55 protein-coding genes, 2 tRNA genes and 1 pseudogene (2 of these 58 only partly in view) are annotated in these 56,330 nt (G+C 66.4%); 32 read left to right on the top strand and 26 right to left on the bottom strand.

The window, feature by feature from the left end; genetic code table 11:
* The 3 genes in view from HPY32_RS18530 to HPY32_RS18520 are tightly spaced (at most 41 nt apart) and all read right to left on the bottom strand, a layout consistent with a single transcriptional unit that may run on beyond the window.
* Window positions 1–12 carry the start of a hypothetical protein gene (locus HPY32_RS18530; protein ID WP_067579525.1) on the bottom strand. The gene continues 528 nt to the left of window position 1, outside the view, so only the first 12 of its 540 coding nucleotides appear in the window; it begins with the start codon at window positions 10–12; its stop codon lies off the left edge, out of view.
* A 41-nt stretch (window positions 13–53) separates the two neighbouring features.
* The gene (locus HPY32_RS18525) at window positions 54–284 is read right to left on the bottom strand and encodes a hypothetical protein (RefSeq protein WP_067579527.1); all 231 of its coding nucleotides are present in this window, start codon (window positions 282–284) and stop codon (window positions 54–56) included.
* Window positions 285–291: 7 nt separating this feature from the next.
* Window positions 292–1,005, bottom strand: coding sequence for a hypothetical protein (locus HPY32_RS18520; RefSeq protein WP_156673979.1), 714 nt, complete (start codon window positions 1,003–1,005; stop codon window positions 292–294).
* A 238-nt stretch (window positions 1,006–1,243) separates the two neighbouring features.
* On the opposite strand from HPY32_RS18520, the gene HPY32_RS18515 reads away from it, so the two are divergent.
* Window positions 1,244–2,437: a helix-turn-helix domain-containing protein gene (locus HPY32_RS18515; RefSeq protein ID WP_067579531.1), complete on the top strand. Its 1,194-nt coding sequence runs from the start codon at window positions 1,244–1,246 to the stop codon at window positions 2,435–2,437.
* Between the two features lie 125 nt (window positions 2,438–2,562).
* The gene (locus HPY32_RS18510) at window positions 2,563–3,210 is read left to right on the top strand and encodes an NUDIX domain-containing protein (RefSeq protein WP_231951362.1); all 648 of its coding nucleotides are present in this window, start codon (window positions 2,563–2,565) and stop codon (window positions 3,208–3,210) included.
* 25 nt (window positions 3,211–3,235) lie between these two features.
* On the opposite strand, the gene HPY32_RS18505 is transcribed toward HPY32_RS18510, so the two are convergent.
* Window positions 3,236–4,450: an acyl-CoA dehydrogenase family protein gene (locus tag HPY32_RS18505; protein ID WP_082870694.1), complete on the bottom strand. Its 1,215-nt coding sequence runs from the start codon at window positions 4,448–4,450 to the stop codon at window positions 3,236–3,238.
* Window positions 4,447–5,247 carry an LbetaH domain-containing protein gene (locus tag HPY32_RS18500; protein WP_197696349.1) on the bottom strand — a complete coding sequence of 267 codons (801 nt, stop codon included), beginning with the start codon at window positions 5,245–5,247 and terminating at the stop codon, window positions 4,447–4,449. Before HPY32_RS18500 ends, HPY32_RS18505 begins: the two co-directional genes overlap by 4 nt.
* Before the next feature lie 188 nt (window positions 5,248–5,435).
* Between HPY32_RS18500 and HPY32_RS18495 the strand changes: the two genes are divergently transcribed.
* Both HPY32_RS18495 and HPY32_RS18490 read left to right on the top strand, forming a co-directional pair.
* Window positions 5,436–6,806: a helix-turn-helix domain-containing protein gene (locus tag HPY32_RS18495; protein WP_067579536.1), complete on the top strand. Its 1,371-nt coding sequence runs from the start codon at window positions 5,436–5,438 to the stop codon at window positions 6,804–6,806.
* Between the two features lie 576 nt (window positions 6,807–7,382).
* A tRNA-Ala gene (locus HPY32_RS18490) sits at window positions 7,383–7,458 on the top strand.
* 23 nt (window positions 7,459–7,481) lie between these two features.
* Here HPY32_RS18490 and HPY32_RS18485 read toward each other — a convergent pair.
* Complete coding sequence (locus HPY32_RS18485) at window positions 7,482–8,003, bottom strand: MarR family winged helix-turn-helix transcriptional regulator (RefSeq protein WP_067579538.1); 522 nt, start codon at window positions 8,001–8,003, stop codon at window positions 7,482–7,484.
* Between the two features lie 334 nt (window positions 8,004–8,337).
* Here HPY32_RS18485 and HPY32_RS18480 point away from each other — a divergent pair, with 334 nt between their 5' ends.
* On the top strand, window positions 8,338–9,330 hold the full coding sequence (locus HPY32_RS18480; protein WP_067584773.1) for an alpha/beta hydrolase: 993 nt from the start codon (window positions 8,338–8,340) through the stop codon (window positions 9,328–9,330).
* Window positions 9,331–10,201: 871 nt separating this feature from the next.
* Here the strand turns inward: HPY32_RS18480 and HPY32_RS18475 are convergent.
* From HPY32_RS18475 to HPY32_RS18465, 3 genes are all read right to left on the bottom strand, one after another.
* On the bottom strand, window positions 10,202–10,594 hold the full coding sequence (locus HPY32_RS18475; RefSeq protein WP_067579540.1) for a hemophore-related protein: 393 nt from the start codon (window positions 10,592–10,594) through the stop codon (window positions 10,202–10,204).
* A gap of 356 nt (window positions 10,595–10,950) precedes the next feature.
* Window positions 10,951–11,238, bottom strand: a complete 288-nt coding sequence (gene dmpI, locus HPY32_RS46920; protein ID WP_507236496.1) for a 4-oxalocrotonate tautomerase DmpI — start codon at window positions 11,236–11,238, stop codon at window positions 10,951–10,953.
* A 45-nt stretch (window positions 11,239–11,283) separates the two neighbouring features.
* On the bottom strand, window positions 11,284–12,192 hold the full coding sequence (locus tag HPY32_RS18465; RefSeq protein WP_067579541.1) for a LysR family transcriptional regulator: 909 nt from the start codon (window positions 12,190–12,192) through the stop codon (window positions 11,284–11,286).
* 89 nt (window positions 12,193–12,281) lie between these two features.
* Here HPY32_RS18465 and HPY32_RS18460 point away from each other — a divergent pair, with 89 nt between their 5' ends.
* The 6 genes from HPY32_RS18460 (at window position 12,282) to HPY32_RS18435 (ending at window position 17,485) form a co-directional block, all read left to right on the top strand.
* Window positions 12,282–13,289: an adenylate/guanylate cyclase domain-containing protein gene (locus HPY32_RS18460; RefSeq protein WP_067579543.1), complete on the top strand. Its 1,008-nt coding sequence runs from the start codon at window positions 12,282–12,284 to the stop codon at window positions 13,287–13,289.
* Between the two features lie 662 nt (window positions 13,290–13,951).
* Complete coding sequence (locus HPY32_RS18455) at window positions 13,952–14,926, top strand: ATP-binding cassette domain-containing protein (protein ID WP_067579544.1); 975 nt, start codon at window positions 13,952–13,954, stop codon at window positions 14,924–14,926.
* Window positions 14,923–15,765 carry an ABC transporter permease gene (locus HPY32_RS18450; RefSeq protein WP_082870696.1) on the top strand — a complete coding sequence of 281 codons (843 nt, stop codon included), beginning with the start codon at window positions 14,923–14,925 and terminating at the stop codon, window positions 15,763–15,765. The genes HPY32_RS18455 and HPY32_RS18450 overlap by 4 nt, the downstream gene beginning before the upstream one ends.
* Window positions 15,766–15,820: 55 nt before the next feature.
* A complete protein-coding gene (locus HPY32_RS18445; protein ID WP_171982922.1) occupies window positions 15,821–15,991 on the top strand; it encodes a hypothetical protein in 171 nt (56 codons plus the stop codon).
* A gap of 80 nt (window positions 15,992–16,071) precedes the next feature.
* Entirely contained in the window at window positions 16,072–16,599 is a 528-nt protein-coding gene (locus tag HPY32_RS18440) for a peptidylprolyl isomerase (RefSeq protein WP_067584781.1), read from the top strand.
* 19 nt (window positions 16,600–16,618) lie between these two features.
* Window positions 16,619–17,485, top strand: a complete 867-nt coding sequence (locus tag HPY32_RS18435; protein WP_082871092.1) for a rhomboid family intramembrane serine protease — start codon at window positions 16,619–16,621, stop codon at window positions 17,483–17,485.
* On the opposite strand, the gene HPY32_RS18430 is transcribed toward HPY32_RS18435, so the two are convergent.
* Window positions 17,486–17,950, bottom strand: coding sequence for a PH domain-containing protein (locus tag HPY32_RS18430; RefSeq protein WP_067579548.1), 465 nt, complete (start codon window positions 17,948–17,950; stop codon window positions 17,486–17,488). It lies immediately after the preceding gene.
* Between the two features lie 85 nt (window positions 17,951–18,035).
* Window positions 18,036–18,299 carry a cell division protein CrgA gene (gene crgA, locus HPY32_RS18425; protein ID WP_067579549.1) on the bottom strand — a complete coding sequence of 88 codons (264 nt, stop codon included), beginning with the start codon at window positions 18,297–18,299 and terminating at the stop codon, window positions 18,036–18,038.
* A gap of 138 nt (window positions 18,300–18,437) precedes the next feature.
* Here crgA and HPY32_RS18420 point away from each other — a divergent pair, with 138 nt between their 5' ends.
* The 3 genes from HPY32_RS18420 to HPY32_RS18410 are packed head-to-tail and all read left to right on the top strand — an operon-like array spanning window position 18,438 to window position 20,241.
* Window positions 18,438–19,076, top strand: a complete 639-nt coding sequence (locus tag HPY32_RS18420) for an aminodeoxychorismate/anthranilate synthase component II (protein WP_067579551.1) — start codon at window positions 18,438–18,440, stop codon at window positions 19,074–19,076.
* Between the two features lie 12 nt (window positions 19,077–19,088).
* Complete coding sequence (locus HPY32_RS18415) at window positions 19,089–19,754, top strand: RibD family protein (protein ID WP_067579553.1); 666 nt, start codon at window positions 19,089–19,091, stop codon at window positions 19,752–19,754.
* Window positions 19,755–19,782: 28 nt separating this feature from the next.
* On the top strand, window positions 19,783–20,241 hold the full coding sequence (locus tag HPY32_RS18410; RefSeq protein WP_067579554.1) for a dCMP deaminase: 459 nt from the start codon (window positions 19,783–19,785) through the stop codon (window positions 20,239–20,241).
* Window positions 20,242–20,468: 227 nt separating this feature from the next.
* On the opposite strand, the gene pknB is transcribed toward HPY32_RS18410, so the two are convergent.
* The 7 genes from pknB to HPY32_RS18375 form a co-directional block, all read right to left on the bottom strand.
* Window positions 20,469–22,370, bottom strand: a complete 1,902-nt coding sequence (pknB, locus tag HPY32_RS18405) for a Stk1 family PASTA domain-containing Ser/Thr kinase (protein WP_171982920.1) — start codon at window positions 22,368–22,370, stop codon at window positions 20,469–20,471.
* Window positions 22,367–23,857 (bottom strand): protein kinase domain-containing protein, encoded by a 1,491-nt coding sequence (locus HPY32_RS18400; protein WP_067579556.1) that lies wholly within the window; start codon window positions 23,855–23,857, stop codon window positions 22,367–22,369. The genes pknB and HPY32_RS18400 overlap by 4 nt, the downstream gene beginning before the upstream one ends.
* Before the next feature lie 34 nt (window positions 23,858–23,891).
* A complete protein-coding gene (locus HPY32_RS18395; RefSeq protein ID WP_067579560.1) occupies window positions 23,892–25,358 on the bottom strand; it encodes a peptidoglycan D,D-transpeptidase FtsI family protein in 1,467 nt (488 codons plus the stop codon).
* Complete coding sequence (locus tag HPY32_RS18390) at window positions 25,355–26,848, bottom strand: FtsW/RodA/SpoVE family cell cycle protein (protein ID WP_067579561.1); 1,494 nt, start codon at window positions 26,846–26,848, stop codon at window positions 25,355–25,357. Before HPY32_RS18390 ends, HPY32_RS18395 begins: the two co-directional genes overlap by 4 nt.
* Window positions 26,848–28,305 (bottom strand): PP2C family protein-serine/threonine phosphatase, encoded by a 1,458-nt coding sequence (locus HPY32_RS18385; protein WP_067579563.1) that lies wholly within the window; start codon window positions 28,303–28,305, stop codon window positions 26,848–26,850. Before HPY32_RS18385 ends, HPY32_RS18390 begins: the two co-directional genes overlap by 1 nt.
* Window positions 28,302–28,769: an FHA domain-containing protein FhaB/FipA gene (locus HPY32_RS18380; protein WP_067579565.1), complete on the bottom strand. Its 468-nt coding sequence runs from the start codon at window positions 28,767–28,769 to the stop codon at window positions 28,302–28,304. The genes HPY32_RS18385 and HPY32_RS18380 overlap by 4 nt, the downstream gene beginning before the upstream one ends.
* Window positions 28,770–28,954: 185 nt before the next feature.
* Window positions 28,955–30,325, bottom strand: coding sequence for an FHA domain-containing protein (locus HPY32_RS18375; RefSeq protein WP_067584784.1), 1,371 nt, complete (start codon window positions 30,323–30,325; stop codon window positions 28,955–28,957).
* 239 nt (window positions 30,326–30,564) lie between these two features.
* Between HPY32_RS18375 and HPY32_RS18370 the strand changes: the two genes are divergently transcribed.
* Window positions 30,565–30,650, top strand: a tRNA-Leu gene (locus tag HPY32_RS18370).
* Window positions 30,651–30,813: 163 nt separating this feature from the next.
* Window positions 30,814–31,242, top strand: coding sequence for an AbrB/MazE/SpoVT family DNA-binding domain-containing protein (locus HPY32_RS18365; protein ID WP_156673981.1), 429 nt, complete (start codon window positions 30,814–30,816; stop codon window positions 31,240–31,242).
* A 358-nt stretch (window positions 31,243–31,600) separates the two neighbouring features.
* Here HPY32_RS18365 and HPY32_RS18360 read toward each other — a convergent pair whose 3' ends face one another.
* Genes HPY32_RS18360 through HPY32_RS18350 form a run of 3 tightly spaced genes read right to left on the bottom strand, consistent with a single transcriptional unit; the run spans window position 31,601 to window position 32,777 of the window.
* A complete protein-coding gene (locus HPY32_RS18360; RefSeq protein ID WP_156673982.1) occupies window positions 31,601–31,765 on the bottom strand; it encodes a hypothetical protein in 165 nt (54 codons plus the stop codon).
* Entirely contained in the window at window positions 31,765–32,076 is a 312-nt protein-coding gene (locus tag HPY32_RS18355) for a hypothetical protein (RefSeq protein WP_067579566.1), read from the bottom strand. Before HPY32_RS18355 ends, HPY32_RS18360 begins: the two co-directional genes overlap by 1 nt.
* Window positions 32,077–32,129: 53 nt before the next feature.
* Entirely contained in the window at window positions 32,130–32,777 is a 648-nt protein-coding gene (locus tag HPY32_RS18350; protein ID WP_231951363.1) for an MspA family porin, read from the bottom strand.
* An 891-nt stretch (window positions 32,778–33,668) separates the two neighbouring features.
* Here HPY32_RS18350 and HPY32_RS18345 point away from each other — a divergent pair.
* The 7 genes and pseudogenes from HPY32_RS18345 (at window position 33,669) to HPY32_RS43895 (ending at window position 41,395) form a co-directional block, all read left to right on the top strand.
* Window positions 33,669–35,075, top strand: a pseudogene (locus tag HPY32_RS18345) (family 2B encapsulin nanocompartment shell protein).
* Between the two features lie 168 nt (window positions 35,076–35,243).
* Complete coding sequence (locus HPY32_RS18340; RefSeq protein WP_231951364.1) at window positions 35,244–36,644, top strand: family 2 encapsulin nanocompartment cargo protein terpene cyclase; 1,401 nt, start codon at window positions 35,244–35,246, stop codon at window positions 36,642–36,644.
* 108 nt (window positions 36,645–36,752) lie between these two features.
* Window positions 36,753–37,625, top strand: a complete 873-nt coding sequence (locus tag HPY32_RS18335; protein WP_067579568.1) for a geranyl diphosphate 2-C-methyltransferase — start codon at window positions 36,753–36,755, stop codon at window positions 37,623–37,625.
* Window positions 37,626–37,757: 132 nt separating this feature from the next.
* Entirely contained in the window at window positions 37,758–38,555 is a 798-nt protein-coding gene (locus HPY32_RS18330; protein WP_067584796.1) for a bestrophin-like domain, read from the top strand.
* A gap of 54 nt (window positions 38,556–38,609) precedes the next feature.
* The gene (locus HPY32_RS18325; RefSeq protein ID WP_067579570.1) at window positions 38,610–39,593 is read left to right on the top strand and encodes a delta-60 repeat domain-containing protein; all 984 of its coding nucleotides are present in this window, start codon (window positions 38,610–38,612) and stop codon (window positions 39,591–39,593) included.
* Between the two features lie 479 nt (window positions 39,594–40,072).
* Window positions 40,073–40,660, top strand: a complete 588-nt coding sequence (locus HPY32_RS18320) for a hypothetical protein (protein ID WP_067579572.1) — start codon at window positions 40,073–40,075, stop codon at window positions 40,658–40,660.
* Window positions 40,661–41,251: 591 nt separating this feature from the next.
* Entirely contained in the window at window positions 41,252–41,395 is a 144-nt protein-coding gene (locus HPY32_RS43895; protein ID WP_156673983.1) for an NHL repeat-containing protein, read from the top strand.
* 233 nt (window positions 41,396–41,628) lie between these two features.
* On the opposite strand, the gene HPY32_RS18315 is transcribed toward HPY32_RS43895, so the two are convergent.
* Complete coding sequence (locus HPY32_RS18315; RefSeq protein ID WP_156673984.1) at window positions 41,629–41,799, bottom strand: hypothetical protein; 171 nt, start codon at window positions 41,797–41,799, stop codon at window positions 41,629–41,631.
* A 340-nt stretch (window positions 41,800–42,139) separates the two neighbouring features.
* Here HPY32_RS18315 and HPY32_RS18310 point away from each other — a divergent pair, with 340 nt between their 5' ends.
* Complete coding sequence (locus HPY32_RS18310; protein ID WP_156673985.1) at window positions 42,140–42,658, top strand: hypothetical protein; 519 nt, start codon at window positions 42,140–42,142, stop codon at window positions 42,656–42,658.
* Between the two features lie 1,254 nt (window positions 42,659–43,912).
* Here the strand turns inward: HPY32_RS18310 and HPY32_RS18305 are convergent.
* Together HPY32_RS18305 and HPY32_RS18300 are read right to left on the bottom strand one after the other, a co-directional pair.
* Window positions 43,913–44,548 (bottom strand): TetR/AcrR family transcriptional regulator, encoded by a 636-nt coding sequence (locus HPY32_RS18305; protein ID WP_067579576.1) that lies wholly within the window; start codon window positions 44,546–44,548, stop codon window positions 43,913–43,915.
* A gap of 722 nt (window positions 44,549–45,270) precedes the next feature.
* The gene (locus HPY32_RS18300; RefSeq protein WP_067579578.1) at window positions 45,271–45,459 is read right to left on the bottom strand and encodes a hypothetical protein; all 189 of its coding nucleotides are present in this window, start codon (window positions 45,457–45,459) and stop codon (window positions 45,271–45,273) included.
* Window positions 45,460–46,178: 719 nt separating this feature from the next.
* Here HPY32_RS18300 and HPY32_RS18295 point away from each other — a divergent pair.
* The 3 genes from HPY32_RS18295 (at window position 46,179) to HPY32_RS18285 (ending at window position 49,702) form a co-directional block, all read left to right on the top strand.
* Entirely contained in the window at window positions 46,179–46,346 is a 168-nt protein-coding gene (locus tag HPY32_RS18295; protein ID WP_156673986.1) for a hypothetical protein, read from the top strand.
* Window positions 46,347–46,539: 193 nt separating this feature from the next.
* Window positions 46,540–48,456: a cutinase family protein gene (locus HPY32_RS18290; protein WP_171982918.1), complete on the top strand. Its 1,917-nt coding sequence runs from the start codon at window positions 46,540–46,542 to the stop codon at window positions 48,454–48,456.
* A gap of 1,009 nt (window positions 48,457–49,465) precedes the next feature.
* Window positions 49,466–49,702, top strand: a complete 237-nt coding sequence (locus HPY32_RS18285; protein ID WP_156673988.1) for a hypothetical protein — start codon at window positions 49,466–49,468, stop codon at window positions 49,700–49,702.
* A 445-nt stretch (window positions 49,703–50,147) separates the two neighbouring features.
* On the opposite strand, the gene HPY32_RS18280 is transcribed toward HPY32_RS18285, so the two are convergent.
* Window positions 50,148–50,579 carry a nitroreductase family deazaflavin-dependent oxidoreductase gene (locus HPY32_RS18280; RefSeq protein ID WP_067579582.1) on the bottom strand — a complete coding sequence of 144 codons (432 nt, stop codon included), beginning with the start codon at window positions 50,577–50,579 and terminating at the stop codon, window positions 50,148–50,150.
* On the bottom strand, window positions 50,579–51,184 hold the full coding sequence (locus HPY32_RS18275; protein ID WP_067579584.1) for a TetR/AcrR family transcriptional regulator: 606 nt from the start codon (window positions 51,182–51,184) through the stop codon (window positions 50,579–50,581). The genes HPY32_RS18280 and HPY32_RS18275 overlap by 1 nt, the downstream gene beginning before the upstream one ends.
* A 144-nt stretch (window positions 51,185–51,328) precedes the next feature.
* Here HPY32_RS18275 and HPY32_RS18270 point away from each other — a divergent pair, with 144 nt between their 5' ends.
* The 5 genes in view from HPY32_RS18270 to HPY32_RS18250 are tightly spaced (at most 35 nt apart) and all read left to right on the top strand, a layout consistent with a single transcriptional unit that may run on beyond the window.
* Window positions 51,329–52,714 (top strand): flavin-containing monooxygenase, encoded by a 1,386-nt coding sequence (locus tag HPY32_RS18270; RefSeq protein WP_067579586.1) that lies wholly within the window; start codon window positions 51,329–51,331, stop codon window positions 52,712–52,714.
* Window positions 52,715–52,749: 35 nt separating this feature from the next.
* Window positions 52,750–53,994 carry an NADH:flavin oxidoreductase/NADH oxidase family protein gene (locus HPY32_RS18265; protein WP_067579588.1) on the top strand — a complete coding sequence of 415 codons (1,245 nt, stop codon included), beginning with the start codon at window positions 52,750–52,752 and terminating at the stop codon, window positions 53,992–53,994.
* Window positions 53,995–54,005: 11 nt separating this feature from the next.
* Window positions 54,006–54,806: an SDR family NAD(P)-dependent oxidoreductase gene (locus HPY32_RS18260; protein ID WP_067579590.1), complete on the top strand. Its 801-nt coding sequence runs from the start codon at window positions 54,006–54,008 to the stop codon at window positions 54,804–54,806.
* A 1-nt stretch (window position 54,807) separates the two neighbouring features.
* Complete coding sequence (locus HPY32_RS18255; RefSeq protein ID WP_067579592.1) at window positions 54,808–55,584, top strand: acetoacetate decarboxylase family protein; 777 nt, start codon at window positions 54,808–54,810, stop codon at window positions 55,582–55,584.
* 23 nt (window positions 55,585–55,607) lie between these two features.
* Window positions 55,608–56,330 carry the 5' portion of an MBL fold metallo-hydrolase gene (locus HPY32_RS18250; RefSeq protein ID WP_197696351.1) on the top strand. It continues 402 nt past the right edge of the window, so 723 of the gene's 1,125 nt are visible here — the first part of the coding sequence; the start codon lies at window positions 55,608–55,610; its stop codon lies beyond the right edge, outside the window.

Below are 56,330 nucleotides of genomic sequence, written 5' to 3'. Positions count from 1 at the left end.
TTGCTCGCTCACATGATCCTCTTGAGTTGAGAAGTGTTGAGGGCCAGTCGATGTCAGGCTTGTAGCGCGTGGGTCCAATAGTCGTGGCGCACGGCGTTCCACAGCGTTTCCCACTCCGGACACAGCTCCCGTGCCAGGGCGAGATCCGGATAGCTGGGGAACCGCACGACCAGGCCACCGTCGAACGTGTTCCGGACGGCCACGATCCCGATCCGGCGGCGCGCGAGGATCTTCCACTCCGCGCACAGTCCGTCGGCCTCGGTCCGATGGCTGGTATCGCACATGCCCGGTTCACCTCCTGGGGCGCGGGCTGCTCACTTGCGTTGTGCTGAGGCGGCTCGCGAGGCTCCAGGGGTCGGCGTCCGGATCGGCAAGCGCGTCCAGGACCTTCAACAATTGGCCGATGCTCACGTCGACCGATAGCGGGAGCTCGCCCGCACGAGCCGGGAACCGCAGATCGCGAGCGGCTGCACGCTCGCGCGGGCTCACCGCCGGGGGAACGAGTTTCCCCGCGCGGACCAGGCAACTCAGTGCCGCCGCTTTCCGCGGGCATTCGACGGCTCGGCACGAGAGGTGTTGCTGCATGATCCGCTGCGCCCCAGCGATAGTCAGGGGGATTTCGGGAAACCAGTGAGCGGGATTGATCACCGCCGAGTCTGCGGCGGCCCACGTCTCGGCCGGTTCCACTGTTTCCAGGTCACACACCACGGTCACCCGTCCGGGCGCGTAATCGACGGTAGCCAGGTCGTAGGCGATCACCGCGTCCGCGTGGACGCCACGTGCGATGGCGAGCGCGAACCCGACCGGGTCGTCTCTATCCTGTGGCGGGCGCACGGTGTACAGGTAGCGGTAGCCCAAAGCCTCTGCGTGACGGCGCATCTCGGACACCCGCCGAGGCGAGTCAAGTCCGGAGATATCGGGCCGATCCACACCGATCGCTTTGGGCCGACCGCCCCGGTCGGTCGTGGAGATCTCCTGTTCGCGAGATCCGAATTCCTCAGTCACCCCGTCTGTCCTCCCTGCTCATCGAACTTGTGGGCACCCACCGCCGAGGACGCTTCGCCGATGCCGAGCTGTCAGACCGGGTCGGCCAACGTGCCGGGGAGGGGCGTGGTATCAACCCGGCGGCGGGGCTGGTCAGAACGTAGGCCCGAACCTGTAAGAACTAGTAGGACGCTCTGTCCTACTTTGTGACGCAAATCTCGGTACGCTCGAAGAGGTTGGGGAACAGCGAAGGGCCACCATGAACCAGGAAACGATTGGCGATCGCATCAAGCGATTCCGCGGCAGCGCCTTCACTCAGAAGGAGCTGGCCGAGGCTGCCGAACTCTCGGTCGATCTCGTCCGCAAGCTCGAGCAAAACCAGAAATTGAGCTGTTCGATCAAGACGCTTCACAAGCTCGCGCGGGCGCTGGACATCGACGTTGCCGAGCTTGTAGGTAAGCGCTCAGGTATCCCGTCCGGTGATCTCGACGCCGGTGTGGTCGCCATCCGTCAGGCGCTTTCACCTGTTGATGACCTGGTCGGGGACATCGACGAAGCGGAGCCTCTCAGCTTGGAAGAGGCCCAGAAAGACGTTACCTACGCATGGGGTTCGTACTGGAGTGGACGCTACGAGAAGCTTTCGGCGATTCTGCCGCCGGGAATCACCCGGCTTCGCGCAACGGCCCGCCACGTGAGCATCGACCAGGTACCGAAGGCGAATGAGCTGTACGCCTGGATGTTGTGGGTATCAGCGTGCACCCTGGTTCATCTCGGCCAGACCGACCCCGCATGGATCGCGATCCGCCAAGCACACGAGGCAGCCCAGAAGGGCAACGACCCGTTCCTTGAGGCGACCCTACGCGGCAGCGTCGGGTGGCAGCTACTGGTCCAAGGCCGCTACGAGGAGTCACGTCGCGTCGTGCTGAAAGCCGCCAGTGACCTCGCGCCGCAAGGCGATGTGCCACAGCAGCATCTCGCCGTTCACGGCAGTCTGATCTTGCAGGGCGCCACGGCGGCCGGACGTGATCAGCGGGTGTCGGAGGCGCTGGATCTGGCGCAGGAAGCCAGCGAGATCGCTTCGCGCCTGGGCATCGACACGAACTGGTACGAGTGCAATTTCGGGCCGTCCCAGGTGGTTATGCAGACAACCGACATCAACGTGTCGACCGAGCGGTACCCCGAAGCCCTCGAGGTGGCAAAGACGATGCCGAATCGTGGGGCTGGCTTGACCCAGGTATCGAGGGCACGGCATTTACTCGACCAAGCGGCGGCAGCTGCGCGATCGGAGCAGTATCAGCGTGCGCTCGATCTGCTGCTCACTGCCGAACAAGTGGGCGGTAAAGACTGGGTTCGCTACCAGACACTACTGAAGTCGGTGGTCAGCGAGTTGCTGGCACACGATCGCCAGAACCCGTTGCGGGACTTCGCTCATCGCGTCGGAGTCTCCGCCTAGCAGAACGGCCCAACAGCGCCGGAGCCGTCCCGGGAAGCTGGGGCGGCTATCGCTGTTCCAGAGTATTGACTCGTTGCTCCTCGGCCTTGGCCAGTTGCAGCATGTAGGCCCGCAGGACGCGATGTATGGATGTGCTCGTGGTGCTCGATTTCGGCTGCGGCACGCTGTACAGCCTTACTACCAGAAGCTTTGCTGCCGAGGGAGGTCAGCGAAAGTGTTCCGGTGTTCAGTGCGCTGTTGGTAGGTTCGCGGGTATGTCGCTGGTAGGTGCGTCGAGTTCGCCCGAATCCGGTGTCCTGCCTGTGGAGCAGTACGTGGCGCGGCTGGACAAGAAGCGGATGGCTGCGGGAATGCTGATCCGCGATGATCGGCGCCGGGTTCTTTTGGTCGAGCCGTCCTACAAACCGAACTGGGAGATTCCGGGCGGTGCGGTCGAGAAGGACGAATCACCCTGGGCAACGGTGAAACGCGAAGTGGCCGAAGAACTCGGGCTGGACCTGCCGGTGGGGCGGCTGTTGGTGGTCGACTACGTCCGTCCCCAGGATTCGCGTCCCGAAGGGGTCATCTTCGTTTTCGACGGTGGCGTCCTGACGGAGACGGATGTGGCCAAGATGGTGCTCGCCGAGGGCGAGATCGAATCGGCTGGCTTCTACAGCCTCGACCAGGCCGAGACCAGGGTGAAGCCGCTGCTCGCCGACCGTCTCACCACCGCGTTGCTCGCAGTCGAACATGGTGGCCCGGTCCTGTGTGAACAGGGGCGGCCCGTCGGATGATGACGGGCCGCCCCTAGGCGCTGCCTTATGCCGTTGCAGGCAACTGGTGGAGGCTGTCGTGCGCGAGTGTGGCGGGGGTGGAGCGGGTTGTGTGCTGGCGTCCGGCCGCGCGGTAGAGGCTGTCGTGTATGCCGTCGGCGTACTGCAGTCCGGTGAGGTCTCGTCGGATCTTCGCTACTTGACCGTCCGCCCGGAATCCCGAGGCACCGAGCAACAGAACCAGTTCAGCGACTATCCGGTCAGCGGCGTCGATGCCATGAGCCTTCATCTCCGCTGACCATCGCTCGGTGTGGGAGTCGCCGAGCTCGGCAAGCCGCGCCGACAGCGTCGCGCCCAGCAGCGCGGTCGTGAGACAGGCGTGGGCTTTGCCGACCGAGATCAATGCTGAATCCCGCAACCTCGATATCTCGCCCCTGGCTTGTCGGACCCCGAGAGCTTCGACCACCGTGTCGAACACGGCCGCGGCGGCCCCCAAGGCTGTGGCCAGCACCAGCGGCCGATACTCAGCGAAATGCTCACGCAGCAGGACCATCCCGTCACCGGTCAGAACATCGTCCGGAAGGACCGGTACCCGATGGAAATCCAGGACGCCCCAACTCCATCCGGCCAGCCCGGATGGCGCGACGACCTCCCTATGCATGCCTGGCTGGGTCGCATCGATCGCGGCGGCAGCGAGGCTGCCGTCCGGGGTACGAAAGAACACCACGAACACCGCGGCCTCAGTCAATCGGCTGATCCAGATCTTGCGACCACTGATCAACCATGCCCCATCGCACCGAGCCGCCACCGCCGTCCGCGTTGCAGCGGGGCACGAGCCGCCATGTGGTTCGGTAACAGCGATCCCGCACAGTTCGCCCGCCAACAATCTCGGGAGCCAACGCTGCCGCAGAACCGAGCCGCCGTGACGTGCAATGAGCGCGCCGTGCCCAAGTCCGGTAGCGTCGCGTAGGTCGATGTCGCGGTACCCGCACATCCATTGCGCCACAACCGAAAAGACCGCAGGCTGACCAGTGGTATCGAGCAGCCCTCGCTGTGCGAGCTTGAGCCGGATTGCGAGTAGTCGACGGCTGCGCTGTGGCCCGGCAGGCACATCCGCGTCGATACGATGAACGGCTAACAGCCGGTCCAGCTCGGTCGAGAGCGCCTGTAAGCGTCCCCAGTCGAGCCGGTTGTCCGGGTCGAGCAGGGGGCGAAGGGGTGTCGTCCATGTGCCGACTGCCTCCCACAGTGGCGTGGTCATCGCGGCCCCCCGTGGATGCGGGCGGGGTGACCGTAAGCCAGCGCGCCGGGTGGGATGTCGTGAGTAACCAGCGCGCCAGCCCCGACCAGAGCGTGCGCGCCGATTGTGACACCGGCCGCGATCACCGAGCCGCTACCGACCTTGGCGCCGGTCTCGAAGCGCGGCGGGATCAGCGTCGGCGCACGGTCGGGGTCGCGCCAGGTGAGCGTCTTGTCGTTGATGGTGCGAACTCCGGCACCGAGGAAAACCCCGTCGGCAACTACGGTCGAACTGGTGATGTGTGAGCCTGGCGAGCAGCGCACCCCTCGGCCGATGTGGGTGGCGCGTTCGATGCTCAGGTGATGTCCCAGTTGGGTGTTCGCGCCGACGTGCACCGCGCTGCGTAGCAGCGTCTGGTGCCCGACCACGGTCTCTGCTCCGATGCGGACCCCGGCGTACACGATCGCTCCGGCACGCAGAACCGCGCCAGCGCCGATCACGGTTTCGCCCCCGATCCCCGAATAGGTGCCTCCGACTGCGTATCCGAGTTCGGGTTGGCCGACCACCACGCGGTCCTCGACCCGCGCATGCTCCAGAAGCGTTGTGCCACCGTGTACGACAGCGAACGGACCGATCATCGCGCCGTGGCCGACGATGACCGGACGGACCTCGCCGGTTTCATCGATCGCCACGAAGATCGCGAATCTGCTGATACGCGCTCCCTCCTCGGCGTACAGGAGACCGGCACGGTCGAGTTCGGCGACGGTCATCTCCCGCTCGCCGGTCACGGTCGGTGGTGAAAAGATAGAGAGTGTCATCGTGTGCCTCCCACCGCGGCAGGGACGGAAAACTGCCACGGCACCCCATCAGGACACGGGATCACCAGCCCGAAGACCAGCGGCTTTGCGTCGGTCGATAGTTCGCTTGCGACGTGTGCAAATCCGCTGGCGCGGTGCGCGTTCGGGTCGATATGCTCGAAGTCCCGGCCTGAGCAAGGAGCACAGGCATGGACCCGCCCCGAGCGATCCTCGATATCGCCGAGGTGCGCGCTGCGCTCCGATCCGGCGATCCCGGCGCGATCGTCCGTGCGGTCCGCCTCGCCAACCGGCTCACCCTGGCCGACCTCGCTGAACGCACCAGTTACTCCATCTCCACGCTGTCACGGCTCGAGCGCGGCAAGCAGCAGCTCAGCGATATCCGAGTCCTGCACAGCCTGGCCGACGCCCTCGAGATCCCCGCCGAATTACTCGGAGTGACCGACACCCCGTCACAGCCCCTGCGCCGACAGCCAACTCTCGATAGGGTCGGCATCATCCCGGCGTCGGACGAGGAGACCGATCCCATGCGTCGTCGCACCTTGTTGACCGGGTTGGCGAGCCTGGCAGGCACCGCCACCCTCGGAGCGTCCGCGTCCGCGTTGGCCCCGGTCGACTCACTCACGCAGTTGGAACACGCATTACTGACCCCACTCACCCGCGCCGACCCTCGCCCCCTGCCACGCCTGGCACACGATCTGGGGAAAGCCCGCTCGGCGTTCCACCACGGGCGCTACACCGACCTCGCCGGTCGGCTACCGGCGCTGATCGCCGCAGCGACGGCCGCCCGCGACACCAGCCACACCGCCGACGAAGCGCACGCGGCGAGCGCTCTCCTCGCGCAGGTGTACACCCTGGCATCGAAGCTGACCGTCAGGCTCGGACGCGATCGGCTCGCCTGGACCACCGCCGACCGCGCCATGCAGACAGCACACACCAGCGACGACATCCTCACCCAAGCCGCCGCCCACCGGGCATGGGCCATCGCGCTCCGTCGCACCGGCCACACCGCTATCAGCCAACGCTTGGTCATCGACACCGCCGCCGGACTACAGCCTGACCTCCGCCGCGGGCCTGAATACCTCGCGATGTACGGATCACTACTGGCCACCGCTGGCTACACCGCCGCTGTCGACGGCCACCGCGACACCGCCTACGCCCTGATCGACGAAGCCGTCGACGCCGCGCACAGACTCGACAGCACCGACACAGTCACCGGGTTCGGATCAGCAGCGATCGCCGTGTACCGGATCAGTGTGGCCCGAGTCCTCGGCGATTCCGGCACCGCAATCGCAGCAGCACGCCTCATCCACCCCTCCACCATCCCCTCCACCGAAAACCGAGCACGCTACTGGACCGACATCGCCCGCGCCTTCCACCAATGGAACAAACCCGAACAGTGCTACCGGGCACTCCTCGCCGCCGAACACGCCACACCCGAGGAAGTCCGCTACCGCAAACCCATCCTCCAAATCACCGCCGACCTCCTCCGAAACCCAGTAGCCAGAACACTGCCCGGCCTCCAAGCCTTCGCTAAACGAAACGGAACGCAACTCCACTGACGCGCTGTAGACCGTCGGGGTTGCCTTCGTACTCGTCACGGGGTCAGCTGCCCTGGCACGACTGCTCAATGAATTCGGAACGGGCCCGCCTGTCGTTCGCCACCGTTGTTGTTGGCAACCGACACGCCAACCAGATGGTGCGACTCGGGTCTTCTACGGATCTCGCCGCACCATCGGCCTGTTCGCTACTCGTCGTTGCACTTGTCGTTACGGTCAGCGGCCCCCTCGACACGATCGGCGAATCCACTCGTTGCGGTCGCCGAGTCAGGGTCTCCATTGGCGCGGTTGACGAACTGCAGGTCAACCCGAGCCAGGCCACGACTGATCGCTCGAGAACCGACAGACCGAACTGTGAAGCCCCAATGCTGGATGGTGGCCCTTGAAGGGGTGAGGCAGCGCTGCGGGGTGTTCTATACCGTGACGAAAATGATTCAGTCCGAGCTGCTGTATGCCGGGAATGCCCGTATGTGGGGGTGTGGACGCCGTCCACATTCCTGGGGTAGCCTCATCCCGTCCGAGGCGCTGTGATGCTCTCCGAAGCGTTGTGAGGCTGCCTCGACCTGCGGATATGCTGTTGGAACCATAGCTCAATTGGCAGAGCACTGCCTTTGCAAGGCAGGGGTTAGGGGTTCGATTCCCCTTGGCTCCACCAGGCGATTCGTCGGCGGCACCCGATTACGGCAGTGAGTGGTTCGGTGTGTCCGGTTCCACTTCCGCGGGGCTCGATTTCTCCAGGCGGAGTAGGAGATTCAGCAGTTCGTCGCCGGGGTGGCCGTCGTCGTCGCCGAAGAGGCGGCGTTGGACGTCGATGACCAGGGGGAGGGCGCGGCGCAGGGCCGCCACTCCGGCTTCCGTTGTTTCTATGTGTTTGGTGCGGACGTCGGTGGCGCTGCGGGGGCGGGTGATCATGCCCTTGGATTCGAGGGTCTTCAGCATGTAGGAGACCTGCATGGGGTGGATGTCGCCGGAGCGGGACAGTTCGGCCTGGGTTACCGGTTCCCCCGTGCGGCCCAGCCACGCCGCCATGGCGAGCGTCGTGAACTGAAGGTGGGTCAGGTCCTGGGGCGCCAGCGCGCGGTCCACCTCGCGGACGTAGCGGTGCAGGACACGCCAGATGACGAAGCCGACCGACCGCTCCGGCGCGCCGAGCGAGACGGTGTCGAACAACTCCGTGAGGGCGCGGGAATCGGCACTCATACGATCGAGTCTAGGGGGGTGATCCGCGGGCACGATGGCCGGGCGATCCATGGGCGGCGACGGCCGATATTTCGTGGCAACTTCCGTCGGGTGTGGGCGGGAGAATTTCGCGAGTTTTCCTGAGCTTCGTCCGGAGCGTTTCGCCGAGGGTTATGCCGCAATTGGGCGTATTCCGGTCTGCGGGTGGAATATTGATCGTGTCGTTCCCCGAACGTTTCTAATCGCGGTGATAGAAGCTTGAGGCATGAACTGGAGTGTAAACACAGAAAGACTTGATCTCCGCCGCTCGCGTTCCGTGGCGAACGCCGCGGTATCCGGGGTGCTCGTCTGTGTTCTGACAGCACTCGGTGCCGGGGCCGCGGGCGCCGAGCCCGCCGATTCACATCGGACGATACCGACCGCGGCCGCGGCACCCGATGGTTCGAGAATAACCGACGTCCAGTACACCGATGACCGGAATATCCGACTGCAGGTTTATTCGGCCGCGATGGACAAAACATTTCCCGTCGATGTCGAACGCGCGGCCGACACCTCGCGGCCGCGGCCGAGTTTGTATCTGCTGGCCGGTGCCGACGGTGCCGAGGGAATCGCCTCCTGGCAGGCGCAAACCGACGCCCGGCAGTTCATGGCCGACAAGAACGTGAATCTGATCATGCCCATCGGCGGCCGGTTCAGTTACTACACGGACTGGATCAAGGATGATCCGGTGCTCGGCCGCAACAAATGGAAGACCTACTTCACCGACGAACTGCCGCCGCTGATCGATGCGGCGCTCGATACGAACGGGACCAACGCGATCGCGGGAATCTCCACCTCGGGTACCACGGTGCTGGCGTTGCCGATCGCCAAGCCCGGACTGTTCAAAGCCGCCGCCGCCTACAGCGGCTGCGCGCAGACCAGTGATCCGCTGGGGATGCGATTCGTGCGGACCACCGTGATGGCGTTCGGCGGGGGCAATACCAACAATATGTGGGGTCCGATCGGTTCCGAGGGCTGGTCGGACAACGATCCCTATATCCACGCCGACAAGTTGCGCGGTGTCGACCTGTACTTCTCGTCGGGCAACGGAATCCCCGGGCGGTACGACGTGCTCGACGGTAAATTCACGCTGCCGGGTCCGAGCGGCCTGGCCAGCCAGCTCGTCATGGGCGGCCTGATCGAGGCCGCCACCAACTTCTGCACGCACAATATGCAGGACAAACTGGCGGCACTGAACATTCCGGCGACCTTCCACTACGCGGAGGGCACCCATTCGTGGGGTTATTGGCAGGACGAGTTCAAGCGGTCGTGGCCGACGCTCGCGCACGGTCTCGGTGTGGCCGAATAACCGCTCCGGTACCGACACGGAAGAAGGGCCGGGTGTGGCGTTGGGGCACCCACCTCGGCCCTTCTTCGTGTCTCGATAGTCGTGTCTGCGTGGTCACGCGTGTGTGATCGTGTCTGCGGAGACGTCAGCGGGCCGGGCGTCGCACTGCAGACGACGTCCGGCCCGCTACCAGTTCCAGTGGGTTAGAGCACTGCTACCAGGGCGCCGAGCAGCAGCCCGGCGAAAGCGCAGGTAGCAGCGGTCGCTACACCCAACATACTGCCGACTACGGGCAGAAGCATGGTTTCTCCTGATGGTTCGATTCGGTGTGGGAATTTCGAGCTGCCGATCCGGGTATTCACCCGGACTGTCCTGTCCGTCGACTGCGCAGATCCGAAGGACAGAAACCGGAATCGATGCGAGATCGCGATGTTCGTTCATCGGGCCGACCGATGGCATTCCGCGCGGATATCTGCCGCTCGAGTCGGCCTGCCGACCGCAGCGCTATTCCAGTGCGTCCAGGTCGAATACCTCGATATGAAGCACGAGCCGGGCCACCCTCCTGCGGAAGCCCGGCCCGCACATCAACTACGGATCGTTAGACGATTGCGACGACGGCACCCAGAAGGATACCGACGAAAGCAACTGTCGCGGCGGTCGCGACACCCAACATACTGCCGACAACGGGCAGAAGCATTTTTCCTCCTGTGAGTTGGTGAGTTCACCGGTCGGAGCCATCATCCGCCAACCGGCAGCAGCGATCATGCCAACTGGTGCGTTCGTCGGTCGCGAACCGACGCGGCGTGTCGGAAAAGTTGGTGGGCAAGTTTTTCGGCGAATTCCCACCAAGCGCCCGATCGGCGCGCCGGAGCACCGCAGTGTTCGCGATTGCTCAGTACTTGTGGCAGACGGCCGTAACCTTGCTCAGCGCCGGGCCCATCTCGGATTTGAATCCGCCGAGCTCGGGTGCCAGGCCGGTCATGCTTTTCATCCGCATCCGCCCGTTGATGATCTGCTCCCCCGCGGTTTGCCGGATCTGGGCGGGCTCGTTGATCATGAATTGCAGCAAGGCCTTATTTGCCGGGTTCTGCTCCAGTCGTTGCGCCACGGCCGGATCGACCACGTGCAGCGCCTTATCGATCTGCTCGAAGGTGCAGGTGGTGGTCATCAGCGGGACCATATCGTCGATCGCATCCGCCGCGGCGATTCCCGATCCGAGCAGCGTACTTCCCGCGGCGAACCCGCCGAGCGCCAGAGCGGCGAGGGCGTGGCGGCCGTTGATCATCCTCATGAATTCACCCTTCGTATAGTTCGGTGGAATGCCGGATTCCGGACTTCGCGGTGATGGTAGCCGAAGAAGTCGCGGCGGCAATGTAAGGGTGAATTGGAGCGTCGGGTGTCGGAACACCGCGCATCAACGACCGAAACAGGCGCGGTTCGGATTTTCGATCCGGACAATTCTCATCGCTTGCCGACGTGTCGAACGCGGACAATCCGCGCATATCTCATGAATGCCGCTGCGGTGTCCGATCGGAAGACGGTGGTGTGCCCGGCGAGGAATTCCGCGACCGTCGCGCGAAATTCCGGCTATTCGGCGCGTCGCGGACGGGGTCCGGCCGCGGCGCACCGAACGGCGCCGGACTACTTGCCGTCCGCGGTCAGGCGACCGGCCGCGCCCCAGCTGTCCGGGGTGAACTCCTGAATCCAGACCTGCACCGTCTCGGCGGGAATCTGGTAGGCGTCGACGAACGCGTCGGTGATGCGGCGCACCAGCTCGCGCTTGAGCTCTACGGTGCGCGGACCCTGCTGCACGGTGACGATGGGCATGGCTGTCTCCTCGGTGAAATGCGGTGTTTGTCGGGCCAGCTCGAGCCTTCCGGGCTCGTTTCCGGTGTTCCGGCGGCCTGAGAACAGTTCACCGCAGCGCAACCCCGCGACCAAGGGCCAGTCCGTTCGCGCAGCGATAACGAACGCTTATCGCGGCTGGTAACCGGGCGATTCGGCGGTGTCGAGGAGGGCGCGGAGCAGGGCCGGGCCGGGTGAATTCGCTCCCGGGCGCACGGCCAGGGCGATCGGCAGCGACAGCCCGTCGCCGGTGAACGGCCGGAACGCCACCCGCGGGTTGTGCACCAGCCGGGCATTGGAGGCGTAGACCACCGTCCACATCGGCGCACCGCTGCCGATGGCGGCCAGATTGTCCTGCAGGGTGGTCGAGGTAGGGGCGGGCACCGGCTCGAAACCCGCACGCTGGCAGGCGGTCAGCACCAGGTCCACCAGCGCCGGATGATTGCGGCGCTCGGTCATCCGCAGCGGCACCCCGGCCAGATCGGCCAGCGCCACCGTCTCGCGCGCGGCCAGCGGATGGCGCGCGGGCAGCACGACCATCAGCGGATCGTCCCATGCCGGAAGGAATTCCAGCTCCGGGCTGTCGGCGGGGGAGGGGGAGCGCACGAAGGCGGCGTCCAGGCGGCCGTCGGCGACGTGTTCCAGGCGCTCGCGCACCGGGAGCGAGACCAGTTCGACCTGAAGCTGCGGCAGGCGTTCGGCGAACACGTCGAGCACGGTGTCGAGCCGCTCGCCGAGTCCGGTGATCGTGCCCAGGCGGAACACCTCCGCGCGCTGCCCGGCCAGCCCGGCCACCGTCGCGCGGGCCCGGTCCGCGGCGGCCAGCACGTCGCGGGCGGCGGGCAGGAAACGCAGCCCGGCCTCGGTGAGCCGCACCCGGCGCGGGGAACGGTCCAGCAGCTGCACCCGCAGCTCGCGTTCCAGCCGCCGGACCTGCTGGCTGACCGCGGGCTGGGCGATGTGCAGCCGCTCGGCCGCCCGGCCGAAGTGCAATTCCTCGGCCACGGTGACGAAATAGCGCAGCTGACGCAGCTCCACGGCGTGGACTCCTCACTCCCGATCCATCGGTCATGTAATCACCGCGGCGTGGGCCGTGGCCGGGCGGGGCGCGACGTAAGGTCGTGGGCATGGCCTCCCCGGAGTTGTCGAAACTGGTGCAGGCGGTGGTGGAGCCGTATCTGCTGGACGGGCCGCGCCGCTACAGCCGCGAGCAGGTGGCGAAGCTGTCCGGGGTGCGGTCGGAACTGTCTCGGCGCCTGTGGATTTCGCTCGGCTTCGCGGCCGATCCGGACGACACCGCGATCGAGTACACCGATGCCGACGTGACGGCCGTCCGCAATTTCAAGGGTCTCGACGTGCTGGCGTCCGCGGATCCGGCCCGGCAGTCGGCCGCGGCCCGCACGCTCGGCCAGTCGATGGCGCGGCTGGCGGAGTGGCAGGTGGATCTGGTGGCGGAGGAGATCGCCGACCGGATTCGGTCGATCACCGCCGCCGACCCGAGCGCCGACGAGGCCGAGGTGGCGCGGGTCGCGACCGAGGAGGTGGTGTCGTCGCTGCAGGCGTTGCAGACCTACGCGTGGCGGCGGCATCTGGCTGCGGCACTGGCTCGTTCGCTGGATGGCGGCGCGGTGGCGGGGGACGCGACCCGGGAGCTCGCCGTGGGTTTCGCCGATATGGTCGGCTACACCCGCCTGACCCGGCACCTGGATCCGGAGGAGCTGTCGGAGCTGCTGGAGTCCTTCGAGACCGTCACTACCGACGCGATCACCGCGGGCGGCGGGTGGGCGATCAAGAATGTCGGCGACGAGGTCATGTTCGCCGCCGAGACGGCCGCGGCGGGGGCGCGGATCGCGCTGGCCGTCCAGGAGGCGACGGTCGCGGCGGCGGTGGTGCCGGAGCTGCGGGTGGGGCTCGCGTACGGAGAAGTGTTGCAGCGCTACGGAGATCTGTACGGATCGGTGGTGAACATCGCGGCGCGGCTCACCGGTGTGGCCCGGCCGGGGACCGTGCTGATCGATGACGGCGCGGCCGCGGAACTGGCGGGGGAGCCGGAGTTCGAGCTGCGTCATCTGCGCAGTGTGCGGGTGCGCGGTATCAGTCGGCTGCGCTCGCACGTGCTGCGTCGGCACGGGTAGTGCTGCGGGCGTTCGAGCGGTCGTGACCTGCTGCGGACATGAGAGCGGGCCTCGGCGAAGGGGGGGAGTTAGCCGAGGCCCGCGTAAGGTCGGCCCGGGGGGGAGGGGCCGACGTGATTGATCCTACGCGACGATCGGCCTTCGTGTGTGTATGAGTGACGCCACTTTCTCAAAGTTTTTTCGACGGGACCGGCGGTATGGGTGTGCTCGTCGGCTGCCGATCCGGTAGGGAGATTACGTGGTGGGGTCGAAATCGACTGGCGGACAACGGATTACGTATGTGACCTGGATAGGGCGCGCGGGCTGCCGGGAAACGCTGGAAACCGACCGTTCGTGCGGGTCTCGAGGAAATTACTAGCGACTCACCGGGCAAAAAATCGTCCCGGGCGTGTCGCGGTGTCCGGATCGAGTACCGCCCCGGGATGCAAACAGGTAGCGCACTACTCGGGCTCGGCAGGGGACCCGCGGGCCATTATCGAATCGGCCGCATCCCGCCGGCACCCCCGAGCACCGCCGGATCCACGGGATGCGGCCCCCTGCTGTCGGGGGTCGGTCGCCGTGCCCAAAATTATTTCCGCGTGAAACTTGTCGGGGAGTGCGGGCACTATTGAGCCAGTATTCGGCCGGGTCGCCCATGCCCACGACAGATGTCAGGAGAACCGATGCCCGACGCCATCATCGCCGAGGGGCTGGTCAAGAGATACGGGCGGTTGACCGCGCTCGACAACCTCGATCTGCGGGTGCCGCAGGGCACCGTCACCGCGCTGCTGGGGCCCAACGGGGCCGGGAAGACCACCACCGTCCGGGTGCTGACCACGCTGCTGGTTCCCGACTCCGGGAGCGCGACGGTGGCGGGCATCGACGTGCTGCGCGAACCGCACCGCCTGCGCGCGCACATCGGCGCGTCGGGGCAGTACGCGGCCGTCGACGAATATCTCACCGGCTTCGAGAATCTGGAGATGGTCGGGCGGCTGTACCACCTGGGCGTGCAGCGCAGCAAGGAGCGGGCGCGCGAGTTACTGGACCGGTTCCGCCTGACCGACGCCGGTGACCGGCCCGTGAAGGGCTACTCCGGCGGCATGCGCCGCCGCCTGGACCTGGCCGGGGCGCTGGTCGCCAACCCGCCGGTGCTGTTCCTGGACGAGCCGACCACCGGCCTGGACCCACGCGCCCGGCTCGATCTGTGGGACGTCATCGAGGAACTGGTCGCGGGCGGCACCACGCTGCTGCTCACCACCCAGTACATGGAGGAGGCCGACCGGCTGGCCGACGCCATCGCCGTCATCGACCACGGCCGGGTCATCGCCCGCGGCACCGCCGACGAGCTGAAGACCATGGTCGGCGGCGACCGCATCGAGCTCACCGTCGACCACGCCGACAGCCTGGACACCGCGCGGCGGGCCCTGGCCGGGCTGGCCGTCGGCGAGATGCACCTCGAGCCGGGGCTGCGGCGGATCACGGTGCCGGTGAGCGACGGCTCGCAGGCGCTGATCGACGCGATCGGCCTGCTCGGCAACCACCACGTGAAGATTCACGATGTCGGGCTGCGGCGGCCGTCGCTGGACGACGTGTTCCTCACCCTCACCGGGCACGAGGCCGTCGAGGAACTGCGGACCACGGAAGGATCCACCCGATGAGCACCGTCATCCCGGCCGTCGACGACCCCTCGGCCACCGAACGGCTCCGGATGGTCGCCGCCGACAGCCTGACCATCGCCAAGCGCAATATCATCAAGATCAGGCGTGTGCCGGACGTACTGATCTTCTCGACGCTGTCGCCGATCATGTTCGTGCTGCTGTTCGCCTACATCTTCGGCTCGGCGATCCAGGTCGAGGGCACGTCCTATCGCGAGTTCCTGATCGCCGGAATCTTCGCCCAGACCGCGGTTTTCGGCGCCACCTTCACCGGGACCAGCCTGGCCGAGGACATGCAGCGGGGCATTATCGACCGGTTCCGCTCGCTGCCGATGGCACCGGCGGCGGTGCTGGTCGGGCGCACGGTCGCCGACGTGGTGATCAATCTGGTGAGCCTGGTGGTCATGTCGCTGACCGGGTTGATCGTCGGCTGGCGGATCCGCGGCTCGCTGCTGGACGCGGTGCTCGGATACGTGTTGCTGTTGCTGTTCGCCTACGCGATCTCCTGGATGATGGCCCTGGTCGGCCTGACGGTGCGCGCGCCGGAGGTGTTCAACAACGCCAGCTTCATGGTGATCTTCCCGCTCACCTTCATCGCCAACACCTTCGTGCCCAGCGCGAAGCTGCCCACGCCGCTGCGGGTTGTCGCGGACTGGAATCCGGTCTCGGCGGTCACCCAGGCCACCCGCGACCTGTTCGGCAACATCAGTCCGCTGGCGCCGGCGCCGGACGTGTGGTCGATGCGGCATCCGGTGGCCACCACGCTGCTGTGGGTGGTGGTGATTCTGGTGGTGTTCGTGCCGCTGTCGCTGCGGCAGTTCAAGCGATCGGTCGGCCGCTGATCGCGGGTGACCGGTCGTTACTGCGCGAATCGTGTTGCTGTGCCACAGTGGTCGCATGTCGTCGCGAAACCGGCTCCTGGCCGTCCTTCTGATCGCGCTGGCCGGTGGTGCCGCCTGGCTGGTGGTCAATCGCCGCTCCCCGCTGCCCGAGCCCGCGGCCGCGCCGCCGCGGCTGGGCTATTCGAGCAACGGGTCGGCCCCGCAGGCCGCGGCGCGGCTGTCGTAGCGGCCGCGAACTCCGCACCCGGCAACGCGCGGAGCGGCGGGCCGCCGGGCGGTACCGCCGCACGTGGCACGATGGTCGGCGTGACCTCACCGAATCAGACTGCCGTGGCCACACTGCACACCACCCTCGGCGACATCAAGATCTCGCTCTTCGGTAACCATGCCCCGCGCACGGTGCGGAACTTCGTCGGTCTCGCCGATGGTTCGGCCCCGTACAGCACGCCGAACGCCTCCGGGACCGCGTCCGGGCCGTTCTACGACGGCGCCGTGTTCCACCGGGTGATCGACGGCTTCATGATTCAGACCGGCGATCCCACCGGGACCGGGCGCGGCGGGCCGGGGTACGAGTTCAAGGACGAGTTCCATCCCGATCTTCGGTTCGACCGTCCGTATCTGCTCGGCATGGCCAACGCCGGTCCGGGCACCAACGGGTCGCAGTTCTTCATCACCGTGTCGCCGCAGACTCATCTGAACCGGCGGCACACCATCTTCGGTGAGGTGATCGACCCGGACTCGCGCAAGGTCGTGGACGCGATCGCCGCCACCCCGACCGACCGCAACGACCGCCCCAAGGAGCCGGTCGTGATCTCCGGCATCACCCTGGCCTGACCGACCCCATCGAGTGACCGTGAACCCGAATCCGCCCGCACCCAACTGCTTTCGCCATCCCGACCGATCGACCGGACTGGCCTGCACGCGGTGCGGGCGGCCCGCCTGCCCCGAATGCCTGCGCCCGGCCGCGGTCGGCCAGCACTGCGTGGACTGCCTGCATCGCGACAGCGCCCAGGCGCCGCCGGTGCGCAGCGCCGTCGGAACTCCGGTGCAGGCGCGGCCCACGCCGCGGGTGACCTACGCGCTGATCGCGATCAATGTCGCGGTCTTCGCGGTCACGGCCGCCCAGGCGCACAGCATCGCCGACAACCAGTCCTCGCGGCTGTTCTACGACTGGGTGCTCGCGCCGAACCTGGTGGCGCAGGGGCAGTGGCTGCGGGTGCTCGGCGGCGGGTTCCTGCACTTCGGGCCGCTGCATCTGGCGGTCAATATGTTCGCGCTCTACATCCTGGGCCGCGATACCGAGCTGGTGCTGGGCTGGCGGCGCTATCTGGCGGTCTATCTGACCTCGCTGCTCGGCGGGGCCGCCGCGGTGATGCTGCTGGCGCAGGACTCCGCGACCGCGGGCGCGTCGGGGGCGATCTACGGCCTGTTCGGCGCGATGACGGTCATCCTGCTGCGGTTGCGGCAGAGCCCGGTGCAGATGCTGGTGCTCATCGCCATCAACCTGCTGATCAGCGTGTCGGTGCCGCACATCTCGCTGTGGGGTCACCTGGGCGGGCTCGCGGCCGGAACGCTGGCCGCCGGGGGAATCCTGTTCCTGCCGGAGTGGGTGAAGGCCCGCACCCGGGAGGCGGCGTGGACGATCGGCTGGGCCGCGGTGGCCGCGGTGGCGCTGGCGTCGATGGTGCTCATCGTCGCTGCTGCGGTGGCGATGTCCTGATCAGCGCTGTCCCGGGGCGCGCGGCGCCAATCCGTGCGTGATCAGGGCTTCGAGCACGTCCTCGGGATGGGTGCCCAGGTCCCAGCGGCCGAAGATCAGCAGCCGCTCGTGGCCGTCGTGGTCGACATCCAGTTCCAGGTTCGGGACCCTGCGGCCGAGCCGCCGGAAGCCCACCACCCGGGCGCGCAGGATCTGTTCGGGGGCGTACTCCGCCGGTCCGAGCAGGCCGCGCACGACCAGTCGCGGCCGGGCGCCGGGCACGATCGTGAGGCGGGGGCGTTGCCGCAGGCCCAGCCCGGCCAGGCCGAGCAGCGCGAGGGCCGCCACGCCGACCAGCAGGCGGCTGGGCGCGTCCGTGGCGAGGACGGCGGCACCGGCCAGCGCCACACCGCCGACGGCCGCCGCGGCGAGGGCTCCCGGTGGCGTGGACCAGGCGAGCCGGGACCCGGATTCCGAAGCGGTCACAGTCCCCAATCGCTCCTCGAGTTGTCCACAGAATCATCCACAGGTGTGCATGAATAACACGGATGTGATGCCTCGAATGTGCGGGTCAACGCCAGCGCATGGTCATGATCAGGCCGATGACCATGAGCCCGAAGCCGATCAGGAAGTTCCAGGCGTTGAGGTTCGCCATCCACTCGATGTGGTCGGAGCCCAGGTAGTACACCAGCAACCAGGCCAGCCCGGCCAGCATGAAGCCGAGCATGATGGTCACGTACCACACGGGGGACGGGCCACCCTTGACCTTCACCGGGATGCGGCTGGCCGGATTGACCGTGTAGTCGGTCTTCTTGCGGACCTTCGACTTGGGCATGACGTCCTCGTATTCGGGGTACAGGTCTGCCTAAAGGCTAGCCCACCTGGGTATACGCATGCCTGCCGGACTGTTGTCACGCGTGGCCCCGGCTATTCCCCCGTGACGGCGCGTCCGGTGGCCACGTACGCTGCGACCATGCGTGTACTGGTCGTCGACAACTACGACAGCTTCGTGTTCAACCTGGTGCAGTACCTGGGCCAGCTGGGCGTCGAGGCCACCGTGTGGCGCAACGACGACCCGCACCTCGCCGATCCGGACCGGGTGGTGCGCGACTTCGACGGCGTGCTGATCAGCCCCGGCCCCGGCACGCCGGACCGCGCGGGCGCCAGCATCGACCTGGTGCACGCCTGCACCCGCGCCGGTACCCCACTGCTCGGCGTGTGCCTGGGCCATCAGGCCATCGGCGCGGCGTTCGGCGCGACGGTGACCCGCGCCCCCGAACTGCTGCACGGCAAGACCAGCTCGGTCTTCCACATCGGCGCGGGCGTGCTGGCCGGGCTGCCCGATCCGTTCACCGCCACCCGCTACCACTCGCTGACGGTCCTGGAGAACACCCTGCCCGCCGAGCTCGAGGTGATCGGCCGCACCGACAGCGGCATCGTGATGGCCATGCGGCACCGCACGCTGCCCATTCACGGCGTGCAGTTCCACCCCGAGTCGGTGCTCACCCAGGGCGGCCACCGGATGCTGGCCAACTGGCTGGGCGTGTGCGGCGAACGCCCGGCCGAGGGACTGGTGCGCACGCTGGAGGCGGAAGTCGCCGCGCTGGTGTGATCTGATCACAGCGTGACACGACCGTATGTGCTGCTGTCGGTGGCGGTCAGCATCGACGGATACATCGACGATGCGAGCCCCGAGCGGCTGCTGCTGTCCAATCCCGAGGATTTCGACCGGGTCGACGCGGTGCGCGCGGACAGCGACGCAATCCTGGTCGGCGCGCGGACGCTGCGGCGCGACAATCCCCGGCTGGTGGTGAACAGCGATGCGCGCCGCGCGCGCCGGATCGCCGCCGGGAAGCCGGAGTACCCGCTGAAGGTGACGGTCAGCGCGAGCGGCGACCTCGACCCCGAACTGCGTTTCTGGCGGCACGGCGGGGACAAGCTGGTGTACACCACCGATCGCGGCGCGGCCCGGCTCGGGGACCGCCTCGCGGGTCTGGCCGAGGTCGTATCGCTCGGCGGCACACCGGATTTCGGGGCGCTGCTGGACGACCTCGGGCGGCGCGGCGTGCGCCGGTTGATGGTCGAGGGCGGCACCCACATCCACACCACCTTTCTCGCGTCCGGGCTGGCCGACGAGCTGCTGATGGCGGTGGCGCCGATCCTGGTCGGCGATCCGGCGGCCCCGCGTTTCCTCGGTCCGGCCGACTTCCCCGGGGGGCCGCGGCGCAGAATGGAATTGGCGGATGTCACCCGCCTCGGCGATATCGCCGTGCTGCGCTATCTGCTGTAGCCGCCACCGACGGACGGAGGGCACGCCCATGGAAGCGCCCGGCTCGCACCGCTTCTGGATGCACCACGCGATCGGACTGGCCCGATTGTGCCCGCCGAGCCCGACCGCGTTCTCGGTCGGCGCGGTGGTCGTCGGCGCCGACGGAGTCGAACTGACACACGGCTATTCGCGCGAGACCGACCCGAAGGTGCATGCCGAGGAATCGGCCCTGAACAAGCTCGGCGACGACCCGAGGCTGCGCACCGCCACCCTCTACAGCACCCTCGAGCCGTGCTCCCGGCGCGCCTCCCCCGACCGCCCCCCGTGCACGGATCGCATTCTGGCGGCAGGCATCTCCCGCGTAGTCATAGCCTGGCGCGAACCCGCCACCTTCGTCGACAACTGCATCGGCGTGGAAAAACTCCGCGAACACGGCGTAGAGGTCATAGAACTCCCCGACCTAGCCGAGGAAGCCATGTCCATGAACCGCCACCTCGAATTGTCTTGATCCCGGCCAAAAGCACGCCGGGATGACGGTTGCGCGCATGCCAGGGTGAGGGTTGGGCGCGTGCCGGGATGAGGGTTGGGCGCGTGCCGGGGTGACGGTTGCGCGCACGCCGGGATGAGGGTTGGGCGCGTGCCGGGGTGAGAGTTGCGCGCACGCCGGAGTGAGAGTTGAGCGCGTGCCGGGATGCGGTTGGGGGCCGAGCGGGATGGCTGTCGAGGGGTGGTGGGTTATGGGGGGCCGAGGAGGAGGACGCCGACGTAGATTGTTACTGCGCCGGTTTTGGAGAGGGGGGAGCCTGGGGCGGGGGACTGGTCGAGGACCTTGCCTACGCTGCTGCCGTCGAGGGTGGGGCGGTTGGATTGGATGATTTGGGCCATGCCGCCGGTCCAGCCGGATGCGCGGAGCTTGTCGAATGCCTGGGAGGCGGTCAGGCCGCGCAGGTCGGGGGCGGTGATCTGGTCGCTGGTGGCCACCTGGACGGTGATGGTGGAGCCCTTGTCGGCCATGGAGCCGCCGGAGGGGTCGGTGGACAGCACCTGGCCCGGGGGGCTGGAGGAGTTCACGCGCTGGACGACCACCTTGAAGCCCGCGCTGTCCTCCAGGTTCGGCCGGGCCACGTCGATCTGCTGGCCCACCACGTCGGGGACGCGCACCTGCTCGGGGCCCTTGCCCAGGGTGATGGCGATCGGGCTGCCCGCGTCGATCTTCGAGCCCGGCGGGGAGCTCTGCCGGATCACCTTGTCCTTGTCGTCGGGGCTGGAGAAGTCGCGCTGCACGTTCGGATCCAGCCGCAGGTCCGAGGCCGTCAGCTTCTGATCCGCCTGCTGCTGGGTGAGTTTCGTCAGATCCGGCACCGGGACCGCCTGCGGGCCGCTGGACACCTGCACGGTGACGGTGCTACCCCTCGGCGCCCGGGAACCGCCCATCGGCTGCGTGGAGATCACATTGTTGATCGCCACTTTGCTGTCGGGCTTCTGCTGGATGGCGACCGAGAAACCGGCCTTCTGCAACTGATCTTGCACCTGGGCGACCGGCTTGTTCGCCAGGTTGTCCGGAATCGTGATCTGGTCGGAATTGCTGCCCGGGCCGATCAGCACCCAGAACAGCGCGAACAGCAGCGCCACCGCGCCGACCACACCCGCGCCGATCAGCAATCCGCGGCGCGAACCACGAGAATCCGGCGGCTCCTGATCGTCCATCTCCTCGCCGCGATAGCGGTGCGGCGAATCGACCGCGCCCAGGAAGGTGGTGCGGTCCTCCTCGGTCATCACCGTGGGCGCCTGCGGCTTCTGCCCGCCCAGCACCCGAATCAGGTCGGCGCGCATCTCCGCCGCGGTCTGATAGCGGTTGGCCGGATTCTTGGCCATCGCCTTGAGCACGACCGAGTCGAGTTCGCGCGGCACGCCCGGATGCACGTGCGAGGGCAGATTCGGATCCTCCCGCACATGCTGGTAGGCCACCGCGATCGGCGAGTCACCGGTGAAAGGCGGCTCGCCCGTGAGGATCTCGTACAGCACGCAGCCCACGGAGTAGACGTCCGAGCGCGCGTCGACCTGCTCGCCGCGGGCCTGCTCGGGCGACAGGTACTGCGCGGTGCCGATCACCGCGGCGGTCTGCGTCATCGGATTGGAGCTGTCGGCGATCGCGCGGGCGATGCCGAAGTCCATCACCTTCACCGCGCCCTGCCGGTTGATCATGATGTTGGCGGGCTTCATATCGCGGTGCACGATGCCGTTCTTGTGGCTGAAGTCCAGCGCCGCACACACATCCGCGATGACCTCCATCGCGCGCCGCGGCGGCAGCGGACCCTTGCCGCGCACGATGTCGCGCAGGGTGTCGCCGTCGACGTACTCCATCACGATGTAGGGCAGCGGACCGCCGTCGACCTCGGCCTCACCGGTGTCGTAGACCGCCACGATCGCCGGATGATTCAGCGCGGCCGCGTTCTGGGCCTCGCGTTTGAACCGCAGATAGAAGGTGGGGTCGCGGGCCAGATCGGCGCGCAGCACCTTGATCGCCACGTCCCGGCCGAGACGCATGTCGCGGGCCTTGTGCACCTCCGACATTCCGCCGAACCCGATGATCTCGCCCAGCTCGTACCGAGAGGACAGATTCTTCGGGGTGGTCATGGCAGTCCTTGCGAGGCGGTGTCTGGGGCGCTGCTGTACGGATACTCGGGAACGGTGCCGCGGGCACCCGGAATCTCCGGGAACGATGGTATGCCGATCGACGGCAATGTCGTGCGACTGGGAGACGTAGTCGTGGGTCGCGAGCGCGTCGTGCTGGTCGGCGTCTGCGTGGTGGTGGTCGGCGGCGGGGTGGTCGTGGTCGTCGGCTGCTCCGTGGTGGTGGTCGGCCGCTCCCGCGTCGTGGTCGGCCGCTCCCACGTCGTGGTGGGCGGCTCGGTCGTGGTGGTGAACACCGGCGGCGGCACGTACACCGAACTGGTCGGCCCGGCCGGGGGCGTCGGCGAATGCGGCGGCTTGCCGCTGAGCAGCACCCAGATGGCGAGCGCGGCCAGCACCAGCGCGCCGACACCCAGTCCGGCGAGCGCCTTCTGGGTATTGGTGAGCCCCGCCCGCTCGTGTTCCGGCTCGGGCCCGGTGTGACCGGGCATCACCGTGGTCGCGCCGACCGGTTGCGGCTGACCGGAATTCGCGTACCGCACGGTGGCGTCGTCGTAGTCGCCGCGCGGCAGGACGGTGGTCGGGCCGGGCGGCAGCACCCGGGTGGCGCCGGTCGGAACGGGCGGCGCCCCGGCCATGCTGCGCGGCGGCGGGGGCCGTCGGCCCGAACGCACCGCGGCCACGGCGTCGGCGAACTCGCCGCCGCTGCGATAGCGCCGGTTGGGGTCCTTGGTCATGGTGATCTCGATGAGCTCGCGCACATTCGGCGGCAGATCCGACGGCATCGGCGGCGGCGCCTCGCGCACGTGCTTCATCGCCACCGTCAGCGCGCCGTCGCCGGTGAACGGCCGGTGCCCGGCCAGCGCCTCGTAACCGACCACGCCGAGGGAGTACACGTCGCTGGCCGAGGTGGCGTCCTCGCCGGTGGCCTGCTCGGGCGCGATGTACTGGGCGGTGCCCATCACCATGCCGGTCTTGGTCACCGGCGAGGCGTCCACGGCCTTGGCGATGCCGAAGTCGGTGATCTTCACCTGCCCGGTCGGCGTCACCAGGATGTTGCCCGGCTTCACATCCCGGTGCACCACGCCCGCGGCGTGCGCGACCTCGAGGGCGCGGCCGGTCTGCTCGAGCATGTCCAGGCCCTGCGCCACCGACAGTCGGCCCAGTCGGCTCAGCACCGCGTTGAGCGGTTCGCCCTGCACGAGTTCCATGACCAGATAAGCGGTTTCGCCGCCCTGCGGGTCCATGGTCTCGCCGTAGTCGTAGATGCCCGCGATGCCGGGGTGATTCAGCTGCGCGGTGGTGCGGGCCTCGGTGCGGAATCGGTGCCGGAACGTCGGGTCGGTGGAGAACTCGGCCTTGAGCACCTTGACCGCGACCCGCCGATCGAGCCGGGTGTCGAGGGCCTCCCACACCTGGCCCATGCCGCCGGTGGCGATCAGTCGTTGCAGGCGGTAGCGGTCCGCAATCATCGCACCGTTGTTCAGCATTGGGGTCCTAGGCGTTCGTACACGGTCATATCGATCAGCTCCCCTGCAGTCCGGCGTCGAGGACGGCGCGCGCGAGGGGCGCGGCGACCGATCCTCCGGTGGCCGCCAGCGCGCGGTCGCCGCCGTTCTCCACGATGACCGCGATCGCGATCTTCGGATTCTGCGCGGGCGCGAAGGCGATGTACCAGGCGTGCGGCGGGGTGTTGCGCGGGTCGGTGCCGTGTTCGGCGGTCCCGGTCTTGGACGCGATCTGATAGGGGCGCGGGTCGGTTCCTCCGGTGGTGTGCTGTTCGGAGGCGAGCATCATGGTGGTCAGTTCCGAGGCCACCGGCGCGCTGATCGCCTGGCCGACCGAGGTCGGCTTGGTGTGCGACAGCTCGCTGAGGTCCGGGCCCTGCAACTGGTCGACCAGGTGCGGCTCCATCCGGACGCCGCCGTTGGCGACGGTGGCGGCGATGACGGCATCGTCGAGCGGGGTCAGCGCCACGTCGCGCTGCCCGATGCTGCTCTGCGCGAGCGCGGCGTTGTCGGGAATGTTCCCGACGGTGCTGTCGGCCCACTGGATCGGGATGCCGGTGTGTGCCCCGATGCCGAAGTAGGACGCCTGGTCCTTGAGCTTGCTCGCGCCGACCTTCATGCCGATCTCGGCGAACGCGGTGTTGCAGGAGTAGGCGAAGGCGTCGGCCATCGAGGCGGTCGGACCGCCGCCGCAGGGGGTGCCGTTGTAGTTCTCCAGCGTGGTGTTGGTGCCGGGCAGGGTGATGTTCGGCGCGGCGGTGAACTGGTCGGTGGGCTTGATGCCCGCCGAGAGCGCGGCCGCGGCCACCACCACCTTGAACGTGGAACCCGGCGGATAGATCTGCGAGACAGCGCGATTGAGCATCGGCTGCTGCTGGTCGGAGTTGAGCTGCTCCGACGCCTGGGTGCTCTTGGCGCCGTCGTGGGTGGACAGCCGGTTGGGGTCGTAGCTCGGCGTCGACACCATGGTCAGGATGCGCCCGGTGCTCGGCTCGATGGCGACCACCGAGCCGGTGTAGCCCTTGCTGGTCAGCTGGTCGTAGGCGACCTTCTGCATGACCGGATTGATGGTGGTGACCACGTTGCCGCCGCGCGGGTCGCGGCCGGAGACCAGATCGATCAACCGGCGGCCGAACAGCTGGCTGTCGGACCCGTTGAGCACCGAATCCTCGGCGTGCTCGAGTCCGGTGCTGCCGTTCTGCATCGAGTAGTACCCGGTCACGGGCGCGAAGGCCGCCGGGTCCGTCGGATAGGTGCGCAGATATTTGTATCGATCGTCGGTGGCGACCGAGCCCGCCAGCACCGTGCCGCCCGCCGAGATCTGCCCGCGCTGGCGCGAGTACTCGTCGAGCAGCACCCGCGAGTTGCGCGGGTCGTTGCGCAGGCTGTCGGCCTTGATGACCTGAACGTAGGTGGCGTTCAACAGCAGCGCGACGATCATGAGCATCACGGCCATCGCCACGCGACGCAGGGGCGTATTCATATCGTTTCCCCTTTCGCCGGGCGGAGTATTTCCGTCTTGTCCGGGCGGAGCAGTTCCGTCGGGGCGTCAGCGATGGGTGTCTGCTCCTTCTTCCGGGTCGGTGCCGGCGCACGGGCGGCGTCGGAGATCTTCACCAGCAGCGCGAGCAGCGCGTAGTTCGCCAGGAGCGCGGAACTGCCGTAGGACACGAACGGGGTGGTCAGGCTCGTCGCCGGAATCAGCTTGCCGACGCCGCCGACCACCAGAAACACCTGAACCGCCAGGATGGCCGCCAATCCGGCCGCGAGCAACTTGCCGAAGCTGTCGCGCACCGCCAGCGCGGTCCGCAGGCCGCGCACGATCAGCATGGCGAACAGCAGCAGCACCACGGTGAGCCCGATCAGCCCGAGTTCCTCGCCGACGGTGGCGATGATGAAATCGGTCTTGGCGAAGGGCACCTGCGAGGGCCGCCCGCTGCCCAGCCCGGTACCGGCCAGCCCGCCGGTGGCCAGCCCGAACAGCGACTGCGCGATCTGATAACCGGTGCTGTGGTAGTCGTCGAACGGATGCAGCCAGGTCGACACCAGCACCCGCACCTGCCCGAAGGCGTTGTAGGCGAACGCGAATCCGACCACCAGCAGGGCGCCGCCCACGACCGGCCAGCCGATCCGCTCGGTCGCGATGTACAGCATCGCCAGCGCCGTCGCGAAGATCAGCAGCGAGGCGCCGAGATCCTGCTCGAACACCAGCACCCCGAGGCACACCAGCCACACGACCGCGAGCGGGCCCAGGTCGCGCGTCCGCGGCAGCTCCATGCCGACCAGGTGCCGCCCGGCGGCGGTGAACAGGTCGCGCTTGGACACCAGCACCGCCGCGAAGCACACCACCAGCAGGACCTTCGCGAATTCGCCCGGCTGCACGCTGAATCCGGGCACCCGGATCCAGATCTTCGCGTCGTCGAGCTCCGCGTACTTCGGCGGCAGCAGCGCCGGGACCAGCAGTGCGACCAGTCCGAGCAGGCCCAGCGGGTAGCCGTGGCGGGCCAGCGTCCGGTAGTCGCGCAGCAGCACCAGCAGCGCGAAGAACACCGCGATGCCGAGCGCGGTCCACAGCACCTGGGCGCCGGCGTCCGGGGCGGGCATCGGCAGGGAGTTGTCGGCCGCGGTCTGCGCCTCGGCCAGGTCCAGGCGGTGGATCAGCACCAGGCTCAACCCGTTGAGCAGCGCCGCGATCGGCAGCAGCAGCGGGTCGGCGAACGTGGCGAAGCGCCGCACCGCCAGATGCGCGACCGCGAACAGCGCCAGGTACGCCAGCCCTAATCGGGCCAGCTGCCACCACGCCTGCCGATCCTGGCTCGCCTCGACCAGCACCAGCGCCGCCATCGTGATGATCACCGCGAACGCCAGCAGCAGCAGTTCGGCATTGCGCCGGGTCGACGGCGCCGGGGCGGGAGCGAACCCGCCCGGCGGACTGAGGAACGCCCCCGCGGACGGTGGTGCCGGTGCGGACATCAGTCCGCCTTCCTGCAGTTCTCCCCCGGGGTTTGCGGGGCCGGCGCAGGGGTCGTCGGCGGAACCTGCGACTCGGAATGAGCCGGATTGTTGGTCGCGCTGGGATTCGGGGCGGACGCGCTGGACCCCGCGGCGGAACCGTCCGCCGGGGGCGCCGGTGGGATCGGCGGAACGACCGGCGGCGCAACGGGTTTCGGGCAGGCCGGGAGCAGTTCCTGGCGCGCCAGGGTCTCCAGCTGGCGGTGCGCGTCGTCGAAACCGCCCGGCGGCAGGCCGTTGTTGACCTTGTCGCGGCCGGTCTGCTTGAGATCGGAGACCTGCAGTTGCTTACAGCCGGAGGGGAATTCGGCGCCGGGGCGGGTCAGGGTGAGCCGACCGTCGCGGTCGACGCAGGCGAGCTGATCGACGTCGCGGATCGAGTAGCCCAGCACCGAGCCGGGCAGCCCGCGCAGGATCACCACATTGCCGTTGTCGGCGCCCACGTAGTAATTGCTGCGAATCATCTTGTAGCCCACCACGAGCCCGACGCCGACCGCCACGACCAGCGCCAGCGCGAGCAGGCTCCAGCGCAGCTTGTGGCTCTTGCGGGGTTCGGGCGGGTCCGGCTGCACGGCGGCGCGGCGCGGCGTCGCGCGCGGCGGGCGCATGGCCGCGGCCCGCCCGGCGGCGGTGTTCGGCGGCGGGGTGTCCTCGTCCTCACCGGAGGCGGCCCCGGCCACGATGGGATGGCTCTGGCCGTAGTCCAGGTCGATGACGTCGGCGACCACGACGGTCACATTGTCGGGACCGCCGCTGCGCAGCGCCAATTCGATGAGCCGGTCGGCGGCTTCGTCGGTGCCGCCCTCGCGCAGTGTGTTCGCGATGGTCTCGTCGCTGACCACATCGGACAGGCCGTCGGAGCACAGCAGGTACCGATCGCCCGCGCGGGCCTCGCGCATGGTGAGGGTCGGGTCGATCTCGTTGCCGGTCAGCGCGCGCATGATCAGCGAGCGCTGCGGATGGGTGTGCGCCTGCTCGGGGGTGATGCGGCCCTCGTCCACCAGTGACTGCACGAACGTGTCGTCGCGGGTGATCTGGGCGAGCTCGCCGCCGCGCAGCAGATAGGCGCGGGAGTCGCCGATGTGGGCGAGGCCGAGTTTCTTGCCCGCGAACAGGATTGCGGTGAGCGTGGTGCCCATCCCGTCGAGTTCGGGCTCCTCCTCGACCTGATCGGCGATGGCGGCATTGCCCTCGTGCACCGCGCGGTCGAGCTTGCCGAGCAGATCGTCGCCCGGTTCGTCGTCGTCGAGGTGGGCCAGCGCGGCGATCATCAACTGGGAGGCGACCTCACCGGCGGCGTGACCGCCCATGCCGTCGGCCAGCGCGAGCAGGCGCGCACCGGCATAGACGGAGTCCTCGTTGTTCGCCCGGACGAGACCGCGGTCGCTACGCGCTGCGTAGCGGAGAACAAGTGTCACGATCGCAGCTCGATCACTGTCTTGCCGACACGGACAGGGGTACCGAGTGGAACTCGGACCGGGGTGGTGACCTTCGCTCGATCGAGATAGGTCCCGTTGGTGGAGCCCAGATCTTCGACGTACCAGTCCTCGCCGCGTGGGGACAGCCGCGCGTGCCTGGTCGAGGCGTAGTCGTCGGTCAACACCAGGGTGGAGTCGTCGGCTCGCCCGATGAGCACCGGCTGGGTGCCGAGCGTGATCCGAGTGCCGGCGAGTGAACCTTGAGTCACCACTAGATATTTGGCGCCCTTCTGGCCACGGCTGAAGGATGGCAGCACCGCGGAACCGCGCGCGGCCCGGGGCTGGATCCGGATGCCGGATGCCGCGTAGATGTCGCTGCGCAGGGTGCGGAGCACCGCCCACACGAACAGCCACAACAGCAATAGGAACCCCGCACGGGTCAATTGCAGGATCAGTCCCTGCACGGCGTTCCACCTCCTGTTCGACCGGTGCCGTAGGTGCGGTTCGACCCCCAACCGGCGTGCTGGTCAGCACGACCCGGCTGCCGAGCGAGTATTGGCAGCATCATAGGGCCGAGGACCGGTTGCGAGCACGATACGGCCGACGAATTCGAGGCCGCATCGTGACCTGCACCGGCGAGCTTACGGGATCAGACGATCCGGATCAGGATCTCGGAATGTCCGGCGCGGATCACATCACCGTCGGCGAGCTGCCAATCCTGCACCGGAGAGCCGTTGACCAGCGTGCCGTTGGTCGACCCGAGGTCCGACAGCATCGCGACCTGCCCGTCCCACCGCACCTCGATATGGCGGCGGGACACACCCGTGTCGGGTAGGCGGAAGTGCGCGTCCTGGCCGCGGCCGATGATGTTGCTGCCCTCGCGAAGCTGATAGGTGCGACCGCTGCCGTCGTCGAGTTGCAGGGTCGCGGAATAGCCCGAACCGCTGTGCGGGGCCTGCGGCGCGGCGGCGTACCCGCCCTGCTGGGCGTAGCCCTGCTGCTGCCCGTACCCCTGGCCGTAGCCGGGATCCTCGGCGCCGTAGCCGCCCTGCTCGCCGTAGCCCTGGTCGTAGCCCTGCTGGCCGTACCCGGGCTGCTGGCCGTAGCCCTGGTCGTAGGCGGGCGCCTGGCCGTAGCTCTGCTGCTGCCCGTAGCCCTGGTCGGCGTAACCCTGCTCGGCGTAGCCCTGGTGGCCGTAACCCTGGTCGGCGTAGCCCTGCTGCTGGCCGTAGCCCTGATGCTCGTAGCCCTGCTGGCCGTAACCCTGTTCGGCGTAACCCTGCTCGTACCCGCCCTGCTGGCCGTAGCCGGGCGCCTGCCCGTACCCGTGGCCCTGCTGCTGGTAGTCGTAGCCGTTCTGATAATCGCCGTACGCCTGCTGCGACTCCGGGGCGGCGTATTCGGCGGCACCGGGATACTGCCCGCCGCGTCCGTAGTCGTCTCGGTAGTTCTGCTGGCCGGGGCGGCCTCCGGGCGGAGGTGCGTACCCGCGGTTGCGTGGATCGGACTCCGCGGGCTCTCGGCTGGGGTCGTAGCCTGAGTTCTGCGTCATGGGGCCAGCTCCTGGTTGCGGGTGTGCGGTTCGGTGTGGGGGAGGTCCAGGTCGGTCGTTCGGGCGGGGAGGCGCCGGCGGGTTCCGGCGGCCCACGTCGGGGTCCACTCGACCACTCGTCCTGAACTGCCCGGTGTGCAGCGTAGGTGATGCCTCGAACTCGACATGCACTTCGCCGTAGGTCTGCCACCCCTGTGCGTGGATGTAGTCCTGGAGGTGCCGGGCGAACGCGCGGGTGGTGAGCTCGTGGTCGGCGTCGAGTTGTTGCAGGTCCGACGGGTTGATGGTGATGGTGTAACTGTTGGGGGCCAACAGATGTCCGCCCTCGAGCTCGCCGACCTGGCCGGCGGCCTCGCGCTGCAGTGCCGCTTCCACCTCCTGGGGCACGACGCTACCGCCGAACACCCGGGCGAAGGCATCACCGACGGCGCCCTGTAGGCGGCGCTCGAAGCGCGACACGATCCCCACCTCGGCCTCCCTTCGGCGCGCGTACGTCGGCATTGTCGGTCTACTGTCACCATTCCGCGACACGCCGAATGGGCGTGTCGTCGGACGGACACGGTCTTTGCATGATATCCACGATCGTCCACACCTGTAACTCTTGGCAGGCCGCACGGGTTCCCGAGCCTCGACACGATGATGGAAACCCCTGTGAACAGGCGATTTCGTGACTGCATCGGCCGCATGATACGGTCTTCGAGTCGCTCGGGCGAGTGGCGGAATGGCAGACGCGCTGGCTTCAGGTGCCAGTGTCCTTCGGGACGTGGGGGTTCAAGTCCCCCTTCGCCCACCAGAACGACGGCATACGTGCCACATCCGACGAAGTAGTGTTCAAGTGCGCTTGAACACTCGGAGGTGGCAAGCGAAATGTATGTTGTCGCACGTCATTTGATGACAAATCCGCCGATCATCCCAGCCGGGACGGTCGGCGTTTTGCGTTCTCAGGGGTGGTCGCTGTGATCACTCCTATCGTGCCGCCGCAGGCACCCTTGCAGGAGCTCATCCACGGCCCGATCGCCTATCCGGTACCGGTGCGCGGTACCAGCGATGATCTCGTATACGGCATGTCGACGGTCGGGGAGGCCGGGCGCATCCTCGACCGGCAGGTGTTCCGCAAGTTGGGCTGGCGGCCGGGCAAACGGCTGAATATCCGCTGTCCGGAACACGGTGTCCTGCTGGTGGCTCCGGCCCGTGACGGTGCGGCAATCGTGACACCCGACGAGTTCTTCCGGGTGCACTACAAACTGCGACGGCGCGTCAACCTGTTCATCGGTGACCGGGTGCTGTTGATCGGCCGAGTCTCCCGTAGTCGCCTCGTCGTCCATCCACCTGCGGCGATGGATGAGTTGTTCGCCGAGAGCGTGCGCCTGCTGGACCGGTGGTAACGATGACATCACTCAACCGATCGGCCGGTGCGTCTGCCGAAACTGTCGCCGCCGCAAGGCTTTTGCTGTCGCAAATGGGAATCTCTCCGGCCGATCTCGTCTGTGCTGGCCCGACTGCGCCAACGTTCGGCGAGGTTATCCCCAAGGTCCGGAAGATCCTGTCCCCGGGAACACTGCGCACATATAACACCCACTTCAACCGGCTGCTGGATCTGTGGAGCGAACAGCGGATGGACGACGTGTCGAAAACCGACCTGGAGGAAGTCGCGCAGACGGTCCAGGCCACCGCTCGCACCACGCGAGTCACCCGTGGCGGGGGCGGCGCTGTGGAGAACTTCGTCAGCGCCATCCGGTGTGTCTACCGCTTTGCCGAGGACAACGGCTGGATCCGGTCGTCGGACATATACCCCTGTGCCGAGGACACTGGTGCGGCCGCAACCACCGCGAAGCCGAATCCGAGCCCGGCCGCAGCAAGCGCGAGCACCGCCGCGGCGGCACGCACGATCGGCTCGCCTCGGCGCATCACCTGCCACGCTTCCTGCGGATCTGGGCGATCAGGGTATCGCTGCCCCACCAGGTCAGCCGACCAGCGACGGACATGTACAGGAAGAACGCGAGATAGACCAGGACAGCACCGATCTCGTCGGCCCACCCCGGAATCCGGTCCATGCCCGCGAACGCCGCGATCAGCATCGCCACGCCGAGCACGATCGCCGGAATTGCCAGTGCGGCGATATCGGCATCGGCCTGCGAAGCCGTTCTCGGTGTGGTGTTGTCGGCTCCATGGCGTGGTTGCTTGCCGGTGGCGTCGACGCCGGGGTTGGTGCTGGTCATGACACATGCCCTTCCGTGTGTGCCCCTCCTGAAAGGCAAAGAGCGGTAACGATTCAGAGGGTGATGGGGTCGCCGTAGACGGTGACGGAGTTGTCCGCCGTCGCCGTCGACATGGCGGCGGTGGCGAAACTGCGGAGGGTGACCGGGCCTAGACACGCGTCGACTTTGACCTCGACCTGGTCGGCGGTGATCGAAGCATGCGATGCGGCAAGGGGTTTGGACCCGAACGGGATCGTGGCGATGGTGCCCGGTTTCACCGTGGTCTGGATGTTCGGGGTCACCGAGGCCTGCGCGCCGACGCTCACCGAGGGCGGGTAGCTGATGTTGACCGAGACGTTGGGCCCGAACGACAGCCCCATACCCAACGTGAGACCGGTGCTGACGTCGATCTGACAGCCGACCTGGTAGCCGAGGGTGACCGTTGCCGAGTTCACCGGTTTGGTGCCGTTGCCGGTGATGTCGGCGGTCGCTTCGAGGCTGGCGAACCCTTCGCGACTGGTCGGCGTCGCGTCCAGTGCGGGCCAACGGTCAAGGCTCTCTTGGGTTTTGGTGACCGATAGGGTCCACCCGTCATCGGTGCCGATATCACGGCGCTTGTCGGCGGTGATGTCGGCGTCGGCGGACCCGCCCGCCCACACAGCGGCGACCATGGTCGCAACCAATACACCCGCGCACGCGGTCGCGGAGCCGCTGAAACTCATGAAATTTCCTTCCGAGATACAGCAGGGACCCCGGGCAGGCCCGGGGGGATCACTACGAGCACGCCCGGATGCATCCACCGTGGCAATCTATACAACCGGTCAGATAGTTAATGTGGAGTTCTTCACACGCCCCGCTGCACCCCATTTCTGACAACTACTTTCGGTTCGGTCCCGCCTGGGCTGCGTGTGGGATCGGCCAGCAGCTACCGAACCCGGCCTCATAAGGCATATAGGCGCGGCGATGAACCCGCGTCCGGAGGTGATGCGACCCGAAAATGACTGCGAGCAGACCGAAATCGGTGATCGGATCAGCATCCGGTGTCGATTGCCCGGTCCCGTGCACCTCGAGCGCATACAAGTGTGGACACCCTTGGAGGGCACTGCAGAACCTCACAGGATTGCGCCAGCGCCCAACCTGCCCCGATCACACCTGCTGTGGCGAGCAGTGCGTGCGACGAGCGCGGCCCGGCTGCGTCAACAACCCGAAAACACCACGGCGGCAGCCACATTCACCTCGCACACCACGACATCGTGAAAGGTACTGGGACAGAGCCGTTATCTGGACAGACCCGGTTCGCGCAGAGTGTGGAGTCGTCCGGCTGGTGTGCGGCGGTGTGGTGGCGTGATTCGATTCTCCTGTCCGTGGCCGTAGCATGACAGGTTTGTTGGCGGAACGATTGAGTGTCGTAACCATCCAGGTTTCGTTCCGAATTTTGGCTGCGCACAGGACTTTTCGGCTCTAACGTTGTTGTCTGTGTGGTCGGTTTGCTTGCATTGGTGAGCCGATCCTTCCGGGTGTTCTTATTTCCCCTGATCTGTTGTGTCGAGTGCGCGATCAGTCCGGTGTGTTGTGACAGCTGTCGAAGTTCAACTGGAGTGAGGGGACGACGCATGACTATCGAGATGCCGGTCCAGACGGACAACCAGCAGCGTAAGAGTTTGAGTACCGGTGCGGCGCATCAGTTGGCGCACACCACCAAGTCCGAACCGCAGATGCAGGGCATCACCTCGCGATGGTTGACCCGCATGCTGCCGTGGACGCAGGTCGGCGGTGGTGTGTACCGGGTCAACCGGCGTCTGACCCATACGGTGGGCAACGGAGAGGTGGAATTCGTCGTCGACGGCTCGCAGGCCAGGGTAATTCCCCTGGAGTTGACCGAGCTTCCGCAGTTGCGGGACTTCGACGACGAGGAGGTGCTGGCCGCGCTGGCGCACCGGTTCGAACAACGCGATCTCGATCCGGGTGTGGTGGTGGCCGAGTTCGGCAACCCGATGGATCAGGTCATGCTGATCGTGCACGGCAAGCTCGCCAAGCTCGGTACCGGTGAATACGGTGAGCAGACCCGGCTCGGTCTACTGGGCGACGGTGATTTCTTCGGCGACGCGACGCTCACCGACGCCGATGCCATCTGGCCGGTCACCGTCAGAACCATGACCAGGACCACCATGCTGGTGTTACGGCGGGAATCGCTGCTGCAGATGCTTGAGCAGGCGCCCGCGCTGGGGGAGCAGCTGTCCCGCGTCGCCGCCGAACCGGCGCGGCCGCAGAACACCAAGGGTGAGGCCGACATTCAGATCCAGTCGGGTCATGCGGGCGAGCCGTTGTTGGAAGGTACGTTCGTCGATCTCGATGCGTCGCCGCGTGAGTATGAGTTGAGCTTGGCGCAGAGTGTGTTGCGGGTGCATACCCGCGTCGCCGATCTGTTCAACGATCCGATGAACCAGGTGGAGCAGCAGTTGCGGCTGACCATCGAGGCGCTCTACGAACGCCGCGAACACGATCTGGTCAACAATCCGGACTTCGGTCTGTTGCACAACTGCGATCTCAAGCAGCGCATCTACTCCGAATCCGGCGCGCCGACCCCGGACGATATGGACGACCTGCTGAGCATGCGGCGCAGCACGAAACTGTTCCTGGCCCACCCCAAGGCGATCGCCGCCTTCGGCCGGGAGTGCAGCAAGCGCGGACTGTACCCGGATCCGGTCGAGGTCGACGGGCACCGCTGTTTCGCGTGGCGCGGTGTGCCGATCTTCCCGTGCAGCAAGATCCCGGTCAGCGATACCCAGACCACCTCGATCCTGGCGATGCGTACCGGCGAGAAGGACCAGGGTGTGATCGGCCTGCACTAGACCGGAATTCCGGACGAATACGAACCAAGCCTGAATGTGCGGTTCAAGGGCATCGACGACCAGTCGATCATTTCCTACCTCGTGAGCTGCTACTACTCGGCGGCCGTTCTGGTGCCCGACGCACTCGGAATTCTCGACAATGTCCTGGTTGCCCGGCAGGCCGACTGACCGGGGTGATGAGCGATGTCGGTGCTCTCCCGCGCCGCGGCGCCGATGGCCACGTCCGACGTGGCCACCGCCGTCGCCGCCTTGCTCGCTGATTTATCGACAACCGCCCCTGCGGATCTACTGGCGGCGCAGTCCGCGGAAGGTGAAGTAGCGCAAGGAGATTCACCGGTGCCCCGACACCTGCTCGGTCCGCGGGGACTCGGCGCCGCAGCGCTGCGACTGCCATTGCCGGAGCTGGATCTCACCCCGGCCGAGGTTCTGCCCGCCGACGCACCGGCGCAGGAGGACATTCCCGCGGCAGTTCCCGGCAGAGCCGTGATTCCGCTCGGACCGACGGGATTGGGTTCGGCCGCTGGCTATTTCCACCGGGTCACCGCGGAGCCACCGTCGGTCGAACCGCTCGGCCCGGCGGAACCCGTTGCGGGAACGCTGAATCCACCCGCTGTGCCCCATCCGGCCGAGTCGGTGGACGAGATCCGCCCCGCCTCGGTACACCGGATACCCACCGCGCCAACTGGATTGGGGGCCGCATCGGCGCTGCTGCGGCCCCGCTCTACCCCGGCGGGTACCACCGAATCGACGGTGCGGTCCTCGGTCATACCGCCGCTGTACTGTCCGCCGCCGGTCCGCGACAATCCGGAACTGGCCGAGTTGGTCAACGATGGACTCATTGCCTGGGCCGCCGAAATCGGGCTCTACGAAGGCAGATTGGATGAGTTACGGGATGCCGATTTCGGCCGGTTGATCATGCTGGCCCATCCAGACAGCGACGATCCGGACCGGCTGCTCGCGGTGGCGAAATGCGCGGTGACCGAATGGTCGGTCGACGATTACTACTGCGAGGAGGACGCGCCGGACACCGCACCGGACGGATCACCGTCGCAGGCGTGGGCCGAACTCGGGCCGAAACTGGAAATGGCCGCCGCGGCAATGGATCCGGTGCATCTTCCGGCCCGATACGCGCCGCAGTTGGAGGAGGCGCTGCAGGCCGATCCGATCCTGCGGGCCTTCCGCACCTCCTTCGAACACTTCGCGCGGTACGGCACCCCGACACAGGTCGCCCGGCTGCGCACGGAGATCGCGGGCTGGTTCATCGCGCTGGCGGCCGAGGCCGGATGGCGGGCGGCCGGGCGGATGCCGCCGGTGTGGGAGTACCTCACCAACCGGCAGCCGCACAGCTTCCTGCCGTGTATGGCGCCGCTCGACGCGGTCGGCGGCTATGAGCTGCCCGCCGCGGAATACGCCGACCCGAGGGTGCGCCGGCTGGTCACCACCGCGGCGCTGGCCTCCCAGATGGTGAACGACCTGTACTCGATGGCACGCGAAGACCTTTCCGGTGGAAGGGAATTCAACCTGCCGACGGTACTCGCCGCGGAGGAGGGTTGTTCGCGACACGACGCCGTGCAGCGGACCGCAGAAGTGCACGACGAACTCGTGCACCGTTTCGAACGAGAGGCAACCGTCCTAGCCGCCACCGGCACTCCCGAGCTGCGCCGTTTCCTTGGCGGACTGTGGGCGTGGCTGGGCGGCAACCGCGCCTGGCACGCGGAAAGCAAACGCTACCGGTAACGCGGCGCCCGAACCCCGACACGACCGCCTCCCTGAGCCGGACGTGGCCTGCCGATCGATTCACGCACGACCTTCCCCGATACCCGTGACGAGAGAGGATGACCCGGCATGTCCACGGAAGAAACCGGAACCGGCCCGGTGCTACGCACCAGCTACCAGAGATCCGTTGCGGCGTACTGGAACAACAACCCCAACGACGACCGCGTGAACACCGAACTCGGCGAGGTCGACGGCCTCTACCATCACCATTACGGAATCGGCGAGCCGGACCTGTCGGTGCTCGAAGCCCCGCAAGCGGTCCGCCAGCAGCGCATCATCGAGGAGTTGCACCGCCTGGAAACCGCCCAGGCCGCTCTGCTGCTCGACCACCTCGGCAAGGTGGGTCCCGGCGATCGGCTGATGGATGGCGGATCCGGCCGGGGCGGAACGAGTTTCATGGCCAATCAGCGTTTCGGCTGCCGCGTCGACGGGGTGACCATCTCCGAATACCAGGTCGGCTTCGCCAATGAGCAGGCCGAGCAGCGCAAGGTGACCGACCAGGTGGCCTTCCATTTCCGGAACATGCTCGACACCGGATTCGACACCGGCTGTATGCGCGGCATCTGGACCAACGAAACCACCATGTACGTCGACCTGTTCGACCTGTTCCGCGAATTCTCCCGGCTACTGCAACCCGGCGGGCGCTACGTGTGCATCACCGGCTGCTCCAACGATGTCAACGGCGGTCGCTCCTCATCGGTCAGCGGGATCGACGCCCACTACGGGTGCATGATCCACCCGCGCAGCGAGTACTTCCGCGCACTGGCCGAGAACAACCTCGTGCCGATCGACGTCGTCGACCTCACCGCGGCCACTATCCCGTACTGGGAGCTGCGCACGAAATCCGAACTGGCCACCGGGGTGGAGAAGGCGTTCCTCACCGCATACCGGGAGGGCAGCTTCCAATACCTGTTGATCTCGGCCGACAGAGTCAGGCGTTGAGCGCGTTCGGCTCGGAGCCGAACCCGGACCAGGCCCGGTCGGTCCGCGCTGACCCGTGCCCCGTCGATGTCGATTCATCGCCGGATCCGTTCCACCCTCGCCGCGACCCGTTCCCCGATACCGGGAGTCGATATGTTCACCTGGGTATACGAGATGCCGTCCTGGCTGTCGTTCCTCGTCATCACCGGAGTCTTCGTGGCGATAACCTGCTCCGGCGTCATCATCGCCAGACCCGGAGTGCGCAAGATATTCGCCAGACAACCGGGCATGAACGAAATGGTCACGATGGTGCTGACCGTCGGCGGCGTCTTCTACGGCCTGCTACTCGGGCTCACCGCGGCAGCGACCTATCAGTCATTCGACTCCGCGAACACCATCGTCGCCGACGAGGCCGCCACGCTGGGCGTCCTGTACCGGGAAGTGTCGGCCTATCCCGAACCCGAACGCGGGGTCCTGCAGAAAGATCTGGTCGACTACACCGACAACGCGATCAACGTAGCCTGGCCCGCCCTGCGGAAAGGCGAGGAATCGACGATCGGAACCGCGCTGGTCACCAGATTCCAGCAACACCTGCTCGCCTTCCACCCACAAACCGAATCCGACAAGATCGTGCACGCCGCCGCCATCGAGCAGTTCGCCCACTTCATTCAGGTCCGCCTACACCGGCTCGCCGACTCCAGCGGCGGCATCCCCAACTTGATGTGGACGGTCATCGTCATCGGCGCCGCGGTCAACATCGCACTGATGTGCCTGTTCACCCTCGAACACCGCACCGCGCACCTGGTCCTGGCCGGACTGTTCGCCTTCTTCCTCGCCACAATGATCTACCTGATCGCCGCCATGGACTACCCCTTCCGCGGCGACCTCAGCATCAGCCCCGAACCATTCATCACCACCTACATCATCGTCATGGGGCAAACCAGCCACTGACCCCTCACCATCGAATCCTGTTCTCGCCCTTCGAGTTCGAAACGAGGTAGCAGCATGTCGAGCAAAACACCGTATCGAGCGGCGACACTTCTGCAACGCGCGGTTCTCGTCGCCGCCATCGGTGCCGCGGCCTGCGCGTGCTCCGGCTCGCATGACTCCGCCGCGGCAGGAAGCCTCGACGCGGGCTTCGGATCCGGCGGCAAGGTGACAACAGACCTCGGCTCATCGGCCGACCGCGCCAACACCGTGACAATCCAAACCGACGGCCGAATCATCGTCGCCGGATCGACCCAGGACCCCGCCCAGGGCGACAACTTCGCGGTCGTCCGTTACATCACCGATGGCCAACTCGATCCGAGCTTCGGTGACGGCGGAAAAGTCAGCACCGACTTCGGCAGTGAATCCGATATCGCCAACGCTGTCGTGATCCAGCCGGATGGAAAAATCGTCGCGGTCGGCACTAGTCACGGCACCGCCAGTGGCGACGATATCGCATTGGCCCGATACGCCGTTGACGGCAAACTCGATGCGAGTTTCGGCAACGGCGGGAAAGTCAGGACGGATCTGGGCAGTAAAGCCGATCACGCCAACGCCGCCGCGATCCAATCCGATGGACGGATCATCGTCGCCGGTTCGACCCAGGATCCCGCGCGGGGTGACAATTTCGCTGTTGCCCGTTACACCACCGATGGCAAACTCGATCCGAGCTTCGGCGACGGCGGAAAGGTCAGCACCGACTTCGGTGGTGAATCCGATATCGCCAACGCTGTCGTGATCCAGCCGGATGGAAAAATCGTCGTCGTCGGCACGAGCCATGGCACCGACACCGGAGACGACATCGCCCTCGCCCGATACACCACCGACGGAAAACCCGACATCAGTTTCGGCAACGACGGGAAAGTCAGCACCGATCTGGGCAGCAAAGCCGATCACGCCAACGCCGCCGCGATCCAATCCGATGGACGAATCATCGTCGCCGGTTCAACCCAAGATCCCACCCAAGGCGACAACATCGCCATCCTCCGCTACCACGGGTAAACCGATACCGGCGCGACCGCATCTCCACAGGGTCAACAATTTCGAATGGTCGGTAGCCAGGAACGATCTCGTGCTACCCGACCGATTCACTTCCTGAGCAGCCCGAGCGGCATCGTCGACAACGCCCCTCTCGCACCCTCCGCGGTCGAGCCGTGAAATGGTCGAGCTCAAGCGGACGGGTTTCCGGTCGCGGGTCCGGTAGTACAACTGCCTGGCCCGCAGATCCAGCGCACCGAACATATGCCGGACACCTTGGATGCGACGATAGGTCGTCCGCAGGCGACGCGACTGGCGAGCGGCGAACCAGCCGTGGCCACTACGAGGTTGCAGGTTCTGCGGTCCGAACCCGTCCATACCGATCCGTCCTGTCGTCGGTAACGAATGCCCAGGAGCGGTGCGAGGATGTCGCTGGACATCGGGCCGCGAAACGACAGGGACGGTGGCCGGTATCGGCGACCGTCGACACCCTCGGGAAAGGAATGGTCATACTTTTGCGCGGTATCCGTGGTTTTTCCAGGCTTCTGATCATCGCGGCCGCAGCGGCGTTGAGCGCCCCCGCCCTGATCGGGAGCGGCGTCGTGCGGGCTGAGACCGAGGCGGAAAGACAACAGGCCGCAGCACAATCGGTTTTCGAAAATCTTCTCTGCAAAGAGGGGAATGGGAAGAACGGACTCGAGCCCCACACCGACGACTGGTATCACGACTGGATGAAGATCGAAGACAGTGCACCCTACGAGATGAAAGGCAACGGCTCTCCAGGAAAATCGGCACGGAAGACGCTCTACAAAGTAGCGAATCTCAACCCCGAGACTCGAAAAGAGATATGTGAAAATACGACCAGGTATGCAAATGAACTAGAGGCCCAGACCGACCACCTGAAAGGCGATCTCAAGCTCACGTGCCGCGTCAACATCGATCGCCGCATCGACAAGGACGGCGAGCTGGGGAAGACGCTCAATTGCGGGGACTCAGCGGGGCAGGCGAAGCTCGTCGACACGAAGTTCCTCGCATACAAGAAAATCACCGACTACGATGACGAAGGCAATTACGGCGGGCCCAAGAAATAGCTTTGAGGTCTCCGGTATTCGGGTAGGCGACCGAGCGGACCCTGAATACCCGGAGGCCTCGTGTTCCGAGATACTAACCTCGATTTTTCGTGTGTCTGGCGTGCTGGCTCGATCTGGTTGGGTGGCCCGTCTGCGGCCGTGTCGGTGGCGGAACGGCATGACGGGCTGGCCCGTGCAGCGGGTGGGCTGCCGGGTTCCACGGGCCCGGAGTGGTCCTTCCTGATGGTCGTCGGGACTGTTTTGGTGTTGGTCAGGTGGTGTTCAGTCGGGTCAGCGCGGTGAGCGCCCGCCCGGTCGTCGGTGCGGGAGCGGGGCAGCCGCAGCATGGCTCGGCGAGCGGGCTTGGGGAGGTTGCAGATCTTCCGGTGGACCATTCGTTTGGGGAGGGTGTAGTGAGATTCGCGAGAATCGAGTTGATAGCTGTGGTGCTGCTGATGAGCGTTAGCCTGGAGGTAACGACATGCTCGTCGAGTGAGCGTTACGACAGCGCTGGTGCTATCACTGTAAATTGTGCCTGATCCACAATTCTGATGCCGTTGACAACGGCACGATTCCTGGCGGGTAGGGGTTTAGGTAGGCCCGCCGTGTTGCTTGCATGGCGCCGACACCGGAGACGATATCGCCCTCGCCCGATACACCACCGACGGAAAACCCGACACCAGTTTCGGCAACGACGGGAAAACCAGCACCGACTTGGGCAGTAAAGCCGATCACGCCAACGCCGCCGCGATCTAATCCAATGGACGAATCATCGTCGCCGGTTCAACCCAGGACTCCACCCAAGGCGACAACATCGCCATCCTCGGCTACCACGGGTAAACCGATACCGGCGCGTTCCACAAGGTCCCGGCCCTCGAGCAGGGGCTGCGCCCACCGCGGCGCGGTGTCGGCACACGGTGATCGGGTCGCGGCCGGTCATTGCGATCGTGGCGAGGTGCCGCGCAGCACCGGCCACGCCTGCCCACCAGTCACAGGCCCGGCACCAATCGTTCGGCCGTGTCGGCGAGTGCGGCCAGCCGGTCGGCACCATATCGGTGCTCGGCCGCGACGGCGAGGGTGTTCGTCGACGTAAGCGTCGACCGCGCTGCGGAGGTGCAGGCACGATCGGTGGCGTCGCGGGCGGCGGTGGCCGCAGACATTTGGGTTCTTCTGGGAGTTCACCGTAGCAACGATCTCGCTGCATCGAGAGGTCACCCACGGCGGAGTTGGGAGTTTCCGGATCCAGACGCTGATCGGACACGTTGGTGGTGGTCGGTGGTCTGGTGAGTGTGTTGTGTCGGATGGTGGTGGCCGTCGTGGGAACGTGGTGGGCGGTACGGATGGTGTTGTCGGTGCTGTGTGTTTCACGGTCCGTGTTCGTGGTGGTGGGTGGGTTGTCCCATCCGTGGTGGGTGTGGTTCCGAATGGTCTCTCGGACCGGTCCTGTTGTTTCGGTGTGATCGGTTGTCCTCGGTTTCGTCATCGATGTGGGAGGTCGGAATGAGTGTTCGTGTGCGGGGGATCGGCTCGGTCGTGGCGGTGGCCGCGGTGATGTTGTGCGCTGGGATCGGTTCTGCGGGTTCCGCGTCGGCGGAGCCGCCGTGGGGGACGCATTGTAAGGGTGCGAAGGCCGAGGCGAAGAAGGAGAAACCGTTCATCATCCAGGCGTGTCAGCGTGCCTACAGCGCCAAAGCCCGCGCCATCATCGCCGACGACGCCACCAAGACCGACGCCACCACCAAGGCCGACGCCGCCGCTGACGCCCACACCGCCGACGACGCCACCGACGCCGCCTTCGAGGCCGCCCAACTGGCCGCCAAGGCCGCCACCTCCTCCAAGGTCACCGCCGACGCCGCGGTCGACGCCGCCGAGGCCGCTCGTGCAGCTCGGGATGAGCCTATGGATGTGGCGCTTGCCAACAAGGCAGCCGAGGCCGAGGAGAAGGCTGTGGCTGCGTCGCGGAAGGCTTTCGGCGGTCCCGGGCAGGTGAAGATCCCGCGACTCACCTCCGCCGGGTAGTAGAGCGGTCCGGGATCCGAAGTCCCTTGGCGTACATGAAGAGGAGGGTCTCGTTTGAACGTTGGGTGACCAACAATTATCGAGGCCCTTCTCGCCGCACGGTCTGTGACGATCGATGACGAGGTGGCGGGGCCGCGGTGGATGCCGGGTGCCTGCCGGTACTCACCTGATGCGGAGTCGGTGTGCGTCGCGGGTCGATACAGTCGCTGTTCGGATCCGCTCGCGAAGCACACCGGCTGCGGTATGTCGATCCCGTGGGCTGTGGCTGACCCGAAAAATGCTGAACGCGAGGTACGTCCAGCGATGCTCGAAGTCCAATCCAGCATCACCGACAAGCACGAAGCCCATCATCATGATCCGCGACAAGGGTTCACCAGCCACGAGTTCGAAACGAGGTCCTGGTTGTGTTCACCGGTGCCATCCCGGTCGAGCACTACAGTCTCCAACGCCGACGCGACTACGGCGACCACCAAACGGCACTGACCGCTTCTTTCCTGGACCCCACCGAACCGCCATCACCTCCGCCGCCTGAACCAGGGCACGAACCTACGCGTGCCCGACCAGCGCAACTGACCCGGTCGGCTTCTCAATCCTGCCTGCTCGCCTGTTTACGATGCGCCAAGGTTCTGCGGTGCGCTGCACTGGATCGCGACGGCGAATCTCTACCTTGCCCAACCGCTGTTGGGGGTTCTCACGGCGCCTTCGGTCGGGAGTGCCGATTCGTGATATCGCCAGAGAGAGCCGACTGATGCGGATCCGTCCGCACGCGATCCCTTCGGTGGTACGCGGTTTCGGTTCGGCCGAGAGTCGGGGGCAGCCCTTCGTGACGGCCTGCGACCAGCACCAGCCAGCGAGTTCGCGGGCGATGGCGATGTTGGCAATCGCTGTGTCGACACGCCGGCTGTGTCCCGTCGGCTTCCGATCGTGACTGCTCTGCTGGGGTTTCGGTTTATGCCGCAATTGATGTTTCGGCTCGATATGGACGCCTCGCTTGGATTTGTCCCAGGATCGGTCGCGAGTTGAGCGAGGACTTCCGGAGTTGACCTATCCGTCCTGGTAGTGGTGACAAATAGCCGGTGCGCGGATGTCGTTGAGCACTGGCAAGAGCGGGCCGCATATATGCGTGGTATCCGTGATTGGTCGGGGGCTCCTCGTCGTCGCGGGTAGTCACGCAACTATTACAGGACTACAGCTGCCCGGCTCGCGAGCCCACGGCTATCTGTCGAGCTCGCGGGTGGATGGTGCGAAGCGGATTCAGCTTTCGGGCAGCGTGTCGGGGTCGACGCTCGCAGCGCGCAAGCGTTGCAGAACCGCGGCACGCGCGGCGGCGAGGGCGAACTGCGGGTCCAGCATTCGAACTCGGGACACCACGCCCTCGCCGAGGCTGTCGATCTCGTAGGCGAGCTGATCGGAATCCGTGTGCTCGCACAGCTGGCCCGCCTCGATCGCCTCGTCGATCGTCGCGGTGAGAAACGCGTGCCATTGTGCTGATTGCTCGATGAGCCGGTCGTGGATCACCCCGGGCCGATCGTCGAATTCCCGATAGACGATGGAGAAGAAGCATCGCCCCGGCAGCATCTCGCGGGCGTAGAAGTCCAGGCGGCGCTCGTGTAGCGCCCACAGCCGCTGCAAGGGGGTTGGCTGTTCGAGCGCCGGTGCGATGATCTCGGTAACCCATTGTGTGCTGGCGTGTTCGAGCGCCGCGAGCTGGAGCTCTTCCTTACCGCGCCAGTGGGTGAACAACGCCGATTTGGTGACGTCCAACCGCGCGGCAAGCTGGCTCAGCGACAACCCGTCGAGTCCCTCCACCGATGCCAGTGACACCACCGCATCCAACACGGACGCCCGGGTACGGTTCCCGCGCAACTTTCGGCCATCGGTCTCAGTCATCACAAACACCAATCGAGGGCAGAGGCCAGATTTGGTCACGTGACGTAACCATTGCGGATGGATAACCCGCTCGGACATGTCTAACCGAATGTTCGGATTCTATATTCCGCTAGGGACTGACCGGCGATATGGAGCACTGGGAAACCTGGGGTGTCCTCAGGAAGGTGCATACCGCTCGGTCGCCCGGTGTTGTCGGCAGGTGCGGACCTGAGAATACTCATGGCGGTTGGTGGCCATCCGTGGGGATGTCGTGCCAAAGCTCGTTGAGTTGATGCGACTGACCAGATTGTCGACTGATTTGGAGGTACACCGTGTCGGCCCGGGTTCGGGCCTGGGACACCGGCCGAGGCAAGGTTGTCGATCAAGGAGTCTGAAGTTCGCGCTCACGGCAGCGTGCACTCGGAAGGCGCGGCGCTCGGTGCCCTGCCTGTCGACCCGACCTCGATAGCAACCTGTCTCCCGCCATCTCACACCTGTCGTAGTGGCGAATGATCACCCGGGTCGTCAACGACCAGCCACCCCGGCGGTATCGGTGGGGGTGGCTGGTCGTGCGCGGGTGGGGGTGGATCATCCTGTTTTGCGGCGGTGCCGAGACGTGCCGCTGCACAGCGGATCGGGGTCGGCGGGTGTGGGGTGCGTGGCTCACTCGGAGGGGTCATGCCCGGCGTGGGCGAGGAGTCCCGCCGCGGTAGGTGAACGTTATTTGGGCACGGCCGTGAATATCACATGCCGGACATGGAGGCCTGCCGGCTGGACCATGCCGTGTGGGTCGAGATCGGTTTGGCCTTCATCGCATCCGAGTCCGTGGTCGTATACATGGGCGACAGTGTTGGTGTGTTGCGCACCTTGAATGCGTACAGTTGTTCATCCTTGCTATGTTCGTTTTCTGCGATGCTGAAGCAGTTGTTCAATTCCGGATTTTCGATGCGGCCGGTCTTTTCTTTGTCGTTGGCGTCGTCGAGGTGGTAGGTGAATGCGCCCGTAGCGTGCCTGGGTGCGTTCGCGAGGGCATCGGCGGGAGCGATGACCGACAGGGGACAGCGCTCAGCAGGGCGAGCAGTGTGAGACGAAGACGCACAGGGTTGCCTTTTGGTTGGTGTTGGGCCGGGCCGTTTCTCGTGGAGCTGGTCTCCCCTGAGGGGGTATCGAACGAACCCGCCGTGTCTGCGTTCGTGGTGGAACCGGTCTCGGATGGGCTCGGGGAATCTGTGGCGCAATCCGCTCCGGATCATTACCCGCGAGCGGGCGCGCCTTGGTTGTTTGGCCGGTGCGGGCACCGCGCCGGGGCAGTGATGATCGTGATGGTCGTGCTGGTCGGAGAGTCTGATCAGCCGAAGCCGCCGCTGTGTCCTGGCTACGGTATCTCCGGGCCGGGTTCTGGTCGCGGGTTCCTGCACGGCCCGGTGTGGTTGGGGGTGTCACGACCAGAGTGCCCCGGCGGAAGGTGTTTCGTTGCCAGGCGTGGCGCCGGATTGGTTCTGGCCAGAAATAGAAACCTTCCGGCCGGGGCCAATCCATCGGGGGATGGGTGACGAATACCGCTGCGGGTGTCCCGCCTTTGTGCCGTCGTGCTGTGCTTCGAGACGGAGGGGTGCGCATCTGTTGAGAGACAACGTGTTCGGTCCGGTTCGTGATCGATGGCCGGGCCGGGGCGTCGATGCCTGTGCGGTGCCTGGCACTGCGACTGTTCGATATCGAATCATTCGAATCAAGAGGAGAATTCATGCTGCTGGGTGTTCTGAGCGCGCTGTTGACCGGTCTGTCGAACGTGGTGGCCGCGTTGTTGTCCGGGGCCTGATCGTGTCGGTTCGGGGCGGAACAGCGCGGTTTCGCCCCGAACCGACGCCCCCGGTATCCATTCATTCTGAATCCTGAATTCGTCAGTGGTCGTGGTTGTTTCGTGTCGAAGGTGGGGAAGATTGCGCACGCGTTCATGGCCGATGGATCCGAGCCGAGGTTCGGCCACAGCGGTTGTCGCACTGATCGTTTCCATGGCGGCATGTGGTGCGTCGGCGGCCGAGCCCGCCGAACCCGGTGTGCCGTTGCAGAACTGTCCGAGTCTGTATGTGCTGGCAGTGCAAGGGACTGGTCAGTCCTCGCCGCTGACTCCGCCCGACGGCGCGGATGCGGGCATGTTGGGGGCGGTGCTGGCCCCGTTGCGGGCGACCGGACCGCGCCTGGTGGCGCACGCTTATGTGCCGTACGAGGCGGGTTTCGGTGGCGCGGTGCCCGGAGGTGATGTGCCGTACGTGGCGTCGGTGTCCGGGGGTCTGGACCGGTTGCGGTCGATGGCGGCCACGGTGCTCGCGGACTGCCCGCGCACCGAGTTGGGGCTGCTGGGTTATTCCCAAGGGGCCCATATCGTTTCGATCTTCGCCCGTGAGATCGGTGACGGGTCCGGGGTGGTTCCGGCCGACCGTGTCGCGGCGGTTGCGCTGCTGGCCGATCCCACCCGCGGTCCTGCGGCGTCGCTGTTTCCCGGAGCGCCGGACCGTAGTGCTCCCGCTGCAGTGCCGGGTACCACCGGGGCCGATGTGTCGGGTTTGCAAGCGGATGTGCGGCAGGTCGCCGAGGGGGAGGGGATCGGGCCCGACGGTGATATCGCCACCGATTTCGGTGCGCTCACCGGGCGGGTGGCGTCGTTGTGCCTTCCGGGTGACCTGGCCTGCGATGCCCCGTCGATGCCGCTGTTGCGGGTGCTGGTGAATATCGCCGGGCAGGCCGAGCTGAACCCGGCCGATCCGATAGCGGCGCTGACCTCGATCGTGGTGGCGGTGCAGGCGACCGCGGCGCGGACGGTTACCGAGGTGATCGACCACGATCTGCGCGGCAGCACCCTGGGCACCCTGTCGCTGGTCCCCGGCTGGTCGCTGTCCCAGCGTCTGGCCGATGCCTCCGATCCCCGCGAAACCCCCGATACCCGCGCCGCTGTGCTGAAACTCGCTACCAGCGCGGTGAATTCGCTGCTCGCGGTGACCGGGCGAATGCTGACACCGGCCGATATCGCCGAGGTCGCCGCGCTCGCGGCGGCGGACCCGAATGCCGCGATAGCGCTGCTGGCCGAGAAATTCGTGACCGCGGACCGGCGCGCCACACCGCGTGGGGCGGTATTCCATCTGATCACCGATCTCGTGGACGCGGTCGCGAACCTGATCGACGACAGCGGCCGCCTGCTCGACCCGGCAGTGTGGTGGAAATACCTCGACACCGCTAGCCAACACGGGGCCTACCAGACAGCCGCGTTCACCACCAGCGGACAACCCGCCGTCGAATACATCAGCGACTGGTTCAACGCCGCGGCCCGCGATCTCACCCACCACCTCCTCCCCACCCCGGCATCCGACTCCCCGCACACCCCACGCATCCCACCTCCGGCACCGACCGCAGCACCACAACCTTCAGCCGCACCTTCACCTGTCATCGACGCACCCGTCCCACCGGCCGCCGCGCCGTCAGCCCCATCAGCTACTGATCCGTCGGCCGCCGCGTCATCGGCCGCTGACCCGTCGGCTGCCGCCCCGTCGGCTGCCGCGCCACCAGGCGCTCCATCGACTGCTGCTCCATCGGTCGCCTTCCCGCCAGCCGCAGCGCCGCCGCTGCCGAGCAGTCCACCGCCCGCGGTTCATGGCACCACGAGCACGGTCACGCGGACCGGCGAGCCCGGCCGAGACCTGGCGTGGGTGCTCGTCCTGGCCGCGTTGGCGAGCACCGCCTACATCGCCCGCCGCATCCGCCACCGCCGAACCCGTACCGGCACGACCAGCAACGCCACTCGCGCCAGCGGTGACCCCCACTTCACCACGGAAGCGACCGCACCCGAGTACCCCATCCCACATTCACCGCCCACCTCGCCGACCCCGACCGACGAACACACCCACGAATACGCAACCACAACTCCAGGAGCATGAATGATCATCAGACTCCTCGGCAGCCTCATCGGCGGCCTGCTGGACCTGCTCATCAACCTGCTGATCCCATGAACCACCACATTCGGCGACACAACACCGCAGCCCGGTCACACCACACAGCACTCCGATTAGGTCAGCGGGCAGCGCCGTTGAAAGTCACGACCACCACACCCCGATCCGCGGTATCCGGCAGGCATTACCGCTTTCCAGCCGAGTGAAAGATGCTCGGCAGCCGAGTCTTCGGACCTTGCCTGCCGTCGGCATCCGTGAACATCTCCGAAGCGGCACGGTTGGCGACACGCAGTCGGGATTCGTGCCAGGCGGGGGGGGGGGGGGGGAGTATTCACGTGCTGACGACAGCCACAATCGCCGGATGGCTGATCAAGGGCGTTGCCTATGAGATGGTGTTTCGCATTGTCCGCCAAGGCTTCTCGATTCGGCGGATAACCCTGCGTGTGGGATTGCGTAACGGGGCGATCACCACCGGCGAAGGATCCAGGAGCGGATGCGGCTTTGGTGAGACCCGATCGGATCTCTCGGGCAGCTCGCGAGATGGTACAGGCCAGACACATTGCAGGTGGGCTCCACTTCCATCCGCCCGGCGGAGATCGGACTGGTGATGAATCTGGTCCCGTTCCAGCTCGGCTGCCCGCCGACGTACGCGGATTCGTCAACCGCGTCATCGACCTCGAACACACATAGACGGTGTGTTGGAGCATGCGGTCGGGGATCCGGGATCGACGCAAGTCTGCGTCGTGACGGGTAGGGCGGGAGTTGGCACAACCTCGCTCGCGGTGCACTGGGGGCATCGCGAGTGCGCCAGGCTCCCTGACGGCCAACTGCATATCAACCTACGCGGATACGCCCCGGCGCCCGTTCCGCGGGTTGATCACGAAACCGGTGTGTGGCATTTCATACATCAACCTCACGACCACGCATTCAGCCCGGCTGACCGGCGCGTGACGGTTGAACGGCGGGTGAACTGTCGATCACGGGGTCGGCGCTCCAGATGAGTCGCCTCGACGTTCAGGAGCGCAAATGGCGGATACGGAAATCAGTGCTCGATCGAGAGCCAGCAGCAGTCCTCATCGGTGGGGTACTACTGGCCGTGATCACCTTGGGCCTGATCGTCGCAATGTTCATCCACACTCCGGTTCCAGAGATTCTCAGTAGTGCGTTTTTGCTGATTCTTGGCTTCTTCTTTGGGCAAACGACCAGCCGTGGAAGCAAGTCAGAAGCGGACTAGGAGCCGATGTCCTCCGGTTGACATCGCCGGTGCAGTAGGTCATATTCGAACCACTCGAATACGTAATCGTGGCACGGATGCCGTGAGGAGGGGTTCAAGTCCCCCTTCGCCCACCACTCGAGCACGTAATCCCGGCCTATGTGCCGGGATTACGTGTATTTCAGTGCCCTTGAGCACTGCGCATCCGGCATAGATGCCGCGTTGCGGCGTTCAAGTAGCTGTTCGATCCTCCAGATGATCTAGCCGGTAGTTGCTGAACGATGAATAGATGTGACCGGCAGCGCATTTGTTGTAGGCCATCGGTCGTCCCCGAGCATCGCAGTGCATTCGCTGCTGCCTGATGATCGTGGCTGGGTTTCACGCGGGTTGCTGTACGGTTCGCGAAAATGTCGTCGGGTCGTATCCCGATGCGGGTGTGGGAGATTGACGCCGACGGCTAAGTGGATCAGTTGGTGGGGCGCAGTTCGATGATCGAGATGCTCCGGGTGGTTCGCTGCTGGTATTGGGTGTATCGGCCGCGGTTGACCTTGTCGGCGATTTCCCAGCGCCGGGTGTAATCGGGGTCGTCGGGAAGGGTTGGCCGGGCGGTGACGGGGAGGCGGCGGCGTCCGATCTGGATTTCACAGTCCGGTTTGGTTCTCAGGTTGGCAAGCCACGCCGGGGATCTCGGTGCGCCGCCATTGGAGGCGACCACGAGGTAGTTCTCGCCGTCGCGGGCGTAGATGAGTGCGGAGGTTCGGGGGAGTCCGGTGCGGCGGCCGGTGGTACGCAGCAACAGGGTGGGGTTGCCGAACAGCAGCCGGTGGCCGAGGCGACCGTCGGTGTTCTCGTAGATCCATTGGTGGGTGCGCAGCATGTCGTGGTAGAGGTCGCGCATCAGGAGTCCTGTTCGGTGTGGTCGTGGAAGGCGGGCAGGGCGCGGATGATGTTGTCGGCGAAGCGGATTACCCGTTCGGTTGAGAATGTGTCGGGTTCGGTGAGGATGAGCCTGCCGCTGTCCCAGTAGAGGGCGTAGAGGGCGCGGGCGGTCAGTTCGATGTCGATCGCGTCGAGTCGGCCGGGTGGTGTTGCCGTTCGGACGAACGTCGTCAGCGCCGCGATGAATGCTTGCCGTCCGGTTTCGATGCGGCGGCGGAACGTCGGTGTGCTGCTGTCGACGAGGGCGAAGGCGGCGCGCCAGCGATCGGGCGCGGACTGCACAGCGGCGAGGAAACGACCCAGGCCATCGGAGGCGGCCTGAGCTGGATCGCCGGTGCCCGGACGCGGCACGACCTCGGCCATTTGAGCGAGGCCCGCGGCCTCTTCACGGTCGAGCGAGGCGCGCAGCAGGTGGTCGGAGTCGTCGAACAGGCGGTAGACGACCGGGCGGCTGACGGCGGCCTCGCGAGCTACCGCGTCGATGGACACCTTGTGCACGCCCTGGGTCACGATGATCCGCAGGACCGCGTCGAGCAGTTGCTCGCGGCGCTGCTCGGGGTCCATTCGGGGTGCGTATGGGCGTCGTTTCTGCACCGCCACGCTGTTCACCAGCCTTTCTTCATGTCGGCCCTTGACAGTGTTACCTGCAGTCACAAATACTACATTCACTGTAGCTACAGTCAGTGTAGTTTTTGACGGGAGGTCGCAATGGTGCACCGTTACTGCATCATCGGAGCGGGTTACACCGGGCTGGCCGTGGCGAAGGCGTTCACGGATCTGGGTCTGGACTACGACCATGTGGAGGCGACCGATGCGATCGGCGGCAACTGGTCACACGGTGTGTACGACTCGACGCATCTGATCAGCTCGAAGGCGATCACCCAGTATCCGGACTATCCGATGCCCGCGAACTATCCGGATTTCCCGAGCGCCGCACAGATGCGGGACTATCTGCGGTCCTTCGCAAGCGCATTCGGCCTGGATCACCGCATCGAATTCAACACCGTGGTGAAAAATATTGCGCCGCTCGATGATTCGGGGCTGACCGGTTGGCGGGTGGAGATCGCGGATGGTGCGGTGCGCGAGTACGCGGGCGTGGTGGCGGCCAATGGCCACTACTGGGATGTGCACGTGCCGCACTATTCGGGTGAGTTCATCGGCAAGCAGATCCACTCCAAGCACTACAAGCGCCCGGACGATCTAGACGGTTCCCGAGTGCTGGTGGTGGGTGCGGGGAACTCCGGCTGCGATCTGGCCGTCGAGGCAGCGATCACGTTCGGCACCTCGGAGCTGTCGTTGCGCCGCCCGTACTGGTTCATCCCGAAGTATGTGCTCGGCATTCCGAGCGGTGCGTTCGATTTCGGCTCGTTGCCGGTGCCGAAGCTGTTGCAGGAGGCCGTATTCCGGTCGATCGTCGCGGTCGGCATGGGCAGTTACCGCAGTTTCGGGCTGGAAAAGCCCCGGCACCGGATCTTCGATCAGGATCTGGTGGTCAATCAGCAGCTGCCGTATTTCCTCAAGCACGGCCGGATCGCCGTTCGTCCGGAGATCGCCCGATTCGACGGGCGCACGGTGCATTTCACCGATGGCACGAGTGGTGAGTACGACACGATCGTGTGGGCCACCGGTTTCAAGACGACGTTCCCGTTCCTGGGCGAAGGCTTGCTCGAGTGGGAGCGGGGGCAGCCGCGGTTGGTTGCACATACTTTCGCCCCGGGATTGGCGAACCTGTATTTCGCCGGTCTGGTCGCGCCACGTTCGGGAGCGGGGATGCTGCTGATGAACAGCTCCCGATTGCTCGCCGAGGCGGCGCTGCTGCAGCAGCGGCTGCCTGTACCGGTGGGCGATCTCTACGCGCGTATCTCGAAGCCGTCCGCGCGGATCCTCGCGGGTGGACCGGAATTGCGCTGGGAGGTGCGGCGCGGCCGGACGCTGGTCCGGGCCGCGTCCCGGTTGATGACAGTGAGTTCGCTGCTGTCACGCAGGCCCGCCGCGGACCCGGACATCCGGACCGAGGACGGCGCCGTCACCTCCGAGGCGGCGGCGCGCACCGCGCCACAGTCGGGCCCGCGCCTCGTACGCACTACCGCTTGATCCGAATCCCGCTGTCACACACCAGGAGTTCGCCGATGTCCCCTAAGACCCATACGCCCGGCACGGTCGCCGTCGGCAGTCCGTTGCGGCTGCCCTGCGGTGTCGTCCTGCCGAACCGCCTCGCCAAGGCGGCGATGAGTGAGCAGCTCGCCGATATCACCGGCGCGCCCTCACAAACTTTGACCCGACTCTACAGTGCCTGGGGGCGTGGTGGTGCGGGTCTGCTGATCACCGGCAACGTGATGATCGACCGCCGCGCCTTCGTCGAACCCCGCAACGTCACCCTCGAAGACGAACGGCACCTGGAACAGGTCGGCAACTGGGCGCGGGCCGGAGCGCGGGAAGGTGCGGCGATGGTCATGCAGATCAACCATCCGGGACGGGTGGCCGTGGGGCCGCTGTACCGGCGTCCGGTCGGACCGTCCGCGCTGCGCCCGCAGGCGGTCGGATTCAATCTGCGCAAGCCGCGGGCGTTGTCGAGCGACAAGATCGCCGAGCTCCGGCGGCGTTTCGTTCGCACCGCCGAACTCGCTGTCACCGCAGGGTTTTCCGGTGTGCAGGTGCATGCGGCGCACGGGTATATGCTTTCACAATTCCTCTCGCCGATCGCTAATCAGCGCGACGACCGATACGGCGGCAACGCCGAGAATCGTCGCCGCCTGCTGCTGGAGATTGTCGCTGATGTGCGAAAGACCATCGGTCCCACCGCGATTCTGTCGGTGAAGCTCAACTCGGCCGACTTCCAGCGCGGGGGATTCGAGGAAGACGAATCCCTGGATGTCGCGCTCGCGCTGGAAGCAGCCGGTATCGATCTGCTGGAGATCTCCGGCGGCAACTACGAGGCCCCGGCGATGACCGGCGTCATGTCCGACAGCACCCGCGAGCGGGAGGCGTACTTCCTGCGGTATGCCGAGGCGCTGCGGGCGCGGCCGAGGGTGCCGCTCATGCTCACCGGCGGCATCCGTACCCGCGAGTTCATGAACGAGGTGCTCGGCACCGGCGCGGTCGACCTGATCGGATTGGGCCGCCCGTTCGCGATTCGACCCGATATCGCGGCCGGGCTGCTGGCGGGCGAGCGCGAACCGCAGGCGCTGCCGATCGCGCCGCGCATTCCACTGCCGGGAGCCGACCCGATCAACTCGTATCTGCAATTGGCTTGGCACGCGGCCAATTTCCGTCGCATCGCTGCTGGAGCCGAGCAGGTGAGCGGACCGGGCGCGGCCCGCACCCTCGCCGCCGCCGGCCTCACAGTGACCGCTCGCGCGCTCACCCAATTCTGAGGAGCCTCCTGATGAGTTTGCCCACACCCACACCAGGTGTACCCGCCGTGATCACCGGCGCCTCCTCCGGAATCGGTGCCGCGCTCGCCGAAGGTCTTGCCCGGCGCGGATATTCACTGATCCTGGTGGCCCGCCGCGAAGACCGGCTCCAAGATCTGGCCGACCGGCTGTCCATCGAGCACCGCGTAGGAACAGAGGTCCGCGCCAGCGATCTGTCCGATCCAGGCGCGCGCGCCGAGCTGTGCGACGAACTCGGCGAACGCGATATCGCGGTGCTGTGCAACAACGCCGGATTTGCCACCTACGGCGGGGTGGCGCGATCGAATCCGGCACGGGAGCGCAAGCAGGTCGAACTCAATGCCGTTGCGGTGCATGACCTAACCCTCGCGGTATTGCCAGGCATGGTCGCTCGTGGTGCAGGCGCGATCCTGATCACCGGGTCCACGGCAGGTAACCAGCCGGGACCGAACAATGCCACCTACGCCGCGACCAAGGCGTTCGCCAATACTCTCGCCGAATCGCTGCACGGCGAACTCGTCGGCACCGGGGTGAGCTGCACATTGCTCGCGCCCGGCCCGGTGCGCACCGAATATGCCGAAGCCGCAGGGGTTTCCAACCTCGACAAGCTGGTGCCGGGACTGTTGTGGGTCAGCGCCGAACAGGCCGCCGAGCAAGCGCTCAAAGGGATGGCCGCCGGTCGCCGCCGTGTGGTGCCCGGAGCATTCGCCAAGGTCCAGACCGTCGGCGGCCAATACACGCCACGCGGATTGGTCGGCCCGATCTTGCGCGCCGTCTACCAGAAGGTGAACTGATATGGGATGGGAACCAGACAGCCGGACCTCGGGCCGCGCCATCGGAACAGATCTGCGGCGGCTGCTGTCGCTCGGCGATCCGCGTGGCAGCCTCTACCGCGACGCCCACTACTTCACCGCCACAGTCGAAATCGACCCTAACCGGATGCGGCAATGGCTGCCCGCCGGGATTCGGCTCACCGAACCGGCCCGCGCGGACCTGTTCACCGCGTGGTTTCCCGACTGCAACTACGGTTCGGTCTATCACGAGGCAGGACTGTTCGTGCACATCAAGACCGTGCAGGGGACCGGAATCCATTGCCCGTGGATGATTCTCGATGACGACGTCGCCCTGATCCTGGGCCGCGAACTGCTCGGATACCCGAAAAAGCTCGGCGAGGTCGACTGGACACTGACCGACACCGAAATCCGCGCCGCGGCCACCCGCCGCGGCCACAAATTGCTGAGCATGGGCGGCCGACTGGGTGAGGTTATCACCGATCCGCCCCCCATCCTGGCCCGCCCGCACCGCAATATCGCCGGGCTGTCCGGGCTGTTCCCGTCGTGGGTAGTGGGCTTCGCCCCGCGCGAACAGGTACTCGAAGTCCGGCGAATCGAGGACTTCACCCTGGAAGTGCACGGCTCCGAACGCGATCCGCTCGACCAACTGGGTATCGGCCGCGTCGTCGAGGCCCGGCTGCACCGCGTCGACCTTTATGGCGGATGGCTACCACCGGTCCCGCTGCGACCGTTGACCCCACTCTTCGGCCTCACCCACCTGCGGCCACGCATCCTCTGACCCGGCCTGATCGGAGCAAACTCATGAGCATCGCCGAACGCCTCGCCACCGAACCGGTCGCCATCCCGCGCCCGACAGTGACCGCGCCGTTCCCGCGCATCGACACCTTCGACAAGGCACTGACCGCGCCGGGCGGATTCGGCGCGCGGTTGCGTGCGGCCCGCACCGCCGCGCAGGATTTCCGCCGCGAATTCGCCGCCACCGGATACCCGGATTCGGTCCGCACCCACGACCTGATCTCGTTGCCGTATCCCACCCGGTATGGACTGTTCCGCGCAGCGATCACCCCGGCCCCGTTCCTCACCATCAGCAACCGCATGCTGATCGTGCGGTGGACCGACAGCGACGGCACCGTCCGCACTTTGCTGTTCGAGCCCAGCGATCACGAACTGGACTCCTACACACCGTATTTCGCCGAGCTACAAAAATACACACCGGGTCCGGTCCGTGGCTTGTTCGTTCGCGAGCACTCCGACGTCCGCACCGCCTGCCGCGCCGCGGGCGTCGACCCGGCAGAGGTCGACTATCTCGCCTTCGACCACCTACACACCCAGGATGTGCGCCGCTGGCTCGGCACCACGAAACCTCAACCCGATATCAGCCCGAAAACCCCAGTGACTGCGGCTTTTCCGAACGCCAAACTGCTCGCCCAACGCGACGAACTCGAGGCAATGGCCGACCTGCACCCGTTCCAGCGGCCCTGGTACCAGCCGAGCACCTTCGTCGACCTACCGCCGGAAAAGATC

Source organism: Nocardia terpenica (assembly GCF_013186535.1).
Lineage (GTDB): Bacteria > Actinomycetota > Actinomycetes > Mycobacteriales > Mycobacteriaceae > Nocardia > Nocardia terpenica.
The sequence above is the reverse complement of the archived record's forward strand: the minus strand, read 5'-3'. Positions and strand labels throughout refer to the sequence as shown.

Coding starts and splice junctions, on each gene's coding strand:
- HPY32_RS18525 (WP_067579527.1), bottom strand. CDS start 284: ATGTGCGATACCAGCCATCGGACCGAGGCCGACGGACTGTGCGCGGAG.
- HPY32_RS18515 (WP_067579531.1), top strand. CDS start 1,244: ATGAACCAGGAAACGATTGGCGATCGCATCAAGCGATTCCGCGGCAGC.
- HPY32_RS18510 (WP_231951362.1), top strand. CDS start 2,563: ATGGATGTGCTCGTGGTGCTCGATTTCGGCTGCGGCACGCTGTACAGC.
- HPY32_RS18505 (WP_082870694.1), bottom strand. CDS start 4,450: ATGACCACGCCACTGTGGGAGGCAGTCGGCACATGGACGACACCCCTT.
- HPY32_RS18500 (WP_197696349.1), bottom strand. CDS start 5,247: ATGACACTCTCTATCTTTTCACCACCGACCGTGACCGGCGAGCGGGAG.
- HPY32_RS18495 (WP_067579536.1), top strand. CDS start 5,436: ATGGACCCGCCCCGAGCGATCCTCGATATCGCCGAGGTGCGCGCTGCG.
- HPY32_RS18485 (WP_067579538.1), bottom strand. CDS start 8,003: ATGAGTGCCGATTCCCGCGCCCTCACGGAGTTGTTCGACACCGTCTCG.
- HPY32_RS18475 (WP_067579540.1), bottom strand. CDS start 10,594: ATGATCAACGGCCGCCACGCCCTCGCCGCTCTGGCGCTCGGCGGGTTC.
- HPY32_RS18460 (WP_067579543.1), top strand. CDS start 12,282: ATGGCCTCCCCGGAGTTGTCGAAACTGGTGCAGGCGGTGGTGGAGCCG.
- HPY32_RS18455 (WP_067579544.1), top strand. CDS start 13,952: ATGCCCGACGCCATCATCGCCGAGGGGCTGGTCAAGAGATACGGGCGG.
- HPY32_RS18450 (WP_082870696.1), top strand. CDS start 14,923: ATGAGCACCGTCATCCCGGCCGTCGACGACCCCTCGGCCACCGAACGG.
- HPY32_RS18445 (WP_171982922.1), top strand. CDS start 15,821: ATGTCGTCGCGAAACCGGCTCCTGGCCGTCCTTCTGATCGCGCTGGCC.
- crgA (WP_067579549.1), bottom strand. CDS start 18,299: ATGCCCAAGTCGAAGGTCCGCAAGAAGACCGACTACACGGTCAATCCG.
- HPY32_RS18420 (WP_067579551.1), top strand. CDS start 18,438: ATGCGTGTACTGGTCGTCGACAACTACGACAGCTTCGTGTTCAACCTG.
- HPY32_RS18410 (WP_067579554.1), top strand. CDS start 19,783: ATGGAAGCGCCCGGCTCGCACCGCTTCTGGATGCACCACGCGATCGGA.
- pknB (WP_171982920.1), bottom strand. CDS start 22,370: ATGACCACCCCGAAGAATCTGTCCTCTCGGTACGAGCTGGGCGAGATC.
- HPY32_RS18400 (WP_067579556.1), bottom strand. CDS start 23,857: ATGCTGAACAACGGTGCGATGATTGCGGACCGCTACCGCCTGCAACGA.
- HPY32_RS18395 (WP_067579560.1), bottom strand. CDS start 25,358: ATGAATACGCCCCTGCGTCGCGTGGCGATGGCCGTGATGCTCATGATC.
- HPY32_RS18390 (WP_067579561.1), bottom strand. CDS start 26,848: ATGTCCGCACCGGCACCACCGTCCGCGGGGGCGTTCCTCAGTCCGCCG.
- HPY32_RS18360 (WP_156673982.1), bottom strand. CDS start 31,765: ATGCGCCGAGGCGAGCCGATCGTGCGTGCCGCCGCGGCGGTGCTCGCG.
- HPY32_RS18355 (WP_067579566.1), bottom strand. CDS start 32,076: ATGACCAGCACCAACCCCGGCGTCGACGCCACCGGCAAGCAACCACGC.
- HPY32_RS18350 (WP_231951363.1), bottom strand. CDS start 32,777: ATGAGTTTCAGCGGCTCCGCGACCGCGTGCGCGGGTGTATTGGTTGCG.
- HPY32_RS18335 (WP_067579568.1), top strand. CDS start 36,753: ATGTCCACGGAAGAAACCGGAACCGGCCCGGTGCTACGCACCAGCTAC.
- HPY32_RS18330 (WP_067584796.1), top strand. CDS start 37,758: ATGTTCACCTGGGTATACGAGATGCCGTCCTGGCTGTCGTTCCTCGTC.
- HPY32_RS18325 (WP_067579570.1), top strand. CDS start 38,610: ATGTCGAGCAAAACACCGTATCGAGCGGCGACACTTCTGCAACGCGCG.
- HPY32_RS18320 (WP_067579572.1), top strand. CDS start 40,073: ATGGTCATACTTTTGCGCGGTATCCGTGGTTTTTCCAGGCTTCTGATC.
- HPY32_RS18315 (WP_156673984.1), bottom strand. CDS start 41,799: ATGTCTGCGGCCACCGCCGCCCGCGACGCCACCGATCGTGCCTGCACC.
- HPY32_RS18310 (WP_156673985.1), top strand. CDS start 42,140: ATGAGTGTTCGTGTGCGGGGGATCGGCTCGGTCGTGGCGGTGGCCGCG.
- HPY32_RS18305 (WP_067579576.1), bottom strand. CDS start 44,548: ATGACTGAGACCGATGGCCGAAAGTTGCGCGGGAACCGTACCCGGGCG.
- HPY32_RS18290 (WP_171982918.1), top strand. CDS start 46,540: ATGGCGGCATGTGGTGCGTCGGCGGCCGAGCCCGCCGAACCCGGTGTG.
- HPY32_RS18285 (WP_156673988.1), top strand. CDS start 49,466: ATGAGTCGCCTCGACGTTCAGGAGCGCAAATGGCGGATACGGAAATCA.
- HPY32_RS18280 (WP_067579582.1), bottom strand. CDS start 50,579: ATGCGCGACCTCTACCACGACATGCTGCGCACCCACCAATGGATCTAC.
- HPY32_RS18275 (WP_067579584.1), bottom strand. CDS start 51,184: ATGGACCCCGAGCAGCGCCGCGAGCAACTGCTCGACGCGGTCCTGCGG.
- HPY32_RS18270 (WP_067579586.1), top strand. CDS start 51,329: ATGGTGCACCGTTACTGCATCATCGGAGCGGGTTACACCGGGCTGGCC.
- HPY32_RS18265 (WP_067579588.1), top strand. CDS start 52,750: ATGTCCCCTAAGACCCATACGCCCGGCACGGTCGCCGTCGGCAGTCCG.
- HPY32_RS18260 (WP_067579590.1), top strand. CDS start 54,006: ATGAGTTTGCCCACACCCACACCAGGTGTACCCGCCGTGATCACCGGC.
- HPY32_RS18255 (WP_067579592.1), top strand. CDS start 54,808: ATGGGATGGGAACCAGACAGCCGGACCTCGGGCCGCGCCATCGGAACA.